We start from the raw sequence: 57,671 nt of genomic DNA, 5'->3' as shown, positions 1-57,671 counted from the left end.
ATGCTTACTTCAAGATTATCCAAGTTTACTTCCGCAAACTTTGTAACGCCTTTAACCGTTAAAGTTAACAGCGCGAGGTTACTCACACTATCCCACTGGAATAGTCGGTCAACTGGATGCGCTAGTGAGAAGGCTTCTCTGCTACCGTCCAGGGAGATTTTAGTCAGTATCTGATTGGCACTCGCCAGTATGCTTTGGCCGTCGGCGGACCAGCTAATACCGTAGATATTGGTATCCATGGGAAACCGGCTGACTTGCCGTAAATCGCTGCCATCAGTTATCCACACCTGATCTTCACCAGAGCGCCTGGATGTAAATGCAATCAAGTTGCCATTGGGTTGGAAAATGCCATCATCTTCTCCCAAAATCGATCGTGTTGTGCTTGGGTAGAGTTCGCTGACATCTTCGTCCGAAGGCGTATCGATTGACTCAGGTTGGTTAAGTGGTATTGATGCAATATCACTATCGTATCGGCCCTTAATTAGAAGTGCTCTCTGCCCATTTGGGTGAAAATCGGGTGTGCTGGTAGATTGATCCAAAGGCAAATCAAGCTTACTGACCTTTCCACCATAAGTAAGAGAGAAGAGTCGTCGGCCTGTGCTAAAGATTAACTCATCTTTAAGCGGCGAAAAGTTAGGGGATATAGTCCTGCGTTGGGGGATTTCATCCGGATAGTCTATCGGGTGACTAGATAAAAGCGCCCCCTTGGAATCCAGCATATCGATATAAAGCTGGCCATCTTGGTGATGGCTGGTTACAGCTATTAACCCATCAGTGATTGAGTAATCAAAGTAGGCTAGATTTCCATTCTCCAGATCATAAAGGACTCGACTGGTATTATCCCTGACTGAATAGTTGATTAACCGCCAACGGTTAGTCTCTTTATGCAAAATAGCGAGATCATTGTTATTTAACCATACAGGGTTCCTAATGGCTGAGTTCTTACAGCGCATTAATACATTTGGCTGCTGTGGGCTGACTAATGCCTTTTGAAAATCCAGGCTTACGAGGTTGTAACAGGTATTCTGGGTTAGCGGTATGGTGCAGTCTTCTTCAGAAATAAATACCAGTTTCTTGCCATCTGGTGATAGTGTATGGCGGCCATAAGTACCCCATTCTGGAGTTAATTCCGTCTCCTTCTGGGTACGTATATTCCTGGCCCAGATTTTATTAACACAGAGCTTATCTAGATAACGATTAAAAATAATATATTCACCATCTGGCGAATAAGAGGGGCCAAATTCTTTGCGGTCAGTTGCGGTTACTGCCTGTAATCGATCAAATACAAGCTGAGAGTTTTGCTCGGGCGGAGAGTATTTAAATATAATAAATACTAATAATACCAAGCCGACAAGTGCAAAGATTGGAAATCGATTTGGTTTGATAGTCTGGGTTTGGTGGCTTGGATTAGCCGGTGTTATATCTATTTCAGGCTTAGGGGAAGTGGGGGAGGGAGCTTCCTCTCTCGGTGCTGTCTTATCTTGTGGAATAGAATCATCTTGCCAAACAATATCGCATTCCAGGCTATAACCCTGTTTGGCGTGAGTTCTAATATAAGATTGCTGCTTTCGATCCTCGCCCAAGGCTTTTCTAAGTTGCGCAATACTTCTTTGCAGCGTATTTGGTGTGACTATTGTATCGGGCCAGACTTCAGACAGTAGCTCATCCTGGCTCACCACTTTTCGCTGATGCTTTGCCAAGTGGGTTAAGACCGCAAGGGCTTTTGGAGGGATAGTTTGCGATTGCTCACTTTGGGTGATCTGGTTTCTGGATAAATCAATAAAGAAGTCACCCACCCAATATTGTAAAGCCATTGATGTATCTACCTGAACAAATTTTGAGCTGAATTTTTGCCGTCGATACTAGCATAAACCCTGATTACATCTAAAGCGTGCCTTGTAACTTATTGATAAATAGGAAATTTTTGTCGGCAACGTAAAGTCATCCAAAAATCAGGAGTACGTCAGGTGTTTCACTGGCTCCTTGTTTAGATTGAGCGCTTCTCCGATCACATGTAACGGTATAAATACTGATATGAAAAAGCGTTTACTAGTCGCCTTTCTCCTGATGCTACCTATCGCTGCCCTTGAAGCAGGTGAGCATAAGGCCCTGGAGCTATCCACAATCCAAGTAATACCCATTCAAGACTCCAGCAGTAACAGAGAATACGAGCTGTTTATTAAGCTGCCCGAGAAATACGAGGAGAGTGATACTAAGAAGCATCCGGTTATTTACTATACAGATGCTTTATGGGCAGTTGAAATACTATCGGCCACTACTGAATATGCACTGGAAGATGCAATTTTGGTAGGTATTGGCTGGCAGAAAGATATGTCAGCTGATGAAAATGAATGGTCGAGCCGATATCGGGACTTTAAGCCAGCACTACCCTCAGATAATAAAGATAAAAACACCTATAAAGGAGAGGCCCATCAGCATCTCACCTTTATAAGAAATGACGTTATTAAGTATATCGAAAGCAATTACCGCGCGAATCCATATAACCGTACTTATTTCGGTTACTCATTCGGGGGGCTCTTTGGGGTTTACGCCTTAATAAGCCAACCGGATACTTTTCAAAACTACATTATCGGTAGCCCATCAAGATTGATAGGCACTTATATGGATTCCCGGCTTGAATCAGAGCCTAACAAACCATTGATGGAACTACCCAAGCAAACAAACGTATTTATTGCTTACGGTGCACTAGAGAAGGAGCTCGGCGCTACGGTAGAAAAGTTTGTTGGCGAGTTAAAGGGCCAAAAATTGGCTAACTTATCTCTGGAGCCGGTGGTTATCGAATCGGCGAATCACACTACAGCATTCCCAAAGACATCCGTGCGCAGTATTTATTGGCTTGCCGATAAGCTGAAACACTAATCAATGGAATATCGAATCATATTAATTATAAATAAATTTGGTCTCTAAGATGATTATTAAAAAGCTAATCGCAATCGGCTTAATGTACGGTATAAGCGCCACTGCGGGCGCAGGAGACTTACATGCTCCAGAAATAAATATGGCCGACTATGGTAGTGACCTCACAGGCCTGGAGGGATCAATACCAAAGCTTAAAAAAGCATTTATTGATACAGCCCCAGCGGATAGAAAAGACGGTATTCCTGTTGGTGAGATAGATGTAATCAAGGAGAGTTTGCAACAGCTGGCACTAGAAATAGCTGATAACCAACATACACCTTACGACAGCTTGCTAGTTGCACAAAATAACAAACTGGTATTTGAATCCTATTACTCCCTTGGTCGTGTCAATTTTCCTCACCCTCAAGCATCTGCCACCAAGGCCTATACCGCCCTGGCGATTGGGCGGGCGATACAGCTAGGGTATTTGACCATGGAAGACTTAGACAAGCCTGTCACTTCCTTCCTGAAAGGTCTGGATAGGAAGCAACTTGTTAAAGGCGCAGACCTTGTCACACTGAATCATGCTATGAGCATGCAGTCAGGAATCCGTATCGCAGAGGAAAAACTCGATGCCTTACTAGAAAAACCTGAGCAGTTAACCGGGAAAAAGCTGGCCCAAATCTATCTAAGTTACAGTAAGCCGATCACTTCTGATTCGCAAACTTACTTATATCAAGGCTCAGACCCAATGATTGCAATGCTGGTTCTGGATGCTGTAGTTCCTGGCTCCGCGAGTGACTTTATTAAAGAAGAGCTACTGGAGAAGATGGGGATAGATATCTATCATTGGAAGGAAGCCGTTAGTGGAGTGCCCCAGGCAGGGTCAAGAGCCATGATGACATCGCGCAGTATGGTTAAGTGGGGCACTTTAGTGCTCAATAAAGGCAAATGGAATGGTCAGCAATTAATTCCGGAGGCGTATATTGCCAAGGCTACTGGCAAAGTGGCTGTTCCCACAGATGATGAGTTTGACTATACCAACTTTTCATACGGCTACTTCTTCTGGCGAACGCCTCTGAAGGTTGGCAACAAGAAATATATCGCAAAGTTTGGCTGGGGCGGTGGTGGCCAGTATGTGATCTCCATTGGAGATCTTGATTTGGTGATTGCGATCACGGGCCACAGAGATGATGACAAAACCCTGGGTTTGATAGAACAACGTATTTTGCCGGCTTTTGTATCTTCTGCATTAAGTGGTACAGCTGGCTAAATTGTTACATTTATTGACCTTGCCTAAGCACTGTTAAAGTTTTCTGTCCAGCATTTAGGGCCTCTGGAATAAGGAAGCCCTAAATGCTGGACAGATTGTTCGATTACACAAGGGTTGCGGTAGTTATCGTTTTTGAAGTAGTAGGACCAAAGCAGGATTGTTAGGGCTCACTCTACTGGGAAAATTTGCTTTTTATCCCCATTGTCTTGCCTCTGTTGTCTTTTGATTCTCCTATAAATCTCTTCACGGTGAACCGCCAAGGTCTTGGGGGCGATTATGCCTACCCGCACCTGATTACCTTTAACTTCTAATATTGTGATTGAGACGTTTTCCCCAATCCTGAGGTTCTCGCCTGTACGGCGGTTTAAAATCAACATATTGGTCTCCTAATGAGACGCAAAGTATTGGCAAACTTCCCGCAACGGGAAGGCCAGGGAAGTCATATTGGTTGCAGGTTTTAGGAGGGGCGCGAGAACGGTAGGCGTAAAAGAAGAAAAGGCGGGCGCTAGACTCCCAGTGCTTGGGGAATCGCCTCAGGTTACTGAATTTGCAACCTTTTATTGAAGACGAGCGGGTTTCTAGCGTACCATTCATGGAGCCACTTTGATAATTACGCTATCAATTTGGTTAGCTGGCCCCGGGTGTTGCCGCACCTTGGGTCAGCGCCTTTTACTTACTCTTACGTCACACTACCGTTCTCCTTTGAGAATGGGTCTTTTAGAAAATTCTCGGTGTTCTTGTTTTATCTTGGGCTGTTGGCTTGCCGAAGCCGATTTGATCACGGCCCAAAATATTGATAAATATCTATCGATTCTACGCAGCTTTGACGCTGAAGAAAACTTAATAAAATCCAATAAGATTATTTGGGCGCCTATATTTTCTATGAGTTTACTTTGCCGGGTGGCAATTGCTCATTAAAAATGGAACCCAAAATATTGGCTCTTTTAGTGGACATAATGAATACTATGCGCGGTTAATCCTATTTGATTCTTCAATCCATTGTTGGCTAAAGCCTGCTCTTTTGGTATAGCCGATAAAAATATTCATTAGCTTTTCCATGCAACTCTCAAGATCCACTTCAAACTCTAATTCTTCGTCGGCCTGGTAATCTTCAGCTGCTTGGTCTGCCATGTCCCAGAAAAACTGGGTGAGCTTTCTGGCTTCGTTAGCGGAAGTGATATCATTCATTCCGAGTACGAGATCCTCGGTAAATTGATTTTCTAATTTTCTGGAATAATATAATACCACACCCTTGATAGTGGTTTCGTGCTCGCTAAATTCAATCATCGCTTGCAAATATTAGGTTTTCATTTTACTCAATATACTAATTATCTTGTACGGATTAACTTTCCAATTGATTGTGCCACTAACGTACAAATTAGAGAGAGGTTAGGAGGTCTTTGTTGAATATAAGCCCCTTAAGGCCTAGCTCTTCTACTAAACTTTTGAACTTGTCTCCACAATAGAGCGCTGAACAGCGGTCAAACTTGCTCTTGAAAATTAGATTGTCTTTAACGCTACGTTCATCAAATCCTATGCTTTTCACTCCCATCCATAAATTATCCACAATGTCTGCTTCGCTTATACTTTTGTCCGCCTGCACAGTATTTAGGCAGTTGAAAACAAAATAAGTCTGATTGTTGATGGTGAGTGGTAGAAACTCCCCCAGTGAGCTGAGGTGGTTTTTCAGTTTGTCATAGGCATGCGGGGATAATACTAAGTTTGTGCCATTCCATGTTGTAATATCGGGGTTTGCATTGTTGTTAAGCCCGACGTCTACAAACTTTGCGCCTATATCTACCCAATAATCTTTAAGAGAGATATTGTCCCAGCTATAACTGTAGAACTCATCTTCACCCAGAGTTTCATCAAGAGTATTCCCAAGTTCTTCAAGGTCTAAATCTAAGTTATAGAAATCCGTGTAATTAAAGCCGATTTTATAGGTCACTTCGGCCATCCCATTATTCACCTTATATATGGGAGGGTAGGATTTTAAGCATTATCCACTTCATCATCCCACTGCTTTTCATAGCCTGCTTCTTCCAGGTAGCCGCCGAGAGTGTTGTAAAGCTTCTCAGTCCAGTATTCAGAGCTTCCCTCGCAGGGGATTTCTACACCCTGGGCCGATTTCTCAATCATGGCCCAGAAGAATTTACTTAGATGAGTGGCTTCTTCTGCAGAGGAAACGTATCCACGTTCGATAATCTCGCTGGCCTTAATATCTTCCAGGATTTCGGCAAAATATATCGCGACGATTTTTTCTTCTGGATATCTATATTCGATCATAGTGTGAATCCTGCATCTTTAATGACCGACATTCGGTCTGCTATCCAATTTAATTTTTCCACTAGCTGGTGCACTAGCATTTTATCGGTAACAGTAAGAAAGTGATGTCCTTTCTTCTTTTGATCTGGCACAAACTTCAAGCCTGGAGGAATGTCCGCTGCCTCCAATACCCAGTAAACATGTACTGCCGTACTAGGGTTGTGTTTCTGCATCATTTTATGCAGACCCTTTAAGTGTTGCCAGTTTGAAGAAAATGAAAGGCCCATTTGCGGATGGGGTAAAACCCATTGATAGTCGGGAGATAAGTACCAATCTTTTACTCTAAGCCCCTGTACCAGCTTCTCTCCAGGGGGAGTATTCTCCGGGTCATACAGTGTGGGATGGTTTTCTCCGACAGTAGGTCGGGCAACGAACCCCTGAAATTCTTTAATGATTTCCCGAAGGTCCTCCATAGTTCTAAACTGGTGGATGTATTGCTTAATCATTGCTTCCGCTATCCTGCTAATTCAATTCCTTTTTACATTGCTCTTATAAAGCTAGCCGCCAATTAAAATCAAGTTAAAAGTAACTTTAATCGATCGGCTAATTGATCAGTGCCAACCCTCAGTAATTCAAATCAAAAGTTCATAGAGGGAAAGTAATAAATCAACAAACTCAATGAGCTTAGGCAGGATAAGAGGAGGGCAGCAGAGTGTTTCATTAACTATGGCAACTGATCAGAAACTAGCCTCTGGCGAACCACTTTACTCAGTAAAGTTCTTCTAAGGTTGGTTACTTATAGATGCAGACACCGCCTCAGCGATCATAGTTCAGTCACGCAACACCAAAATAGGGTGCTGAGGCCAATATCTGTGCGATATAGGAAAGCCTTCTCTCCTTTAAGTAGCCGATAAATTAGCCAGTTTTGAACCTTGGCTAATCTAGCTAATTTAGCTAGATTAGCTAGCTGCTTTTACATTATCGAATCCGGACATGAACGAATCCGAAATCTACCAACAAATCCGCACCGCCTTAGAGGCTGCTCCCCGCAACCAGTACACCCAAGAGCTGCACTTGCAGATGATCAAGTACGCCGATCAGCTGCAGAAAATCACCTCCAAGGAGTTCTGTGAGGGCGTGGGCCTGCGGCAGAGCTTTGCTACTGAGTTTAGCAAGATGCGTAACCTCACCCAACGCCTGAAGGCCGCCGGGTTAAATACTGAGCAGTTGTAAACGGCTGCGCTCAGAGCGCTCAACGACAACGAATACTTTTAAAGAATACTTAGGAATTACCGCTTAATGGCCATTAAGAAGACCGCTCTCTACTCCTCCCTCTGGGCTAGCTGTGACCAGTTGCGCGGTGGCATGGATGCCAGCCAATACAAGGACTATGTACTCACCCTGCTGTTTATGAAGTACGTATCCGACAAGTACAAGGGCGACCCCTACGGCATGATTGTGGTACCCAACGGTGCCAGCTTTGAGGATATGGTTGCCCTCAAGGGCGATAAAGAAGTTGGTGATAAGCTGAACAAGATTATCAGCGCCCTAGCGGAGGAAAATGACCTCAAGGGCGTGATCGATGTGGCCGACTTTAACGATGAAGACAAGCTCGGCAAAGGCAAGGATATGGTGGATCGCCTATCCAAGCTGATCGGCTTGTTCGAAGGGCTGGACCTATCCGCCAACCACGCCGACGGCGATGACCTGCTGGGTGATGCCTACGAATACCTGATGCGTCACTTCGCCACCGAGTCCGGCAAGAGTAAGGGCCAATTCTATACGCCCTCAGAGGTCTCCCGTATTTTGGCCAAGGTAGTGGGTATCACCAGCGATACACCGCAGGATGCGAGTGTTTACGATCCTACGTGTGGTTCCGGCTCCCTGTTGCTGAAGGCCAGCGATGAGGCCCCGCGTGGTCTGTCGATCTTCGGCCAAGAGATGGACAATGCCACCAGCGCCCTGTCACGCATGAATATGATTCTGCACAACAATGCCACCGCTAAGATCTGGAAGGGTAACACCCTTTCCGAACCGCAATGGAAAGAGACAAATGGCCGGCTTAAAACCTTTGACTTCGCCGTGGCCAACCCACCGTTTTCCAATAAAAACTGGAGCAATGGCCTTAATCCGGAGCAAGATAAGTTCAACCGCTTTACCTGGGGGGTGCCGCCGGAGAAGAACGGCGACTACGCCTTCCTATTGCATATCCTCACTTCACTGAAGAGCACCGGTAAGGGCGCGGTGATTTTGCCTCACGGGGTGTTGTTCCGTGGCAATGCCGAAGCGCGTATCCGCGAGAACCTGATTAGACAGGGTTATATCAAGGGGATTATCGGCTTACCGTCCAACCTCTTCTACGGCACCGGCATTCCTGCTTGCATTATTGTGGTGGACAAGGCGCAGGCGCAGGGTCGCGACAGTATCTTTATGGTGGATGCGAGCAAAGGCTTTATTAAGGACGGTAACAAGAACCGCCTGCGCAGTCAGGATATCCACAAGGTGGTCGATGTGTTCACCAAGCAGACTGAGCTGGATCGCTACAGCCGGCTGGTACCGCTCAGTGAGATTGCTGCAAACGACTACAACCTGAATATCCCGCGCTATATCGACGCCTCCGAGCCGGAGGACCTGCACGATCTCAGCGCGCACCTGCAAGGCGGTATCCCCAATGCCGATCTGGACCAGCTCAGCGCTTTCTGGGAGGTATTTCCCACTCTGCGCCAGACCCTGTTTTCATCGCTGCATGACAAGGGGCGCGATGGCTACAGCCAGGCGCTGGTGGAACCCGGCCAGGTGAAGAGTACCCTGCTGGCACACCCAGAATTTACCGCTTTCCGCGATCAGGCACTGGCACCCTTTACCCAGTGGACAGAAACGCAGCCCTTTGAAGAGCTGCAAGAGGGTGACAAGCCCAAGGTTTTTATTCACGAAATCTCCGAGGCGCTGCTGGAGGCCTATATACCGGTGCCGCTGCTCAGTCGCTACGACGTCTACCAGATTCTGATGGACTACTGGGCGGAGACTATGCAGGACGATGTGTACCTGATCACCCAGGGGGGCTGGCCGGCCGCTGCCCAGTTGCGCGTGCTAGTACCTAAGAAGGGGGAGAAGCTGCAGGAAACTCCAGACCTGATCGTCAATAAAACCAAATACAAGGCCGATGCGATACCGCCACAATTGATTGCCGAGCGTTTTGCCAGCCAACAGCTGGCCGAAGTCAACGCCGCGCAGGGCGTGCTGGACGAAGCCACAGCCGAGCTGGGGAGCTACCTGGAGGAGCACGGTGGTGAGGACGGCCTGCTGAGCGCGGCTATTAACGAAAAAGACAAAATTACCAAGGCCAGTGTTACCGCGCGTTTGAAGGAGATTTTTGATTACGAAGAGGAACAGGTTCTTAAGCAGGCCAAGAAACTGTTCAATGCGGAAGCTACAGCTAAAAAAGCCCATAAAGAAGCGAAAGAAGAATTGGATAAGCGAGTACTGGCACAGTATGGCCAGTTGACCGAGGAGGATATCCAGGCGCTACTGATCGATGATAAATGGCTGGCCAGTCTTGAAATTGCTATGCAGGCGGAAATTGAGCGGGTGACTCAGCAGCTGGCCAACCGATTAAGAGAATTGGAAGAGCGCTATCACGATCCGCTGCCGCAATTGATTCAGCAGGTGGAAAGCTTAAGTGACAAGGTGGTCGGGCATTTGCGGGCAATGGGGTTGGAGTACTAATTGTGACAAAATTTGATCAAGTGACAGATATCAGTGATAAGTTTCTAACAAATCCCTGTGAGGCACAACACACACCAAGTTTATCTAATCCCGGCTACAAGCAAACAGAAGCTGGGAGAATTCCTGATGAATGGAGCGTCAGAATAATTGGTGAGCTTTGTCGGATTACTACGGGGAATAAAAATACTCAAGATAAAAATATGAATGGCTCATACCCCTTTTTTGTGAGATCCGAGACCATTGAATCGATAGATAGTTATTCATTTGATGGCGAAGGAGTTCTTACTGCAGGAGATGGTGTTGGTACGGGAAAGATATTTCATTATATCAATGGAAAATTCGATTTCCACCAGCGTGTATATCTAATGTATGGGTTCGTACCAGAGTTGTCTGGATTTTATTTTTATAAATATTTCAGTAACCGGTTTTATAGCCGGATTATGTCGATGACAGCAAAATCGTCAGTTGATTCTGTCCGCCGTGAAATGATTTACGATATGCCTATCCCGCTGCCAGGCATTAGGGAGCAAATAGCTATCGCTAATGCTTTGTCGGACTTTGATGCCTTAACCGAAAGCCTAGAAAAACTAGTCGCCAAAAAACAAGCCATCAAAACCGCCACCATGCAGCAGTTGCTGACCGGCAAGACCCGCCTGCCGGAGTTTGCCAAGCACCCAGATGGCACGCCTAAAGGCACCAAGCAGAGTGAGTTGGGGGAGATTCCGGAGGATTGGAATGCATGCCAGCTAGGAAAACTGTCTAACATACAAAGAGGAGCGTCACCTCGTCCAATTGATAGCCCAGTTTGGTTTGATCAGAGCTCAAGTATAGGTTGGCTAAGGATTTCTGATTTGGGTAGAGCCTCTAAATACCTCGAAAATACAATTCAAAATTTATCTCAATTGGGGGTTTCAAATAGTCGGTTTGTGGCGTCAGGAAATCTTGTTATGAGTATCTGCGCTACGGTTGGAAAGCCAATTATTACTCACAAAGATCTTTGTATTCATGATGGGTTTGTGGTTTTTAATGGCTTAGATAGTGATATAGAGTTTATGTATTACGTACTAAAAGCCTTGGAAAATGAATGGAGTAAGTTTGGCCAAACAGGCTCTCAGATGAACTTAAATACGGACCTCATTAAAGGCACACAAATTCGATTACCAAGCCAACTAGCTGAGCAACAAGCTATTGCTGTATTACTCTCAGACATGGATAGTGAAATTCGGTCCCTCCAGGGACATTTGGAAAAAAGTCGACAGATCAAACAGGGCATGATGCAACAATTACTTACCGGCAAGACCCGCCTGATACAGCCGGAAGCAGTTACCGCGTGATGATGAGTACAAAGCAAGCCGCTCCACTATTTATCGGCTGGGATGTCGGCGGTTGGAATTGTGATCGCAATGCCAATAGCCGCGATGCACTGGTGGTGCTGGATAGTGAGTGCACTATCCTCGGCCAGCCCTGGCGCGGCAACTTGCGCAAGGCGATTAACGAGGCTGGTAATACCCAGGAATGGATTCGGGCACTGCTGGATTATTGCAAGATTGAGACTACCAGCGCTATACCAGCGGTCGTATTGGCTATCGATACACCGCTGGGCTTTTCGCAAGCATTCCGGCAGTTAATTTCTGGCGAATCTGTAGCTGGACCCATTGAAGACTGGAATACGAACCCCTATCTATTCCGCCATACCGAGCGCTTTTTATTTCAGCGTGGATTAAAGCCACTATCGCCGATCAAGGATATGATCGGCAGCCAGGCCACCAAAGGGATACATGCACTGGCCCGCTTTGCCCCAGAAAATCCAAATACCGGAGTCTGGACTAGTGGCGGCGGGCTGACCTCGATTGAAGCCTACCCCGCTGCCTGCAAACCCTCGCCACTTATTCGTGAATTGCTTAGCAGCTATCGCACGGCACCGGCCGGTCAACAGCTGGACCCATGGGATATGGCTGGCTTCGGTTTCGGTATTAATCATGAAGACAAGCGCGATGCACTGCTCTGCGCTCTGGTGGCTTGGTTATTTCACTATAAATCAAATGCCCTCTGCCCTGCAGATGTAGATGTGCCAGCAGGTGAGGGTTGGATTTTTGTTCCCGAGGATGCGCTGACAACAATCTCGTGTGAACAGCTTTAGGGAAAGCAACATAGAGCAATAAGGATAAAAACACCCCATGACTCCAAAACGCAGTTTTTACCGCATTATGGCGGGAGCTAGATGTGCATTTGCTGACGAATGTCACCGCGAGGGCTATATAGGCGGTGACTTAAGTATTCAGGAAGACCTCTCTGGCCGTTTGCCGGAGAGTGTACGAGACTTCAATCGGGACTTTATTCCGATCTATCTGTCCGCCAACCCAGATAAGAAAAAAGTCGCCGCCGGCCTCGCCTGTGGCATGTTGCATACCATTTGTAAGGGAATGCAAATTGGCGACATAGTGATCTGCCCTAGTGGCAGTGGACTCTATTATGTTGGCGAAGTCAGCAGTGATTATTATTTTGCCCCTGGCACTGCACTGCGCCATCGACGTAAGATTAACTGGTTTGATAAGGGGGTTTCCCGTGAAGAACTCAGCGAACCCATCAGAAATTCTGCAGGCTCCATCGGCACAGTCTGCAATCTCACCAAATATGCGGATGAATTAGAAAGTTTACTTGCGGGTAAACAGCCACCAGCGCTTGTACATACCGATAGCACCGTGGAGGAGCCTACGGTCTTCGCACTTGAAAAGCACCTTGAAGAATTCCTGATAGCCAACTGGCAGTACACCGAGTTAGGCAAAGACTATGAGATCTTCAATGAGGAGGATTTGTCCGGGCAGCAGTATCCCACCGATACCGGCCCCATCGATATTCTCGCGATCAGTAAAGATCAAAAGACACTATTGGTTGTTGAACTAAAGCGCGGCCGGGCCAGTGATGTCGTGGTGGGGCAGGTGCAGCGTTATATGGGTTATGTGCAGGAGGAGTTGGCGGAATCGGGCCAAACCGTTAGGGGCGTAATTATTGCACTTGAGGATGACCTGCGCATCCGTCGCGCCCTGAGTGTTACCAGTAATATTGATTTCTACCGCTATCAAGTCAGCTTCAAGCTGTTTTCGAGCTAAGGGGTTGCAGTTGTAAGAAAAGGGTATTTAATCAACGGGTTGGCGCGCTTTAATTTTCCTAGAAGATTAAGTGATTTTGAATTGGCTTGAATGCAGATGGAGTGGCAATGAGTAACGTTGGACAACGAGAGCGATTGACTCAGCAGCGGGTGATCAAACTTTTTCAGGAAGAACTCAATTATCGCTACCTAGGTAATTGGGAAAAGCGCGAGAACAATCGCAATGTGGAGCAGGTAATTCTGTCGTCCTGGCTGCGTGAGCGCGGTACCAGCGAAGCGTTAATCGCGAGGGTGCTACATCAACTGGGAGATGCAGCCGCCCTGGGTGAGGGTAAAAAGCTCTATTACGCCAATAAAGATGTCTACAGCTTGCTCCGCTACGGGGTTAAAGACAAGGAAGGGGCCGGTGAAACGAATCAAACCGTATGGTTAATCGACTGGGAAAACCCGGAGGCCAATGACTTCGCTATTGCCGAAGAGGTGTCAATTAAAGATGAGAATAGGAAACGCCCAGATATTGTTTTGTATGTTAATGGAATTGCGCTGGGGATACTTGAGCTAAAGCGCTCTTCTGTGGGGGTGTCCGAAGGTATTCGCCAAAATCTGGATAATCAGAAGAAAGACTTTATCCGAAATTTCTTTACCACTATGCAGCTGGTTATGGCAGGGAACGATACCCAGGGTTTACGCTACGGCACCATAGAAACGGCAGAGAAGTATTATCTGGAATGGAAAGAGGATGTGACCAATCCTTATTCCAACCCACTCGATTTCCATCTCAGTCTGACATGTAACAAACGGCGTTTTCTGGAGTTGATTCACGACTTTATTGTCTTCGATGCAGGAGTCAAAAAAACCGCTCGCCATAATCAGTACTTCGGTGTGCAGGCGGCGCACAGACATGTCCGCAGGCGCGAAGGAGGCATTATCTGGCATACCCAGGGTTCCGGTAAGAGCCTGACTATGGTGTGGCTGGCCAAGTGGATTCGGGAGCATATTAAAGATTCGCGGGTGTTGATTGTTACCGACCGCACTGAGCTCGATGAACAGATAGAAGCGGTCTTTAATGGTGTTGATGAGAATATCTACCGAACCAAGAACGGCGCCGATCTGATCGCTACCCTCAATGACCCGAGTCCCTGGCTTGTATGCTCGTTAGTGCACAAATTTGGTCGAAATGGCAAAGAGGATACCGAGGAAGAAAAAGATAAAGCCACTGATAACTTTATTAAGGAGGTGGCCGGGAGCCTGTCTAATGACTTTGCCCCCAAAGGGGATCTTTTTGTTTTTGTGGATGAATGTCACCGCACACAGTCTGGCAAGCTGCACAAGGCGATGAAGAAGATCCTGCCGGAAGCCATGTTTATTGGCTTTACCGGTACGCCGCTGATAAGGGCTGATAAGAAAAAATCCCTTGAAGTATTCGGCCCTTTTATCCACGCCTATAAATTCGATGAGGCGGTTGAGGATAAAGTGGTGTTGGATCTGCGTTACGAGGCGCGGGATATTGATCAGCGTATCACTTCACAAAAGAAAGTTGACGACTGGTTTGAGGTGAGAACCAAAGATTTGAGCCCACTAGGTAAGACAGCACTGAAACAAAAATGGGGCACGATGCAGAAACTGCTTTCCAGCAAGTCGAGACTGGAGCAGATAGTTAATGATATTTTAATGGATATGGAGACGAAGCCCCGGTTAATGGATGGCCGAGGCAATGCCATGCTGGTATGTGCCAGTGTGTATCAGGCGTGTAAGGTTTTTGAATTGTTCAACGGCAGTACGCTTGCTGGTCAGTGCGCTATTGTTACCAGCTATAAGCCTACCGCAGCAGCTATTAAAGGTGAAGAGACTGGTGAGGGGCTGACGGAGAAGCTCTTCAAGTACGATGTTTATCGCAAGATGCTGGCGGATTTTTTTGAGCAACCGGAGGAGCAGGCTGCAAGCCGTTCAGAGGAATTTGAGAAAGAAGTTAAGAGGCGCTTTAAGGAAGAGCCGGGGCAGATGCGTCTTTTGATTGTGGTGGATAAATTACTCACTGGTTTTGATGCGCCTTCCGCTACCTATCTTTATATCGATAAGAAGATGGCAGATCACAATTTATTTCAGGCTATCTGCCGAGTGAATCGTTTGGACGGCGACGATAAGACTTACGGCTATATCATCGACTATAAGGATCTATTCAGATCTCTGGAAAAATCTATCCAAAACTATACGTCAGAGGCCTTTGAGGGATATGACAAGGAAGATGTTACCGGATTGCTAAAAGACCGTTTGTCAGAGGCGAGCAAGGATCTGGATGATGCGCTGGAAATGGTGAGAGCATTATGTGAGCCGGTTAAGGCTCCACGTAATACCGCTGATTATATCCACTACTTCTGTGGCGACGATAAACAGTCTGCCGATGAGCGCACTGAGAACGAGGCTCTGCGCCTGACGCTATATCAAAGTGTTGCCAAGTTACTAAGGGCCTATGGCAATATCGCCTGCGAGATGCAGGATGCGGGTTACTCCTCTGTACAAGCAAGCAAAATCAAAAAGGAAGTGACCTATTTCGAGAAGGTCCGCGATGAGATTAAGCTGGCCAGTGGTGATCTGGTTGAGATGAAGCGCTATGAGCCGGGTATGCGCCATTTGCTGGATATGTATATCCAGGCTGATCACAGCGAGACACTAATGGACTTCGAGGAGTTAGGGCTAATCGAGTTAATTGTTAATCGCGGTGCCGATGGGCTTGAGAAGTTGCCAGAGGATATCCGTAAAGACAAGGTAGCAATGGCCGAGACCATTGAAAACAATATTCGCAAGAAAATTGTGGATGAGAACCCGGTCAACCCCAAATATTACGAGAAAATGTCTGAGCTGCTGGAGGAGCTGATTGAGCAGCGGCGCAAACAAGCTTTGGATTATCAGGAATATCTTGAGAAGGTAAGGGTGCTAGCAAAGGATGTATTAAAGCCAGATGAAACCAAGTATCCGACATCAATGGATTCCCCTGCTAAACGAGCGCTCTATGATAACCTGGGTAAAAATGAGAATCTCGCTACTAAAATTGATACCGCCATCCGCAAGACTAAAAAGGATGAGTGGATAGGAGACCGCTTTAAGGAGCGCGAAGTGGCGAATGCCATTCGAGAAAAGTCAGCTGGTTATGACGTTGATGTGGATAAAGTGATGGAACTGGTCAAAGCCCAAGTGGAGTATCAGTGAGCCGACCTGACACGATCAATATGCAGGTTGGTAGCCTAGCGATTACGATAAACCGTAAGGCGATTAAGAACTTGCATATCAGTGTATTGCCGCCTGAGGGGGCAGTGCGTGTCTCCGCGCCTGAACATTTATCTGATATTGCTATTCGACGTGCGATAGTACCGCGTATCCCCTGGATTAAAAAACAGCAGCGTAGTTTTCTTGATCAGCCCCGCCAGTCGGAACGCGAAATGGTCAGTGGCGAGAGCCACTACTCTTTTGGAAAACGTTATCGACTGGCAGTGGTTGAGCGTCGAGGGCGCCATGAGATTCATATTTCAGGCAGGGGTAAGCTGGAACTTCGGGTGAACCCAGGTACTAGTCACCTTGGGCGAAAGAAAGTACTTGAAGACTGGTATCGCAAGACCCTTAAAGCTGAGGTTAGCCAACTACTGCCCCGCTGGCTGGATGAAATGGGGCTGGAAGGCTGTGATTGGCGCATTAAGCGAATGAAAACCATGTGGGGCAGCTGTAATATCGGGGCACGCCGTATTTGGCTTAACCTAGAGCTTGCTCAGAAACCATTGGAGTGCTTGGAATTTATTCTAGTTCACGAGCTCGTGCATTTATTCGAACGCCATCACAATGATAGGTTCCGAGCTTTAATGGATTCGTATTTACCTGATTGGCAGGAGCGTCGGCATCTGCTTAATAGTTCTCCTTTGGCAAATGCAGAGTGGAGTTACTAATTCTTTTTCTTTGTTTTTATATCGCCCTTTTCGTTTACCTCGAAGCTTTATGAGGGGGCTAAAAGGAACTAAGTCTTTCGCTAAAAAGTTTTGCCAAATTGGTTTCTACACCTCTAAGGTTTTCTGCATCGTTAAGTAGATCAACACTTAATTGGTTGACATGGCAAATAGGGTTTAAAGGTAAATTGCTACTTATGAGTCAAGGTTATAGGTATGGTAGAGGGCTTAAAGAAAGATTATTGAGTTTTTTGAATTTACCCATTTTCTTGAAAATTACCGTGTAATTATTGACAGAACAAATGGCGCACTAAGCTATCCCAATAACTTATAGCAATGGTGATTCGTTAATTGCAGACACAACTCGGCTTAGAACTGATTTGTGCCTGCAATGCAAAAAATGTCTGCTAAAGAATTTCCATTTACTTACGGTAAAGTTGATAAAAGGCTGTTTTCTTTTAGCTACTAAATTGTACACCACTACAGTTTGCTGTGAGGTATCGAAGGTGCGTCCTCCAAAGAAGACTGGGCGTGTACACCGTCGCAGAAACTGCATAGGTTGCTCGGGCGTGTAATGGCCACCCGAGCAACACGCGATTTACTCCGGTACTGCGATAATTAGGAACGACACGTGCGATTCGCTGTTTTCTTGAGTGTGCTTGCTGTTTCCCGAGTCGCCGTCGCCGATGAGTGCATGTGGATTGTGCAGTATGACCTGCGAGCCTGACGTGGAGTAGGTTTCCGAACCTCCGCCGACTTGCCGGATGTCGTGGTCACTGCTGTCGTAGTGGACGCGATAGCCAGACAGGAATACTGCCGCGTCGCTTATGGGCTGGCCCATCTCGACATACACGTCATCACTCGTTTTTTGGAGGTTTGTCACGTACTTTGCGATCAGAGGGGGGCTCTTGCTCAGCTCAATGAGATTGCCATCAATCGATGCGATGGCATTGTTGCCCGAGTCATCGTGCATCTGTGCAGTCGATTGGATACCCACTTCGTAGTTGTTAGGAACCGCGGTGGTTGCATCGAGCTCAATGGTGCGAACGTGGTGTGACTTTGGGGGTTCGCTCGGGTCGTTGTCCTTGTGGTACTCGCACGCCCAGCCTCCAAGGGCAGCATAAGCCTCTGGCTCATCGAGGGGGATGTATGGGCTGGTTGATTCATTGGGGATATCGGTGATGGTTCTCGGTAGGATCACACCGTCTTTGGGGCCGTCGACTACTGCGATGCAGGACAATGTCAATTGGGAGTCTGAGGGACTTAAACCTTTCTTCTGGCCGAACAAGGTGGCGTCTGGAGTGACGGTGAGGACGGCATTCTTGTTGTGAACCTGGGTGAGCGACAGGCCCAGCGTTTGAGTTTGGTGGTCTGTACCTCCTTCGTACTTGAAGAACCAGTAGGTGGCGGCAACGATGAAGCTCGTCACTTCTGAACCGTATTTGCTGAAGTCAAACCGGAACCTTCCGCCGTTTTCATCCAGCTGCTGATTGATGTGCATCATCTGAATATTCGGAGGCGCTATTGGGGTGGAATGAAGCTTGATTGGCATATAGGCCCAGTCACCGCCAACCTGGAGGTAAGCGGGCGAATTCGTCTTCTTGACCTGGAAGCCGGGAATCGCGATGTCGACACTCCCTTTCTTCGAACTCAGAATCGAGATGATCAATTGAATCACCCAGCCAAGCGGTACGAACGCCCACCAGAAGGGGAGCTTCGCTTTGGTCTTCACCTGAATATTGAGCACATCGTCGTAGGCGTTGAAGCTTATCGTCGCAGAGAGCTTTAAGGTCTGGTAGACCCACAGGGTCATGGCCCCACGCTTCACCCTGATGTCGGCACTGATAACAAGATCGCCGTCGTTGTTGAACGCCGCTTGGAGGTTATTTTCTTTGATTTTGATATGCGCACCCTCAATCACATCCTCGACGTCTGTGTTGAGGTACATTTTTTCGGGGTAGGTATCGGTCACCGTCAGCTGCGAAGAGGTCAGTGGCGTTGCTTCAGCAATCGCTGCAGCCACCGAAGTCAAAATGATGTCGTTGGATACGATGAGTGCGGATGTACAGTTGCTAGGGACAGTCTGTGGTAGAAGCGCGTCTATTGGCTGGCGATTCCCACGGCATATCCCAAGTCCGAACAGGTTTGAGTCGGAGTCGCCATCAAAGGCTGTATACATCACCCCGATATCCAGGTTCCCGGCGGGCAGGGGGGTGTGTTGAGCAACCGTGTACTTGATGGGCCAATCAAAACTTGAGATGAGTTGGTCGACTGCTCCTTTCATCGCGTCGGTAATGTCGAGGCCCTTGATCGACTTTGAAAGTTGAATATCGCTGAGGTCAAGTTCCATCATGTCCCAGTTGGGCTTCTTGATGGTCACGGTGACTTGCCCATAGTGGTTGATGCTGGCGCTGGCTTGCATTTTGTCGAGGTCAAGAACGAGCCGGGCGTGACCGGGGCTTTGGCCCTGCGCATCTTCGATGTTGCTTGTGATACCTGGGAACTTGATGAACCCTGTGATGGGCAGGTCGAGCGTCGCCTTTAGGTCTTCGGGATCAATGAAAGCGGGACAATCAAATGCGAACTCGTAGCGAACCTTGGCGGGGCCCTTGCCGACATTTCCGCTGAATGACCATTGGCCGGAGTCGCCTTCGAAGAGCTCGCTAATCCAATTGTTGACCGCTCCTTGAGTCGAGGCACTGATCAAATCCCAGCCTTGCGAAAGGTCTGGATCTGGCGAGGATTCAACTTCTTGCAGACCTTGCTGCTGTTCAATTTCTTCTTCAATTAAGTCGCCTGGCTCTTCTCGATCAAACAGGCCGCGCAGCTCCTCGACCAGCTCGGGGCTCGGGTCGCATACCCGCTGAAAGGTCGAAATTGGGTCGAGCGCAAATTGGCGTGCATTGCCTTCAGATTCACTGAGCCACTCGAGCATGCGAGCTTCATGTTGCAATAGGTTGCTCAGGACGGGGTCACGTCGCAGTGGGTCTGTTTGAGATGTTGGCGTGAATTCGAAAGAGAGAGAGGTCGAACTATCTAATTGTGTGGCTTGCTTGCCTAGCAGGCGCTGCAGGTCGTCAGGAGAGAGTGTGAGGGACGCGATTTGCTTTTTGAGTTGGCGCTGCAGGCTGTCGGGAGAGAGTGTGAGAGTCTCTTCCATGATGATGCTCCGTAATCTTCATTAGTTTGATTTTTTTGAAAAGGCGAGTGGCCGAGTAACACCACGAGCCCTCTTTGATGCGGCAATCGAACACCAGGCCTACTAGAAAATTGCCACCCGTCCTAAGTTACTCTTCAAAAGGGCACCAGCCAACAAAGTCGAAGGCATTATCAGGGAAAATGTTGATGTATTTTTTTTGATAACATTTTATGCGCCGTTATTGAGATATTCTAAATGAAGCCTTTCGGTAAAAAATTACGGGAATATTGCAGTAGCAAAGACTTTATCCATAGCTCTCGAGGTTATTGCTACTGGATGAGTATTGTGTGACAGATCAAAAACGTTCCCTTGGATATGAAAAGCGGAGGAAGGAGAGGGCTAAATAACGTGCCAAAAAGCTGTTATCAGATTTTGAAGAGCCGGATAAGACTGGGCTTTTTAGTGGGGGTAAAAATGCGATGTGGCACGATATTCATGGTGGGAAACCTGCACGACTCTGGGCTAAATGGTAAAAGAAAAAAGCTAATCCCTATCTGGTAGAGGCTCGTTAACATTCTGAGCTAATGCATTCCGATTCTGTGTTAGCCGGGGTATCTTTTCATTAAGTATTTCTTGCTCACTCTGTAGTGTGGCTTTAATGGCAGGGCATCCATAAAATCGAGGGATTGAAGGCTAATTCTCTAGGTGCGGCAATGACTATTTTGTTGTTTTTAATTTAATTCCACTTTTATTCAATGTTTTTATATTTTTTGCTCGCCAATATCTTCATGCCAGATCTCAGGGTGCTGTTGGATAAATTCATTCATAAGACTAATGCAATCAGAATTATTTGGGATGGTTAGGCTTATGCCTTCAGATCTGAGTAGTAGTTCATCTCCCTGAAAGGTTTTGTTTTCACCGATAACAATATTCCTAATGCCGTATAGACGTATGGCTCCGCTGCACATAGGGCAGGGCGAAAGGGTCGTATAAAGCGTACACTTTTGATACTCGACTGCTCGTAACCTTCCAGTCTTTTCCAATGCGTCCATTTCAGCATGCTTGATAACACTATCCTGTTGGATACGCTGATTGTGGCCTCTGCCGATAATTTCTCCATCACGCACTACTACACAGCCGGTGGGAACACCGCCTGCGGCCATGCCCTTGCGCGCTTTCTCAATGGCTGCTTGCATAAACGCTTCGTGCTCAGACTTGCTCATGGCAGTCCTTTATTTAAATTTTCAAGGGTGCTTGAAGTATAGAGTGTAGAGCTTTATTGATATATTACTGACAGCCAAGGTGGTGGCAAAGTCTATTATTAATAGATTTGGGTTTTCCACTAGTGGCGGCTCTTACCCTAGGTAATAAATTTAATTCTGGAATTTATCGCTAAGCTGTACCTAAAAAGTGCAAGAGCTACCCGAAAAGATTCTGCGATACGAGGGGGATTTTCTCGGAATATAGCACAGGCAAATGATAAAAAAGGCTAACCTAGATGCTGGCATTTTTCGCTTTAGAGGAGATGTTAAAGGTTGAAAATATTTTTTGGTAAATACAAGTTAAAAGTTTCGTACATTTGATAGCCCGTTAATGAATCTACCTAATAGAGAAAACTACGGGAGTTGGGGGCTATTTTTGTGCAGGTGCGAGTTGTGTAGGGTGCTGATTGGCTGATGCTCCTGAGAGCTGGCCGGGCCCAATAATTGGGGTATCCAAGCCCCTTCTTTGATAAGGTTTCTACTCAGGTTAACGAAATAATAAGCCTTTGATTGTGGTGTACTAACTACATGTGGTGAGAAGGCTAAGAAACTCTAAACAGCTAAAGATATCTTTGAGCAAAGTATAAGGGTGGCTTATAGGGTGACTATTGTTGGATTCTGTCGCAAAGTTTGCGACAGAATCCAAAGTGGAATGCTACAGCTGGCGTTTGCTCATAGGTGTCAAAAAGGGTTTTCAGCCCCCTATACTCAAAAGCAATTTATTCGCTCAGCGTAATTTCTGCCCCCTCACTAGGCAATCCAGATATCGGCAGCGAATCACCGCTGTCCTTTCGGCTAATATTCACGGCGGTAATACTGCTAGAGAAGGTTTTGGATTCGGAACCACCGGAACCACCGGAACCACCGGAACCGCCGGAACCACCGGAACCGCCGGAACCGCCGGAACCACCGGAACCACTGCCGCTGTTGGAACTACTGGAACCGTCACCGCCCCCGCCGCCACAAGCACTCAGGGCTAATAGCAGCAGAGCGGAGACCGCAGATTTGAGTATGAAGTTTTTCCCGTTCATTAGTTTGCGTTCCTTCATTGCACAAAATCGTAAGTGACGATGAAATGGCTCACGCCAGACTCCAGCGTCAGCGGTCCCGGCAGGTCGAGTTGGAAAGTCAGCTCGCCGTCATCTGTTTCAAACTCGCTGCTGGCAAGCATGGTGTCACTCTCATTCAGGGCTCCGTCGCTGTTTTTATCCAGGTAAAGTTTCGCTTGGGCGATCTCCAGTCCGTCATCTCCGCTGCCGGATGCTTGTAAGGTCAGGCTGTTGAGTTCCGATTGCACGTCCGTCTCCAGGCTAAATACCTGTACCACCACATCCTTCTCGCCGGGACTTGCCTCGAGATCGCTCGCAGTTCCCGAATTAAACTTCACACCGGAACTCGATCCCTGCTGGAAGCGGGGGTTAAAGGGCTGGGCATCTTCGCTGTCTACAGCGCCGTCATTATCGGTATCCACTACCGTTGCTGCATCCAAGCCCAGTACAAAGGCACCGCGAATCGTGTTCTGAACACTGTTGCCGGCATTGTCTGTGGCGGCAATGCGTAGGTCGACGACGGAGGATTCCGACACTTCGGGCAGCAGGGTAAGGTAGCGACCGTCTTCTGGTGCGGTTTCCAACGGTAACCAATCACCCCCGTCCAGCGCCATCTCGGTGGTCACAGAGTCGAGCGGTAACTGGCTTTCGAAGGACAAATACAGCTTGGCATTGCGGCGCGCAAAGTGCGAAATCACGTCGTCGTCCAGCAGTTCCAGCATGGCGATACGCGGCGCGGCGGCACCATCCAAGTTATTGAGTTGCACTCGGGCGCTGGAGGTGTACTCCCCTTCACCGAGAGATGTGGTGTACTCGAAATCCACCTGCACCGAGGTGCATTCGCTGCCGGCAAAGAACAGGTCCTCTGAAATAAAGTCATTGCTGCTCAATTCACTATCGCCGGGTAGGCACAGGGCACGATATCTGGACTCCGGTCTATAGCCGTTGCCCCAGCTATCCATTATCCAGCCCGAAGAAAGCTGACCGATGTGGTTGGGAAGTAAGCGGTGATTACCGCCGTCATTGCGCAGGCCCCCGGCGAAATACCTGGGCCCCTGGCCCATAAGCATGATTCCACTGGACCGTTCCAGTATTACCTCGGGGATAGTGAAGTCCTCATCGCTACGCCGCAGCTTGCGGTAGACCGTGCGGCCGACGGAAATTTCGTTGCTGTGGGTCTCCGTAGTCCAATCTTCCCCTAGGGGTACATGCAAATTCAAAAATGTGGGCCAAGCGGCGATACCCTCCTCGTGCCCATACAAGGTTAGAAGGGACGATTTGTGGGTCATCTCGCTCGATTCCCAAAAGTTGAAATCGGTGCCGTACGTATTGAGCCCATAACCCACGTTATAACCCTCCCGATTCCAGAACGGATTGCCGATCAGCAATTGCGTGCTGCCGGGATTGCTGAGATCGAAGTGTAGGTCTTCGGACATACCTTGTTGGCTGTGCTTGATCATATATAGCTTGCGGTCCTGCGGGTGCGTGTTCTCTTCCTCCGCCAGGCCCATATAGTTGACGTGGAAGCTGTCAGGCAGGTTATGCAGGGTTGAAGTGGGTATATCCCTACCGTACCTCTGGAACATGGCTGGCACGGGTAGATCGGGGTGGGTCACTTCAAGGGCCTGTTGTACAAACTGGAGTGTCTTGCCGCTTTCTGTTTGCAGAGGGGCAATGCCAGCCCCTAGAACCCTTGCAGGTACTACCAATTCACCATCGGACACTTGCCGGTTTTCAAATGCTTGCCAGACGTCATACCGCTGTCCATCAGCAAAGACGTCCGTACCGAATAGAATGTTGATCGGCTCGTCACGCACCGCCATACGTAGAACCGGTTCAGCACTTTCAAAATCAAATTGGCTCCCCCAAGCAGACCAGCTCTTATTGAACAACACCGCGTAATAGGACCAGAAATCCCCTGGCGCCTCGGATTCACGTATGGCCAGTATCTCCGCGCGGTGGAAGGCTACTGGCAGGCGCGCCCGCTCTTCGCCGGATGAGTATTCAAGCGCCGAATCGTAGGTGAGGTAGAGCGGTTCGAGGTAGGGTACCTGGTCGTGATCGACATTCAGGTCGACGAGTTCGGCTCTGCTCGCACCCACTTCCAAATCGAACTGGTCAGTGGAAAGATCCAAGTCGGCGCCGGCCGGGAAAGTCCCCCCGTTTGCAACTGCGAATTCGGAAGGAGCGCTTAGGTTCTTAATCGTCACCTGCAGGGATCTCTGGCTGTGAGCGCCTTGTCCAAAGTGCCCTGCATAGAGAGTTGGCGGGCTGACCAGAAAACGAGCGCTCGCGGCTGCGAAGGCATCTAACTGCCCGTTGCCGACCTCGGCCAGTTGGCCGTCCACCTGTGTGGCGCGGTTGACCAGCAGCGCTTTGATCTCAGCGCTGGTCAGTTCCGGGTGTAACTGACGCAGTAGCGCTGCGGCGCCTGCCACATGGGGCGCGGCAAAAGAAGTACCGGATTCAGTGCGGAGGCCGCCGCCTAAGTTGGCACTAGAGATATCCACACCCGGCGCGACTATCTCCGGCTTGACGCTGTTACTGTTCAGGTCCAGGCTGATACCGAACATGCCCCGGGAACTGAAGTCCGCCAGGTTGCCCGCCCCATCCACTGCGCCCACGGTGACTATTTCCTCCGCGGAACCGGGACTGCCAATGGAGTTGAAAAAGGGACCGTCGTTGCCGGCGGCGGCGACCACCACAACACCAGCGCGCATGGCATTGTTGGCGGCGACGGATAGAACCGAGTTGCTTCCACCCACGCCGCCCAGGCTTAGATTGATCACGTCCACCGCATCATCCGTTTGCGGATTTCCGTCCGGGTCCAGCGCGGCCTCGATGGCGGCGATGATGTCGCTATCGTAACCCAATCCTTCGCCATCCAGCGCCTTGTAGGCGTAGAGCGTAGCAGCGGGCGCTACCGTAGCGGCCACGCCGGCCACCATGGTGCCGTGGAAGTGGTCGTCCATGGGATCAGCATCATCGTTCACGAAATCGTAGCCACCGGCCACGCGGCAGCCGCTGCCCAAACAGCCGCCCAGGTCTTCGTGGGTGTAATCAATGCCGGTATCGATAATGGCGATACTGGTCCCTTGTCCTTTGACAGCCCTGTCCTGCGCATCGCGCATTGCCCATACCTCGGGGGCGCGTACTTGCTGTGGACTACCGGCCTGAAAAGCGCGCACCTGCCGGTCCTGGGTTACCGCGCGCACCTCTGGCATGGCGGCGATAGCGGGCAGCTGGTCCACCCTGGCGGTTGCGCTGATGGCGTTGACTGCACGAGTGAAACGGTGGCTGTGGCCCGCGATCAGTTTGCGCTGTTGAAGTTTGGCGACCATTTGCTGCTGGCGCAGGCCCAGCTCTTGCTGCCGGGCGACGAAAGCGCGCATATCCCGCCGTGTACCGATAGCGCCGGATGCACGCAAGCCAGCCTGCTCCGCAGCAGAAGGCCCGTGCAGTTCGATGATGATGCGCACCTCTTCATCCGGACGATACCTGATCACCTCTGGCCAGGCTTGCTTGTTGCGCTCCGCATGGAGTGTGCCTTCGTGGGGTACGCTTAATCGCGGAACTCGAGATTCTGAAGCTTTCTCCCCGGAGTTGGCTGCTGCGGGTTGCTGTAATGCAACCAAGGCGGTCGATGCCAGATACAGCAGAATCGGTTTTACACGCATAGTAAACCTCCTATTTAAGTAGTCGACCCTGACAAAAAACAAATACCCACGTCCATTACTGGGCGGCGTGGGTCTACGAGATCATTCTTGCTAACTTCAGCTTTCAAGCTGTATGCAAAAAGCCATATTGTTAGCGCGAGTGGATTAGAGGCTAATGAAGTTGATGAAAGTGCTTTTTTGGGGCGAAATAAAAAGCTTCCAGTGCCTTAATTATCCATTTCCTTAAATCCCTGGTGCATACGGCTATGAATGGGTTGATCGCATCGCCCACTCTGCATTTAGGGAATTTTCTTGATAGTAAAAATCAATATTTTGGTGATCAATTAACAGCTTAACTGCGGCTCTAGGCTATTACTTATCCGCTTCTTTCCTCACTGGTAGGGATTGTTTTTTTGATGCAGCTGGGGCGAAACTATTTTTGCACTTTCGGCCATCTTCTCTTTCCCCTGGACTATCTAATCTCTTTGGCCATACTAATCCTTATATCTAAGGTCTTGCTATCGTGATTATTCTCTGGTGATCTACAGGAATTAGAATAACGCTATCTTTAACTGTAGAGGCAATAGAGGTTTTACTGTCATACTCATACAGCTTTTTTATCATTATCCTTGGCGATACAATATATTTGTGACTCGTGCAAGCTTTAGATTTTGTTGATATCATTTTTCTGTTATTTCAACTTACGCTCATACAGTACACAAAGTCTTCCTGGCTGGTGTGAAAAAGATTTTCAGGTGATTTTCTTCTCAACTTCCGCAATAGAGCGCGGAAAATTTGCTGATTTTCTGTACTTAAACCATTCTATATGTAGTAAAAGAAGCGCAAATTAATTCATATTTTTTTACTTTTTTAATGCGAGTTCGACGTTGATGAATATCGTTATGTTTAGCGATTTTAGTAAAGCGGTTAAAATTTTGGCCAAGAGCTTACCATCCACTGGGTAAGTAATAAATAAATTTCTCTTGTACTTTAGTGTTGACATTTATGGTTTTAGCTTCAGCTTTTAGGGTCGGTTAGTTAATTTTATTGTAATGGTAAGTCAGGAAAGGGCTTTTTGTACTTGCTAAATTAATTTCTAATTACTTCGGAGCGCCATAGTGATTGGTCGTACTTAAACAAGATTGTTGTGAGCATTTTTGTAGAATATGTTTTCCCTCTGTCCTCCTAGTTGTTCCTTGCCGGAATGTCCTTCTCGATAACCCGTAAGTACCTTTTGTCCCCAATTGGTTATTGATTTCGGACGAACTAAATGAAAATATCATGTATGGGCTCTTCCTGTCGAAAAGTGGATACTAGTAGTTCTCACTGGTATTTCCATTTTTTCAACCTTGATCTGAGTGAGTAGGCCCATCTATGTGTGTATAAACTTTGTTAAAATTTTTCCTTTCTTGGCTTTTCTACAGCTTTCAAATGATGTGCTTGAATTCTTGCTTTCATTGAAAGGGGGATACTTCCAATTGAAGGGTTCTATGAACTCACTTAGAGGGAGGCAGTTTTACGGTTTAAAAAAATGCTAAAGATTAGATTTGGTTACTTCGGAGTTGGTCGGTGTCACAGTACTGTCGAGTTTCGAAGAAAATGGGATAATTAGACGGATTACATTTAACCCTAAGTAATGTGATCTCGCCAAAACTTTTGATGTAAGGAGTAATTTGGTAAGTTATCTAGTTCAATGTACCTTTCAATTTTAATTAATTTGGCTGGTTGTTTGTTGGAATAGAGTTGCCTATGCCCTCCCTTTTAATTTCAAGCTTTGTTCACCGCTAGGCCATTAAGGGAGGAAGTTATCTTCGGGCATGAAATTTGATCTTTCGTTAACGATTACTAAAGTTCGCCGTGATTACATTTCCAGCTTTGCAGCTAGTCACTCATTACCTCCATCGGCAAAGCTGTTGCGATTGGCCTCTATGGCGGACTCTTTGCGGATGCGTTTTTGTATCGAGAAGGCTGATGCTTTCGGCAATATTCTGTTGGGCTAAATTACGAAATTCACAGGCACACTCCAGACTCACAACTGGGTAGAGGCTTAGTGTCATCTCACGGCGTTTGCTATGTAGGTGGAAATAGAATAGGTAACACTTAGGCCCGGTCGGGGTTACTTCGATAGCCAACCCTTTCTCATTTGACTCTATGGAGTTTTTATCTGGTGGCTTGAGGACGCGCTCAGCTGTTAGGCTGCGGCATGGCATACCTTTTAGAGGGGGTGGAGGGTGACACTGCTATTAATCTGTCAACTTGAGACCGGATCTGGATAGGTGATGGTCCAAATAAACAAAAGCCTCAGAAACACTAGATTTTCGGGGCTTTCGTGGGTTGTCTGAGACAGCAACTTGGTGGAGATAGCGGGAGTTGAATAATCGGTTATAACTACCGAATTTGCTCGCTTTCTATTTGATTTAATCACAAAACCCCACAGATAATCCCACCACTAGAGCAAAATAACCCCCAGTTTGGCGCATGATTTATCTAGCTCAACTGTGTCCTAGGCTCTCTCTATACGTCATGACTCAGTAGACACTCCCTGGCTCTAACTAACGTGAAAAAACCTTTATCGGTGTCAACAGGCGAGCGGCCTGCTTGATTGGTGATAAACCTTTCTCTCGTGTATAGGTGCAGCTCGTGAGTATTGTAAGGAGTGCATCACATGATCGATGGGTGAGGCTTTGTTCTTTATGAGGTGAGTGGCTAAGTGGTTTTTTTAAGGTATTGTTTTAACCAGGTTAATGGGTAGAAATATGGGTATTCCTAACACAATCTTGATTTGCCCCGCTTATTTAGAAGGTTCCGACAGGCATTGAGCCTGTCAGATGAAAAACGTCCAGCGCCTAGCGAGCTGCCAAAAGGGAAATCGAGATTATCTATTGCTATTCACTCTTTTAGAGCCGACGTACATTGCAAATAAACGAAGGCCGATGGAAATTAAGACAAGCATACTTGGCGCTGTATGAGCGGGTATTGCCTTTAATTGCGTGATTTCTCTTTGAAGGGTCATCGTTTGGTGTGGGTTGGTCTGGTGCTTTGGAACCTGAATGACGTTTTTCTTAAGTAATTTATCGAACGACTCGATTTCTCCCGCAAGCATATCCAGGAGTTCCAATTCGGTCTTGCCTTCCCATGGTAGCTGTGTCCTATATGCGTCAACTGCTTTACCAAGCTTTTTCCACTCTTCTGCGAGGAAGGCTTCAAGTGATGAAAGGGTTCTCAGCTTCGAGTTCATGGATTGATTGACTCGGTAGGCGTTTTGTCCATGAGCGCCGCTCGCCATCATTCCAGCAAAGTGCTGTACGTTATGTTTGGCGGTATTCAGGTTCCGGCTGATTAAGTTGAGTTGATCCAGGGTGCGAACCAGAGTCTGATCAAATCTCGGATCTTTATCCTTAATCGCTGTCAGAGCGGTGTTAACCAGTCGACTCACCTGTATCTTGGTTGCATGTTCGTTGATGGACATATCCCTTTATCCTCGTAAATCCATTGAAGAATGTGTTCCACCTCTCTGATTTGAGATGAATGTGCCACATTCAGGTTTTTGCTTGATGAAAACGCGAATTCTAAATTAAATCTGCCGAGTGTCGCGGTCTAATAGAGTACGGGCCATTGCACGGGAGCCGGGGCGGTCATGGTTTCATTGTCATAGCCTAGTGACCAGGGCTAGAGCCTGTTCAGCAAGAGGGTTAATGTGTGGCTGGCCCATTTTCATTTTTTCTTTGGGCAGTTTTATGTGCTTGGCATCCCAATTGATTTCCGTCCACTCAAGTTTTCGCAATTCTCTAGCGGGCAGAGTAAGAGAGGGGGTAGTTTTAGGGCTGCTCTTACTATTGGGGTCGTCTATGGCAGTTAGTAGGCGCCCGATTTCAGTAGGGTCTGCAATAGCTGCCAAGTGCTTTTTCTTGGTGGGGCAGTGGCGCAAACCTGCTCGCCCCCGCAATTAACCCCACTAAAAATGGCTGGATTTGGGTTAGATTAATTGGGATGGCCCAGATAAGCAAAAACCCCGGAAACACTAGGTTTGCGGGGTTTTCGTGGGCTGTCTGAGACAGCAATTTGGTGGAGATGGCGGGAGTCGAACCCGCGTCCGTCAGCACTCTGCCAGAGGCTCTACATGCTTAGCTCCGTCTATTGATTTAACCCATTACAGCCCGGCGGTCAGGACGTATAGGGCGATCCCGAAATTTGTTTAACCGCTTACCCACGGGTATGGCTTGCGGCGATCCAGTTCTGTATAACAGTCTACAGCGCGATACTGGAACCTTGCTGAAGACTGCTAAGGGACGAACCCTTAGTTAGTGCTTACTTAAGCTGCTAATGCAGTTTGTTGGGCACCGTAGTTGTCGTCGTTGGCAACTAATAAAATACAGCTTTGGATTTACGAGATTCGCTGCCATCTCGGCATGCACCCAAGGTTTCGTAACCGGCGTCGAATCCAAGTCATCCCCGATAAGAAACACTCATGTGTGTCACCTAAGTATACCCCAAAATTCACGTTAGCAATAAATTTTATGTAATTGGCATTTGAGCGATCAGAGTCGCTTTAGTCAGGCGCTTTGAGGGAGGGCTTAGGTGGGAAGGGAGTCCCCGGCGGTAAGGTACCGCCGGGAGGGAGATCAGATTAGCGAATGGACTGTACGAAAGCGGTCAGGATTAGCAGTGGGCAGACGATGCGCACATACCAGGGCCAGATCTTCCAGAACAGGGTGTTTTCGATATCTTCATGGCCTTTCTTGAGCTCACTCAGCAGCTGGTCGCGGCGCCAGATCCAGCCGGCAAAGATACACAGGGCAATACCGAGCAGGGGCTGGCCGTATTCAGTACTGATACTGACTGCCAGTCCGAAAAGGGCGTCGAAATTGTAGATGATGCCGCAGCTCACGCCAAAGATGATCAGGCCAACGATCGGGGTGGCGATGCGGCGGGGGATATTCAGGTTCTCGATAGAGAATGCCACCGGCACTTCCAGCATGGAAATGGAGGAGGTGAGGGAGGCGATAACCATCAGCGCGAAAAAGGCGATGGCGACGAATATCCCGGCTTCACCCATGGTGTCGAAGAGTGCTGGCAGCACTTGCAGGATCAGGCTCGGGCCGGCGATCAGGGAACCGTCGGCAGAGAAGATCTGGGTACCGGCTTCCTGGGCTACATACATGGCGGGCAGGATTAGCAAGCCCGCTGTGAAGGCGATGCCCACATCAATCAGGGTTACCAGGGCGCCGAGGCGCGGCAGGCTTTCCTGCTGGCTCAGGTAGGAACCGTAAATCAGCATGGTGCCTACACCCAGGGATAGGGAGAAAAAGGCCTGGCCCATGGCGGAGATCAGCAGATCCGGGGTGAAGTGGTCGAAGTTGGGCATCAGGTACACTTCCAGGCCGGTCAGGGCGCCGGGCTGGGTGAGTACGTAGCAGATCAACAGCAATAACAGGATGATCAGCGATGGCATCAACAGGGTGGACCAGCGCTCGATCCCCTTTTCAACACCACTGGCGATAATCAGCATGGTAAGACCACTGAAGATAGCAGTCATGATCATATTGCGATCGGTGCTGTTGCCGGCCAACCACTGGGCCGCCTCTTGGGCGCCGAACAGGCTGGCGAAAGGTTGGGCCAGATGGGCCACCATCCAGCCCGCCACAATGGCGTAGAAGCTCAGGATCAGGGAGGCCACCAGGATACCGCCGAAGCCGGTCAGGCCCCCGAAAAAGCGGCTGATGGGCCCGTTGGAAATGGAGCGCAGCGCCTGCACCATATTGCGGCGCGCGTGGCGGCCGATGGTGAGTTCGGCCATCAGGGCCGGATAGGCGAGCGCAAAGGCTAGAAATAAGTAGGCGACTACAAAGGCGGCGCCGCCGTTGCTGGCGGCCTTGGTTGGAAAGCCCCAAATATTGCCGAGACCAACGGCGGAACCCGCCGCGGCCATCAAAAAGCCAATATTCGAGCTGAACTGTCCTCGCGGTGCACTCATGGTAAATCCCGTAATTATTCTTCTAATAGTTCACTGTGCACTATTTGTGCGCCGAGCGCATTAGGCGCTGCTTTTCGCGGTTCCAATCGCGCTTCTTCTCAGTCTCGCGTTTGTCATGGCTCGCCTTACCTTTGGCAAGGCAGACTTCGCACTTCACCAGATGCCCTTTCCAGTACATGGCTGTGGCAACCACGGTGTGACCCTTCTGCTCAACAGCGGCGATCAGCTTGGAAAGCTCGCGCTTGGTTAGCAGCAGGCGACGGGTGCGGTCGGGCTCGGTGACAGAGTGGGTGGAGGCACTGGGTAGCGGCTGGATGTTGGCACCCAGCAGCCAGGCTTCACCGTTTTTGAAAATGACATAGCTGTCGGTCAGCTGGGCTTTGCCCTCCCGACAGCTTTTGACTTCCCAGCCTTTCATCTCAACGCCCGCCTCAAACTTTTCTTCAATGAAATAGTCGTGGCGGGCCTTCTTGTTGAGGGCGATGGTATTGGATGTTTGTGCTTTCTTTTTCTTGGCCATGAAAACTACGAGTGACTATATAAAACTGTGTCCAAAAAACTTCAGGGCCACGGTATTGATAAAGATAAGCAGCAGTATCAATGGGATAAAAGTGCCCAGGGAGAAGTTAACGTATTTTTGCGAAAACGAGCCTGCAAAGTTGCTGTCACCTTCTTGCAGCTCTTTATCAAAATTGGATTTCTTCCATTTGTAGATCACGAACAGACATACCAGCAGGCCATTTAGAGGCAGGATGGTGTCGTAGAAGATGATCTCCACCAAATCGAAGAACGACTTGTTTGCGCCGGCCAGTTGTACAAACTCTGTAAACCAAGTGGCCATACCGAATGATACGGCGCAAGCGATGGCCAGTACAAATTGAACTGCCGCAACGATGTAGATAGCCTTCTTACGCTCCATGTTGCGCTCGTCGCGCAGGGTGGCGATAGGCACCTCGATAATGGAAACCAGTGAGGTAATGGCGGCAACCAGTACCAGGAAGAAGAAGATGGCCGCTACGGCGCTGGCGCCCATGTAGCCGATTCCGTCTTGCAAAGCGAGGAATATCTTCGGCAGGAACAGGAAGATCATACCGGCGGATGAGTCGCTCAGCTCTGTCGGATCAATCTGCGGGTTAAAGTGGAAAATACTCGGCAAAATCAGCAGGCCAGCAGTAAAGGCTACCAATGTGTCAGTAATCGCTACGGCACGGGAAGAACCGGGAATGGAGTCCTTCTTCTTCATATAGGAGCCGTAGGTAATCATGATGCCCATTCCCAGAGACAGGGAGAAGAAGGCCTGGGCCATGGCTTTACTGATTACGTTGCCGTCAATTTTGCTGAAGTCGGGTACCAGGTAGTACTGCAAACCTAGGGCGGCGTTATCCAGGGTTAGTACAAAGAACACCAGTCCCAATAACATTACAAACAGCATGGGCATCAGGGTTTTTGCGGCCCGCTCGATACCGTCTTTAACACCCATAGCGAGAATGGCATTGATGATCAGCATCAGGACAACCAGGTAAATAAATACCGTGGGTGTATTGATAAAGTGGATAAAGAAATCTGGGGTGGCAAGCTTATCCAGGTTGCCGGAGAAGATTTCTACCAGGTATCCCATTACCCATACGGTGACCACCAGATAAAAAACCGCGATCATAAATGGCGTGATCAGGGCCAGCCAGCCGGGAATACTCCACAGCGTGGAGCCCTTGGATATCTGCCGATAGGCCCCGACGGGGTCTTTATCTGAACGGCGTCCCATAGCGAGTTCGGCCATCATCACTGGCAGGCAGATCAGAAATACGAAGAGAGCGTAGACCAGTAAGAAGGCGCCGCCCCCGCTCTTGGTGGCAGCTACAGGAAATGCGACCAGGTTGCCAATACCGACGGCGGAACCTGCTGCGGCTAGGATAAAGCCCAGCCTTGACCCAAAATGCTCTCTCACTGCGGTCATAAGTACTCTCGCTATTATTTTTTGAATGCTTGTAGTTTTTGTTACTGCGGCTGGGGCTAAGTGTGGCCCACCGGTAAAAAATGCGATTGTTGCAGGAATTGTCTTGCTTGAGTAGCGCCGGCTGGCAAAATTAGCCGTTCAACGGTAATCCCAGGTAATTTTGCCTGATGGACTGGGTTAGACAGTAGGAATGACTGAAATAGAACGCAGTGCGCTGGTGATGTACAGCGCGGAACAAATGTTTGATCTGGTCAACGATGTGGCCAGTTACCCACAATTTTTACCCGGCTGTCGCGCTGCGGAGATTATCCACAGCGATGACACCACTTTAGAGGCGCGCCTGGATTTGTCGCGCGCGGGTATAAAGCAGAGCTTTGTAACCCGAAATCAGTTGGTGCGTCCCAAGTCGATGACGCTCAAGCTGGTGGATGGTCCTTTCGAGCAGTTCGAGGGACTGTGGGAATTTACTCCATTGGCTGAAAATGCCTGTAAAGTGAGTTTTACCCTTTCGTTTTCGATGAAAAATCGATTGATCGCGGCGGCTGCGGGAAAAATTTTCAGTGACCTGGCCAACCAGATGGTCGCGGTTATGTGTGAGCGCGCGGAAGAAGTTTACGGGAAACCCCAATGACAGAAGAGAGAACAATCTCGGTGGAGGTGGTGTACGCACTGCCCCACGAACAGCGATTAATGCGTTTGTTGGTGTCTGAGGGTACCACTGCGCGGGAGGCGCTAATTCGCTCGGGAATTCCCAAGGAGTATCCCGAAGTTGATCCGGATACGGCAAAGATGGGTATTTTTGCCCAGGTGCTGGGGAGTAAGGGGCTGCCGCCGGCGGAAAGTTATGTCCTGCAACCCGGGGACCGGGTTGAGGTGTATCGCCCCTTGATCGCCGATCCCAAAGAGGCGCGCAAGCAGCGCGCCGAGAAAGCCAAGCGTATGGCTGAGAAGAAGAAAGGCGCCGAGGGGACTTCCGCTTAGGGCCAGCCTGTGGGCTGCCAGTCGCCGCTGGTGGCTACCAGGGAGTCTTCATCAAAGTAAACGCTAAAGGTCTTTTGGGTGATATTGCCTTTCTTGTCGCGAAGGCGATTGACGTAATCCCAGCGGTTGGGGTTGTAAGTATCTTCCAGCAGCGGAGTGCCCAGAACAAACTGTACCTGGCGTCGCGTCATCCCTGGCTTTAGCTGATCCACCATCTCCTGGGTAATGATATTGCCCTGCTGCACCTCAATACGGTGTACACCGGGGAATTTTACGAGTGTGCAAGCTCCCAGCAAGCTGCACAGGAAGGCGATAGTGAGAAATCTCAGACTAGGCGGCATTCATTGCTCCATTATTCGGTTTCAAACGGCAGCGCTCACGCTGATTTCTTACAAACAGTCAGTTTAGTCTCAAGTGGAGAAAAAAAGTTCCTCCACCCACCAGTTCTGCCCTAAGTGAGCAGTACGGGGTTTCTCTGACTCCGTAGGGCATGGGATAATACCTGAAGAGTTGGCTCGCTGACAGACGGGACTCCAGGGTCGGAATCCTTTATAAATGGCCGCTGTGGGTTTGGGCAACTTCGGATAACTTTTAAAATCCTGCCGGGAAATATTGATACATGTCGAACGAAAACCAGGAATTGCGCAAGGCTGGCCTCAAGGTCACTCTGCCGCGGGTGAAAATTCTGCAATTGCTCGAAAGCACTAGTGAGCAGCATTTGAGTGCTGAGGATGTCTATAAGCTGTTGCTGGAGGCGGGAGAGGATGTCGGCCTAGCTACTGTGTACCGGGTATTGACCCAGTTTGAGAGCGCGGGCCTGGTAGTGCGCCACAACTTCGATGGCGGCCACTCCGTATTCGAGCTGGACCGTGGCGATCACCACGATCACATGGTGTGCACGGATACCGGTAAGGTTATCGAGTTCCACAATGAAGAGATTGAGGAGCTACAGCGCCAGATCGCTGAAGAGCACGGCTATGAGCTGACTGGCCACAGCCTGGTTCTGTATGTGACAGAAAAAGAGAAGTGATTCTTTCGGGTGCGGTATTCACCGCACCCTTCAAATGCTTACGCTGGGTGTTACGACTGGCAGGGTGGGGTGTAAAGCTCTGGGAACTTGCCAATTTTATCCGCGTAAAATTCCTTGAGCTTCAACAGCTCGGCTTCCAGGTTTTCACTGAATTGCGCTATCGGGCCGATGCCCACTTCTTTTTTGGGGAAGCTGATATAGCCCAGCACCACCGGAACCCTGGCGTTGCGGGCGATATGGTAAAAGCCGGTTTTCCAGCGTTCCGCCAAACCGCGAGTGCCCTCGGGGGGAATAGCGATAACCAGTTCTTTGCGCAGTTTGAACTGCCTGGCAGTGGCATCCACCAGGTTGTTGGCTTTGCTGCGGTCTACGGCGATACCGCCGAACCAGCGCATGGGGCCACCCAGCGGGAAGGTAAACAGCTTGTCTTTGCCCATCCACTGCGGGGTCATCTTCAGTTTGAGTGCGGCGAGAATAAAGTAATAGCCATCCCAGTTAGTGGTATGGGGGGCGCCGATCAATACGTACTGCTTTAGTTTGAGAGACTGCTCGTCAGCTTTGACACGCCAGCCGTGCAGCTTCAGTAGCACCCGTGCAACCAAGCGGAGGATTGGGGTGACAATAGGGGTGTTGAAAATCGTTCTCTGCATAACCTCGGCCGGGACTACTCATACATCGAAAAATAAGCCGCCAAGTATATGGTGACTTTACCTGTCACTCCCAGTCATATTTGTGCGTTTGTCCTAAATCGGCACATATATCCGACGAAAGGGGTGGTGTACCGGATTGTGTGGCGGTCATTTATTGATCTACGGTATAAGATTGCTTACCAAAATGCATCATTTTTGCCCTTTGGTGACATTTGGCGTCGGAATCGTATAGAGGAAGTGAGGCTGACTCCATAGCCAGCCTGAGAGAGGGGGTGGAGAGTTAAATTCTCTCCAGCATTTCCTCGGCATGAGCCAGGGATTGGGCGGTGGGGGCGCCGCCGAGCATGCGCGCCACTTCTTCGCGGCGCTCGCCGTTGGTGAGTTCGCGCAGTGCCACAAAAACACTTTCGCCATCGCTGTGTTTCTCCACCAAGTATTGGCGGTGGGCTCGCGCCGCTACCTGGGCCAAGTGGGTCACACAGATTACCTGGCCGCTGCGGCCATTGCGGGTTTCTCCCAGTTGACGCAGCAGGCGGCCCACCACATCACCGGTGGCACCGCCGATACCCACATCCACCTCGTCGAATACCAAGGTGGGGGTGCGGGAGGTTTGCGCAGTTACCACCTGGATTGCCAGACTGACCCGGGAGAGTTCACCGCCGGAGGCAATCTTGCCCAGGGGGCGAGGCGGTTGGCCCGGGTTGGTGGAAATTAATATCTCCGCTTCTTCCAGTCCCTGGCTATTGGGCGTATCCAGCTCTTGTAGTGATAGCTCTACTCGAGCGTGAGGCATGGCCAGGTCGGCCAGCTGGCCGTTCACGGCCTCCGCCAGTGAAGCTGCCGCTTTACTGCGCAGTTTGCTGAGTTTGCCGGCCACTTTTCTGTACTGCTTTTCCAGTTGTTCACAATCTGCGGCAAGGCGCTCCAGGGCATCTGGGCTGCCGATATCGTCCAGCTCTGCCTGTAACTGTTGCTGCAGAGCCGGCAGCTCCTGCGGTTGGACTCGGTGTTTGCGCGCAGCCTGGTAGATGGCGCTGAGCCTGTCTTCAACTTCGGAGAGTCGCTCAGGGTCCATCTCGAAGCGATCGATATGTCGGGAGAGGGTGGCTGCGGCCTCATCCACCTGGATGCGAGCACTGTCGAGCATCTGTGCCACTTCCACTAAGGCCGGAGCCTGCCCGGGCATGGAGGACAGCAGTTGCAGGGCGCGGTGCAGCTGTTCGGCGATATCGCCCTCACCGCCGGACAAGAAAGCGGCCAACTGGTAGCTGCCACTGAGGATTTCCCCCGCATTGGCCAGCTGTTGCTGTTCGCTCTCGAGGGACTCTATTTCCCCTTCGCTCAAGCCAAGTTGATCCAGTTCCTTAAGCTGGTATTCCAGCAAGTGGCGGCGGGCTTCGGCTTCCTCGGCGCTGTCGGCCAGTGTGCGATAACGGCGATAGTGATCCCGCCAGGTTTTGAAGCGGCTGCGAGTCTCTGCGGCGAGTTCCTGGGCCTGGGCGTATTCATCCAGCAGGCGCAGGTGCGTTTCTTTCTTCAGCAGGGATTGGTGTTCGTGCTGGCTGTGGATATCGATTAGCTGCTCGCCCAGGGCGCGTAGCTGCAACAGAGTGACCGGTTGGCCGTTGATATAGGCGCGGGAGCGGCCGTCGGCGCCGATGGTGCGGCGCAGAATGACTTCCTGCCCCGCATCCAGCTCTTGGGATTCGAGCCAGCTGGCGGCGCTGGGGTGCTCGGCGATATCAAATGTGGCGCTGATGTCGGCGCGATTGGCGCCGGTGCGCACAAGCTCAGCGCTGCCGCGGCCGCCCAGTGCCAGGCCGAGGGCATCCAAGGTGATTGACTTACCCGCGCCGGTCTCGCCGGTCAGGGTGCTGGTACCGGGACCAAACTCCAACTCCAGTTGGTCCACCAGGGTGAATTGGCTGATAGACAGATGCAGCAGCATAGAGATCGCTTGTGTCCTTGCTAATCGGCGGGCGCCCGGCCCAATTAGTGGTTATTTATACAGTATTCGTTCCTGGTTAGCTATAGGGGCGGGGCCACATTACTCTGAGGATGTGCGCTAGCGCGAAAAACCACTTGAACTGTGCGGGGATGTCCCCATATAGGCTCCAGTGCCCGAGAGACGGGCTCAACTCACATTACTGACAGAGTCGACGCGACGGAGAAAGCAGTGGCCAGAGAGCGCAGCGAAGAAGATCAGATTAAAGAGGGGGCGGAGCACGCACCAGCTACAGACGAGGGCGTTTCAGCTGAGATTGAAGACCCTTCCTCTATAGAAAGCGAACTTGCCGAGGAAGCCCTGCGGGAAGAGGCCGAAGGTGCCGATGCCCTGCACGAGGAAATTATCAAGTTGCAGGAGCAGCTGGCAGCGCACAAGGATATGGCCCTGCGCGCCCAGGCGGAAGAGCAGAACGCCCGTCGCCGCGCGCAACAGGATATCGAGCGCGCGCGCAAATTTGCGGTAGAGAAGTTGCTACAGGACTTGCTGCCTGTAGTGGACAACCTCGAGCGTGCACTGGCGACGATCGATACGGCCGACGAAGCCAACAAGGCCTTGGTAGAAGGTATCGAGCTGACCCACAAATCTTTCGTTGAAACCCTGACGAAAAATGCTGTGGAAGTTGTCGATCCGGCCGGTGAGCCCTTCGACCCAGAGCTGCACCAGGCTATGACCCAGGTGCCCAATGGCGAGGTGGAGCCGAACACGGTTCTGGACGTGTTTCAAAAAGGTTATCGCCTCAATGGCCGCCTGGTTCGCCCGGCCATGGTGGTGGTCAGCAAAGCGCCGTAAAGGCAGAAGTGTAAAGCGGCCTTGAAATTTAGCGGCCGGCACCAATATAGCTGACATCAAGAATTATTCGCGCGGTGTAAACAGAACAGAGCTGGCAGCGCGCATCAAAAGAGGATTTTACAGATGGGAAAAATTATCGGCATCGACCTGGGTACCACTAACAGCTGTGTAGCGGTACTGGATGGTGACAAAGCGCGTGTAATCGAAAACGCCGAAGGCGATCGCACTACACCTTCTATTGTTGCCTTCACTGACGACAACGAAATCCTGGTAGGTCAGTCTGCCAAGCGTCAGGCGGTGACCAATCCCCAAAATACTCTGTTTGCGGTTAAGCGTTTGATCGGCCGTAAATTCAAAGACGACGTTGTCCAGAAAGATATCAAGATGGTTCCTTACACCATCACTGAAGCTGACAACGGCGACGCTTGGGTAGAAGTGAAAGGCGATAAAAAAGCTCCCCCGCAGATCTCTGCCGAAGTCCTGAAGAAAATGAAAAAGACTGCGGAAGACTTCCTCGGCGAGAAAGTTGAAGCTGCAGTAATTACCGTACCGGCTTACTTCAACGACTCCCAGCGTCAGGCCACCAAAGACGCCGGCCGCATTGCGGGTCTGGACGTTAAGCGTATTATCAACGAGCCGACTGCCGCTGCACTGGCTTACGGCCTGGATAAGCAGGGCGGTGACCGCACTGTAGCGGTATACGACCTGGGTGGTGGTACCTTCGATATCTCCATCATCGAAATTGCCGACGTAGACGGCGAGAAGCAGTTCGAAGTACTGTCCACCAACGGTGACACTTTCCTCGGTGGTGAAGACTTCGACCTGCGCCTGATCGAATACCTCGCAGACGAGTTCAAGAAAGACCAGGGTATCGACCTGAAAGGTGACCCCCTGGCAATGCAGCGCCTGAAAGAAGCTGCAGAAAAAGCCAAGATCGAGCTGTCCTCCAGCCAGCAGACCGAAGTCAACCTGCCGTACATCACTGCAGACGCCACTGGTCCCAAGCACTTGGTGGTTAAACTGACCCGCGCCAAGCTGGAAAGCCTGGTAGAAGAGCTGGTTACCCGCTCCCTGGAGCCGGTAAAAATCGCTCTGCAAGATGCCGACCTGTCCGCTTCCGGTGTAGACGAAGTGATCCTGGTAGGCGGTCAGACCCGTATGCCAATGGTTCAGCAGAAAGTAACCGAATTCTTCGGCAAAGAGCCGCGCAAAGACGTTAACCCCGACGAAGCTGTTGCCATGGGTGCTGCTATCCAGGGTGCCGTACTGTCCGGTGACGTTAAAGACGTACTGCTGCTGGACGTAACTCCGCTGACCCTGGGTATCGAAACCATGGGTGGCGTTGCGACTCCGCTGATCGACAAGAACACCACTATCCCCACCAAGAAGTCCCAGGTTTTCTCCACTGCGGATGACAACCAGACTGCGGTAACCATTCACGTGGTTCAGGGTGAGCGCAAGCAGGCTGCACAGAACAAATCCCTGGGTCGTTTCGACCTGGCCGATATCCCACCGGCACCGCGCGGCATGCCGCAGATCGAAGTAACCTTCGACATCGATGCCAACGGTATCCTGCACGTACACGCGAAGGACAAGGCCACTGGCAAAGAGCAGTCCATCGTGATTCAGGCTTCCTCCGGCCTGTCCGAGGACGAGATCGATAAGATGGTTCAGGACGCTGAGGCCAATGCCGAAGCGGACAAGCAGTTCGAAGAGCTGGTGCAGACTCGCAACACGCTCGACGGCCTGATTTCTGCGACCAAGAAAACTCTGGAAGAGGCTGGCGACAAAGCCACCGCTGAAGAGAAGGCAGCTATTGAAGCGGCTGTTACCGAAGCGGAAGAAGCCGTTAAAGGCAATGACAAGGCCGCTATGGAAGCTGCGACTACCAAGCTGACTGAAGCTTCCGGTCCGGTTGCCCAGAAGATGTACGCCGAGCAGGCTCAAGCCGCTGGTGCTGAAGGTGCCGCTGGCGCTGGTGCTCAGGGCGAGCAGCAGTCCTCCGCTGGCGACGACGCGGTAGACGCAGAGTTCGAAGAAGTTAAGGACGACAAAAAAGAAGGTAAGTAAGCGTTCGCTTGCAATTCCGGTGGCAGCTTTTAAAGTGGCCGCCGGAGAACTTCAGGGGCGCGGCGCCTTACTTTCAGAGGCCCGCGCCCTGTGTTGTTTCAGGTATCTGCCAATATTTGCCGAGTTTTCGCAGTTTTGGTGGTGCTCCGTTCGCGGGGCTTAGTTAGAAACCGAGAAGTAGAAAGAGAGTTTGGCCGTTCTTGATGCCGGACCAGAGAACATAGTTTTATGTCGAAACGCGATTATTACGAAGTCCTCGGCGTCGAGCGCGGCGCTTCGGATGCAGAGCTGAAAAAAGCTTACCGCCGGGTGGCAATGAAGTTTCACCCGGACCGTAACCCCGATGACAAGGAATCTGAGAACAAATTCAAGGAGGCCAATGAGGCCTACGAGGTTTTGTCGGATTCCGAGAAGCGCGCAGCTTATGACCAGTTTGGCCACGCCGGTGTGGAAGGCCAGATGGGCGGTGGCGGCGCCGGTGGATTCGGTGGCTTCTCCGATATTTTCGGCGATGTGTTCGGCGATATCTTCGGTGGTGGCGGCGGTGGCCGTCGCGGCGGCCCTGCTCGCGGTTCCGATCTGCGCTATGACCTGGAATTGGACCTGGAAGACGCGGTGCGCGGCACCACGGTCAAGATTCGCGTTCCGACTCTGGCAGCCTGTGGAACCTGTAGCGGTTCCGGTGCCAAGCCCGGTTCCTCTCCGCAAACCTGTGGCACCTGTGGTGGTGCTGGCCAGGTGCGTATGCAGCAGGGTTTCTTCTCTGTTCAGCAAACCTGCCCCAACTGCCGCGGTCGCGGTACCACTATCTCCGATCCCTGTGGCAGCTGTCACGGTCGCGGTCGTGTAGAGGAAACCAAAACCCTGTCCGTTAAGGTGCCGCCCGGTGTGGATACCGGCGATCGCATTCGTCTGTCCGGTGAAGGTGAAGCCGGGCCCGACGGCGGCCCCGCTGGTGACCTCTATGTACAGGTAGTGGTGAAAGAGCACGATCTGTTCCAGCGCGATGGCAAGAACCTCTACTGCGAAGTGCCGATCAGCTTTGTTTCCGCTGCCCTCGGTGGCGAGCTGGAAGTGCCGACTCTCGACGGTAAAGTGAAGCTGAAGATTCCTGCGGAAAGCCAGACCGGCAAGCTGTTCCGCCTGCGCGGCAAGGGTGTTTCCCCGGTTCGCGGTGGTGCAACTGGCGACCTGCTGTGTCGTGTTGTGGTAGAAACTCCAGTGAACTTGTCCGGCAAGCAAAAAGATTTGCTGCAAGAGTTCTCTAATACCCTCAGCGAAAAGAAAAATTCACCGCGTCAGACCGGTTGGTTTGAAGGGGTGAAAAACTTCTTTGGTGATATGAAGCTTTAATCGCTGTTAGCACCGGCAAAACCTTAAATTGTTTTGCGGGTTGCCTATTTAAAAAGGCTCGGGAGCATTAGCTTTCGAGCCTTTTTTATTTCCAGGCGAGTATTATTCCCTCAATAGAACGCCTTCTATTGGGAAGTTTTGGTTCTCAAGCGGGCTGCGAATTCACTCAGGAATTCCTGTTGGATTTTTTGCGATTTGCGCAGTTGCTCCTTATTTAAAATACCTTCCAATTCTTTGTGTGTTTCCAGACTGATAGCTGCGAATTGAGCGCCAATTTCGCCGCGTTGCTTGGGGGTTAGGGCGACCTTTTCACCACTGAGTAAACCGTATTTTTCCAGCACCGCTTTTTTCTCTGCGAAGCTTTTTTGCATAATGGGTAATACGGTTTTTTCCTGTCCCGGGGTGAGCTGCAAACGCAGCGTCACCCAATCGGTAATATCATCATACTTCTCCCAAAAGTCTGGATTGGCATTTTGCTGCTGGGCAGATGCCGGCGTGCTGCCAAAAGCCAGGCTCAGAGAGATCACTACCGCCATGATGTGTGGTAGATGGTTGGACAGGATCATCAGTCGCATATTGGCGCTCCATTTACCCCTCACAGTAAAGCGTAGCAGTGGCAGCTGATATCGCGTTTTGCGCAAGTATCCTCTTGGCAATTTAAAAATATGTGGATATTTCTTTTTGTTTTACTTTTGCGGAGTGACTAGCGATTTTTAGACACGCTAATACTGGCTTACTGGTATCTATGCGCTCTACCGGGTGCGTTGTAGAATCCAGAACCTTATAGATTTGGACTGGAGTGCTGTGATGGCGGTAAAAGTGGCGGTGACGGGATTTGGTGGTCGAATGGGGCGAGCGTTGGCGGAGGCTTTGTCCCTGTCTGATAAGGCCGAACTGTCAGCGGCTATAGTGCGGCCTGGCTCCAGCTTGGTCGGCGCCGATGCCGGTGAAGTTGCCGGTCTGGGCCGCAGCGGCCTCGCTATTGTGGACAGCCTCGATAAGGCGGACTTTGACGTACTTATTGATTTCACTGCCCCTAAAGCGACCGTGGAAAATACTGCCTATTGTGCGGAGAAAAACCTCCCCATTGTAATCGGCACCACGGGCTTTGATAGCGAGCAAAAAAATAAAGTATTGGCTTATGCGGATCAGGTGCCGCTATGCCTCGCCAGTAATTTTTCCACCGGGGTAAACCTGTGCTTTAAATTGTTGGAAACTGCTGCGCGGGTAATGGCGGAAGAGGCCGATATCGAGATTGTCGAAGCCCATCATCGCCACAAAGTGGATGCACCTTCCGGCACGGCACTGAGTATGGGAGAAGTGATCGCGGAAACTCTGGGGCGCGACCTAGATAAAGTGGCAGTTTACGGTCGCGAAGGTCAAACCGGTGCCCGCGATCGGGACACTATCGGTTTTGCCACAGTGCGCGGTGGTGATGTGGTAGGTGAGCATTCGGTGATGTTCCTGGCGGAAGGTGAGCGGGTTGAAATTAGCCACCGCGCTAGCAGCAGGCTCTCTTTTGCTCGCGGTGCTGTGCGCGCGGCACTGTGGATGATGGGAGAGGAAGGGAGTGCGCGGGCACCGGGGCACTACGATATGCGCGATGTGCTCGGCCTTAACTAATCTTACTTAGAGTAAATAAATTCAGCGCCTGCAGGGGCGCTGTGAAAGAAATTTTCGATTTTCATTTGCCCGCCATTTTTGCGGGTAAAACTAAAAGGCCGGCGACATTCGTTCGACCGGTCACCCTGTAATCTTCCTTTGAGGAACCTCGATTGGAAAGAAAGCTGATTGTCGGCAGCGAAGAGTGGTGCGGGCTTCCCGCACTCGGCGTCCCGGCGATTAAGGTGCGTGTGGACTCCGGGGCTAAAACTTCCTGTTTGCACGCTTACAACATCCATACCTTTAAGCGCGATGGCGAACCCTGGGTGAGTTTTGAAGCGCATCCACTGCAGCACCAGCGCCGCCCTTCAGTGCGTTGTGAGGCGCGGCTTTTGGATAAAAGGCTGGTGCGCAGCTCCTCCGGAGAAAGCGAAAAACGCCCGGTAATTCGTACCTCTATTTCCATTGGTGGCAGTGTCTGGGATATCGAACTGACCCTGACCAATCGGGACAGCATGGGCTATCGCATGTTGTTGGGGCGCGAAGCCATGATTGGGCGAATGCTGGTAGATCCGGCTGAGAGCTTCTGTATTGGCGATATCCCGAAAAGCCAGTTGGATGAATATTATCGGGATGAGCACCATATTGCCGGTACCGGCCTACGCATCGGGCTGCTGGCATCGAACCCGGATCTCTATAGCAACCGGCGCATTATGGAAGCGGGAGCCGAGCGCGGACACCGCATGAGTTTTCTCGATATCCGCCAGTGCTACATGAAGCTCGACCCTGATGAGCCGGAAGTGCATTACCGGGATGGCCGCATACTCAATAGCCTAGATGCGGTTATTCCCCGCATTCGCCCCAGCCAGACTTTTTACGGTTGTGCGCTGACGCGGCACTTTGAGAGCCTGGATATTTTTGCCCTGAATGGCTCCGCTGCTATCAGCCAGTCGCGGGATAAATTATTTTCCCTGCAGTTGCTGCAACAAAGTGGATTAAATATCCCAACCTCCGGGTTTGCCAATTCCCCGGTGGATACCAATGAGCTGATCGAAATGGTGGGCGGTGCGCCACTAGTGGTGAAGTTGCTGGAGGGAACCCAGGGGCGCGGTGTTGTTCTGGCGGAAACCCGCAAGGCCGGGGAATCGGTGATTAATGCGTTTAAGTCTCTCAAGGCCAATCTCCTGGTACAGGAGTTTATTCGCGAGGCGGAGGGTAAGGATCTTCGCCTGTTTGTTATCGATGGTCGTGTGGTGGCCTCGATCCAGCGCGAGGCGGCACCTGGGGAATTTCGTGCCAATATTCACCAGGGCGGTACGGCTTCAGTAGTGAAGGTCACCGCAGAGGAGAAGCGCCTGGCGGTCAAGGCCGCCAAGGTGTTGGGGCTCAAGGTGGCGGGTGTGGATATTATTCGCTCCCGCAAGGGGCCGCTGTTATTGGAGGTAAATTCCTCACCGGGACTTGAAGGCATCGAGAGCGCTACACGCAAGGATGTGGCTGGAGCCATGATCATATCTATCGAAAAGGCGTTGAAGTGGCGCCCGATATTGCCGGGGGAGGATCTTTAGGCGCTGTAACTCTGGTCCCGGCGGGGGCCTTTGCGTTGGGCTAATCTGAGTAGGTGGCCGGGCTTTTCGCTGGCGCGCAAATAGAGCCGCAGCGAGCTTTGGCCGCTGCGGGTAACAGCCCACCGCAGCTTCCTTTCGGGAGATGCAAACCGCAGGGTTTGAGCTTCTATGACGATATCCAGCCCAGGTTCACTTCGCACTATTCCCGCCCTGATACTTCTCCTGACCGTACTTTTCACCGGAGTGGGTGCCCAGGCTGCGGTGCAGCTCTCCGATACGCCTTTGGGGCGGCGGGTAATGGTGGATTACATAGTGCACTTCGCCTACCACCTGCAGTGGCCGGTCAATGCCTTTGCCAACAGCGGTGCCCCGTTCAAGGTGTGCCTGATGGGTGGGGATTCTCTCGGTGAGCCACTGGCGGCCCGATTCAAGAATCAGCGTATTGATGGGCGGGATGTGGAGCTTGAAAAGATCGAAGTCAAGGAGATGCTGCGGGCGCGCAAGTGCCAGATTGTGGTGCTGAGTACCCTGGATCGCCCCACACTGCTCAAGGCGTTGGTGGCACTGGAGTTTTTCCCGGTACTGACGGTTAGCGATGCCGAGCGCTTTGCCGCCACTGGCGGTATGATCGAGTTTGCCGACAGCGGCCGGGAGGTGGCCCTGCGTATGAATAAGACCATGCTGGAGAAGGCGGAGCTGAAAATGGGCAGCAGTCTTTTCCGGTTGGGACGCAAGCCGGAGTGAGATTTTCAGGGAAAGTAGCCTGGCGTATTTTTGCACTAGCGTCCAGAGGTGAATTCGCGTAGAATCTGCGCCCGATTTGGGCCGGTGCCGCGAAGCTGAATCGCGCAGCGTGAGCCTACTAAAAAGCTGGCGGCAACCGTCGGCCACTTTGTGAGAATCACGCGTGAACAGATTTTTAAAGCGAGATGAAGCTGCGATGTTTCATCTCGCTTTTTTATGCGCGCACCAGTCAGGAGCCCGCGTGCTCCGAAGCCCGCAAACCCCGCCCGGAAGCAGTTCTGAAGATTGGAGTTCAATTTGACTAAAGCTGTCCCTACGTCGGAGGCTTTCATGCCCCACAACTTTATGCAGAGTACAACTCCCGCGCTGCTGGTGCTCGCAGATGGTAGTGTCTTTGAAGGACGCGCAATCGGTGCCCATGGCAGTTCTGTTGGCGAGGTCGTGTTCAACACATCCATGACCGGCTACCAGGAGATCCTCACCGATCCCTCCTACGCCCGCCAGATTGTGACTCTGACCTACCCGCACATCGGCAACACTGGCACCAACCAGGAAGACGAAGAGTGCGCTGATATCTGGGCCGCCGGCCTGGTAATCCGCGACCTGCCGCTGCTGGCCAGCAGCTTCCGCAACGAGCAGTCCCTGGAGGACTACCTGCGCGAGCGCAATATCGTTGGTATCGCCGATATCGACACTCGTCGCCTGACCCGCCTGCTGCGCGATAAAGGTGCGCAGAGCGGTTGCATCGTTGCCGGTGACAATATCGACCGCGAAGAAGCCCTGGCCAAGGCCAAGGAATTTGCCGGTCTGAAAGGGATGGACCTGGCCAAGGTAGTGAGCACCAAGGAAGCCTACCCCTTTAGCGAAGGTACCTGGGAACTGGGCGAAGGCCACAAGGCCGCGCCGGAACAGCCCTTCAAAGTGGTCGCTTACGATTTCGGTGTGAAGCGCAATATCCTGCGTATGCTGGTGGATCGCGGCTGTGACATCACCGTAGTACCGGCGGAGACTCCGGCTTCCGAAGTACTGGCGATGAATCCCAACGGTGTATTCCTCTCCAATGGCCCCGGCGACCCCGAGCCCTGTGAATACGCGATCACCGCTATTCGCGAAATCCTGGACGCTGGCATCCCCACCTACGGCATCTGCCTGGGCCACCAGTTGTTGGGCCTGGCGGTGGGCGGTAAAACTGCCAAGATGAAGTTCGGTCACCACGGTGGTAACCACCCGGTACAAGACCTGAACAGCACCAAGGTGATGATCACCGCGCAGAACCACGGTTTCGAAGTGGACGCCGACAGCCTGCCGGACAATGTGGAAGTTACCCACAAGTCCCTGTTCGACGGTACCTTGCAGGGTATCCACCTGAAGGACAAGCCGGCCTTCAGCTTCCAGGGGCACCCGGAAGCGAGCCCGGGCCCACACGATGTGGCGCCGTTGTTCGACCACTTTATCGATTTGATGAAAGAGCGCGCCTAAGGGCGTAGCCGCCCAGGGTAGGGCAATTAACCGCCGCTTTTGCGGCGGTTTTAACAAGAAACGAATGAAATTTAGCGCAGCCGGCCTTTGCCGGTAGTAGAACGGAAGAAAGATGCCAAAACGCACAGATATCCAAAGCATTCTGATTATCGGCGCAGGCCCCATCGTGATCGGCCAGGCGTGCGAATTTGACTACTCCGGCGCCCAGGCCTGTAAGGCGCTGCGCGAAGAGGGTTACCGGGTGATCCTGGTGAACTCCAACCCGGCCACTATCATGACCGACCCGGCCATGGCCGATGCCACCTACATCGAGCCGGTGGAGTGGCGCACCGTTGCCAAGATTATTGAGCAGGAGCGCCCCGACGCTATCCTGCCCACCATGGGTGGCCAGACAGCACTGAACTGCGCCCTGGACCTGGATAAGCACGGTGTCCTGAAGGAATTCAATGTCGAGCTGATCGGTGCGGACAAAGACGCTATCGAGAAAGCGGAAGACCGCGACCTGTTCGACAAGGCGATGAAGGCCATCGGCCTGGAAACTCCGCGCGCCAAGATCGTCCACTCCATGGAAGAGGCGAAGAAAGTGCCGGAAGAGTTCGGCTTCCCGGTGATTATCCGTCCGTCCTTCACCATGGGTGGTTCCGGTGGCGGTGTGGCCTACAACTGGCCGGAGTTTGAAGAGATCTGTAAGCGCGGTCTCGACCTCTCCCCCACCAACGAATTGCTGATCGACGAATCCCTGCTCGGCTGGAAAGAGTACGAGATGGAAGTGGTTCGCGATAAGAACGACAACTGCATCATCGTATGTTCCATCGAGAACTTCGACCCGATGGGCGTACACACCGGTGACTCCATCACCGTTGCCCCGGCGCAGACGCTGACCGACAAGGAATACCAGCTGATGCGCAACGCCTCTATCGCGGTACTACGCGAGATCGGCGTAGAGACTGGCGGCTCCAACGTACAGTTCGGCGTTTGCCCGAAGACTGGCCGCGTAGTTGTGATCGAGATGAACCCCCGCGTATCCCGCTCCTCCGCACTGGCCTCCAAGGCCACCGGCTTCCCGATCGCCAAGGTCGCGGCCAAGCTGGCGGTGGGTTACACCCTGGACGAGTTGCAGAACGATATCACTGGCGGTGCTACCCCGGCGTCCTTCGAGCCGTCTATCGATTACGTTGTTACCAAGATCCCGCGCTTCACCTTTGAGAAATTCGGTGAAGCCGATGCGCGCCTGACTACCCAGATGAAGTCTGTGGGTGAAGTGATGGCAATTGGCCGTACCTTCCAGGAGTCCATGCAGAAAGCCCTGCGCGGTCTGGAAGTGGGCAGCTTCGGCCTGGAAAGCAAGATTGACCCGAGCAAAGACGGCGCTGAGACCCGCCTGCGCAGCGAACTCTCCGTTCCGGGTGCCGAGCGCATCTGGTACGTGGGCGACGCCTTCCGTATGGGCATGAGCGTCGGCGAAGTTTACGACCTGTCCGGTATCGATCCCTGGTTCCTGGTACAGATCGAAGAGCTGATCAAAATTGAAGAGCCGCTCAAGTCCCTGCCTACCTCGGCGCTGACCACTGAGCAAATGCGCTTCCTCAAGCGCAAAGGCTTCTCCGATCGCCGCCTGGCGGACCTGCTGGGGGTGAGCCAGAAGACTGTGCGCGAATTCCGCCACAAGCTGGGCGTATTCCCGTCTTACAAGCGCGTGGATACCTGTGCTGCTGAGTTCAGCACCTCCACTGCTTACATGTACTCCACCTACGATGAGGAGTGCGAAGCGCAGCCGTCCGACAAAAAGAAAATCATGGTACTCGGCGGTGGCCCCAACCGTATCGGCCAGGGCATCGAGTTCGACTACTGCTGTGTACACGCCGCTCTGGCGATGCGCGAAGACGGTTACGAGACCATCATGGTCAACTGTAACCCGGAGACTGTTTCCACCGACTACGACACTTCCGACCGCCTCTACTTCGAGCCGGTAACCCTGGAAGACGTGCTGGAAATTGTTGCCAAAGAGAAGCCGGAAGGCGTGATCGTACAGTTCGGCGGCCAGACTCCGCTGAACCTGGCGCGCTACCTGGCCAACGAAGGTGTACCGATTATCGGTACTACTCCAGAGCAGATCGACCGCGCCGAAGACCGCGAGCGCTTCCAGCAGATGATTATGCGTCTCGGCCTCAAGCAGCCAAAGAACGCCATCGTGCGCTCTGTCTCCGAAGCCATCCAGGCGGCGAAAGACGTGGGTTACCCTCTGGTTGTGCGCCCATCTTACGTACTGGGCGGCCGCGCCATGGAGATCGTCTACAAAGAAGACGAGCTGCTCACTTATATGAAAGAAGCGGTACAGGTTTCCGACGAAGCGCCGGTACTGCTGGACCACTTCCTCAACGCCGCTATTGAGGTGGATATCGATGCGGTATCCGATGGCAAGGACGTTGTGATCGGCGCCATCATGCAGCACATTGAACAGTGTGGTGTTCACTCCGGTGACTCCGCTTGCTCCCTGCCGCCTTATAGCCTGCCGGCGGATGTGCAGGACCGTATGCGCGAAGAAGTGAAAGCCATGGCTCGCGAGCTGGGCGTAGTTGGCTTGATGAATACCCAGCTGGCCTACCAGGACGGCGAGATCTACGTGATCGAGGTGAACCCGCGCGCTTCCCGTACTGTACCTTTCGTCTCCAAGTGCATCGGCACTTCACTGGCGAAAGTGGCTGCGCGCTGTCAGGCGGGTATCAGCCTGCAGGAGCAGGGCTTTACCGAAGAAATCGTGCCGGACTACTACTCCGTTAAAGAGTCTGTATTCCCGTTCAACAAGTTCCCGAAAGTGGACCCGATTCTCGGCCCCGAGATGAAATCCACCGGCGAAGTAATGGGCGTAGGCGCTACCTTCGCAGAGGCCTTCGACAAGGGCCTGGTTGCCGCTGGCGACCGCCTGCCGGAGTCCGGACGCGCATTTATCTCTGTGCGTGACTTCGACAAGGCCGACGCAGTGGGCGTAGCTCGCGATCTGGTGGAGCTTGGCTTCGAAGTAATTGCCAGCCGTGGCACCGCCAAGGTCTTGCAAGAAAACAATATTCCCGTTACAACCGTCAACAAGATGAGTGAAGGTCGCCCGCATATCGTCGATATGATTAAGAACGACGAGATTGCATTGGTAGTGAACACTACCGAAGGGCGCCAGGCGATTCGCGACTCTGCGGATATCCGTCGCAGTGCCGAGAACCACCAGGTGTGTTACACCACCACCCTGGCAGCGGCCCAGGCCATGGCGATGGCCATGCGTCAGGAGCAGCCGCTACAGGTTCGCCGCCTGCAAGACCTTCACCAGCGTGTCGTAAAGCTGTCTTAATAGCTTTAAAACCAACTTGTGAAATCCAACCGGGCCCCGTGATCTCACTGGGCCCGGTTTCGTCGTAACAATAATGGAGGTCCCACATTGAACCGGGTACCAATGACCGTTGAAGGCGCAGAAGCGCTGCGCTCAGAGCTGGACAATCTGAAAAAAGTTGAACGCCCTACCGTTGTACAGGCGATTGCTGAAGCGCGCGAACACGGTGATTTAAAGGAAAATGCCGAATACCACGCGGCGCGGGAAAAGCAGGGCTTTATCGAGGGCCGTATCCAGGAAATCGAGAGCAAGCTGTCCCACTCACTGGTGATCGATGTGAAAACCATCGAGCCCAGTGACAAGGTAATTTTCGGCACTACGGTAACGATTATTCACCTGGATGACGATAAGGAAGTCACATACAAAATTGTGGGTGACGACGAGGCCGATGTGAAAAAGCACAAGATCTCGGTGAACTCTCCGATTGCCCGCGCGTTGATTGGCAAGGAAGTGGGTGATGTGGTGGTGGTCCAAACACCTTCCGGTGCGGTGGAGTACGAAATCGATGCGGTTGAACATCTGTAAATTACAGGCGATAAAAAAAGGGCGGCCATGGGCCGCCCTTTTTTGTTGTTGCCAGCTCTACTGGGAAATGTAGCTCTGGTTAGCATGGCCAGACTGCATTACTGTAGCAGTTTCATATTGGCCGAACTGACTTACAAGACTGTTGTTGTTGTGTCCGGATTGGCGTGCCATAGCCACATGCCCTTCACCAATCTGCCCCAGGTATACATCATTGTGGTGGCCTCTCTGCCTGGATCTTGCGTTATTGCCGAATCCAGCCTGGGAGATATCTGCCTCGTGATTGTGGCCCCGCTGGCGCATACGGGCATAGTGGCCTTCACCAATCTGGCGGATATCACCGTCGTTAGATTCTCCAGATTGGCGCATACCGGCATCGTGGCTGGCACCGGTTTGGAATGTGTCTCCATTGTTTAGCTCACCCCGCTGCCTTAATGCCGACTGGGAACCAAAGCTTAAAACCTGAGTGACGGTTGCGGTGTTGTGGCTGTCGTGCTGGGTAATCTCAGCCATATTACCTGCCCCTTCCAGCTGAAAGGTCAGGGCAAAGTGATTGCTGCCGAACTGCTGATGCATGGAATAGCTGCCGGTCTGCGAGACCTGAATAGTCTCTGAAACATTGTAGGTTCCCGACTGCAGGCTAAATGCTTCGTTCTCAAGTCCACCAGTTTGCAGTATTTCGGCTGTGTGGTGATCACCTTCCTGGTACTGGCTCGCATAGCTCCTTTGTTCACCAGAATGAACTATATCTGCGCTGTTGTGGTCCCCATTCTGCTCCTGCATGGCGGAGTTGTGTGAGGTGTTTGGACCTACCTGGGTGATAGTTCCGAGGTTGTGGCCTCCATCCTGATCTTGGGTGGCGGTGTTAAAGTCGGCATAAGCGGTTCCGCTTACAGCCAAAGTTAAGGCTATGGCGATTGGTGTCAAGGTTTTCATGAATGTCTCCATTACTGCAAACTTCAATGCGCATTACATGGTGGAATAGCAGCCAAAAAGGCTGAAAAATCTGGCAAGTGATCCAGTGCCAGGGGTTTTACAGGAGGTATACCTCACCGGAGGAAAAGGCATATCTGTAAATAGGCAGGACAGCGCTGCTACAAAGGCATGGTCGCCAGTGCAAGAGCAGAGGAAGAGAGTAGGGATGATGCATTTTGGTGGCTTCCCTGATACTGCTTAGGAGTCCAAAATTTTGTTCCGCCTTCATCAGTTTTGCTGAAATCGGAGTGAGTCGCTATAGGAAAGAAGTTGTAAATTCCTGAGAAGAAAGTTCTATTTTCTGATCTTGAACCTCCCTTTTCTTAGTATTGCTATTAACTCTCTAATCCTGGAAGAGAGGAGAACTCATGTTGGGCAGAAATGCATAAAAAATCCGGAATCCTTGATAGGAGTTCCGGATTTTTCTAGCTTAATCAGAAAGCAGAAGTGCTTAATTGACTAGCGCTGAGCTATTGGTTGCCCTCTTTAATTGCAGCCAGGGCTACTGCCAAACGTAACTTTGGTTAGCATGGCCAGACTGCATTACCGTAGCAGTTTCATAGAGGCCGAACTGTCCCACCAGGCTATTGTTATTGTGCCCTGATTGGCGAGCCGAAGCGGTGTGTCCAGAACCGATCTGTCCCAGGTACACATCATTGTGGTGGCCTCTCTGGCGGGCGCGTGCACTGTGGTCATACCCAGCCTGGGAGATATCCGCTTCCTGGTTGTGGCCACGCTGACGCATACGGGCGTAGTGATCACCACCTACCTGACGAATATCACCATCATTGGATTCACCGGACTGGCGCATGCTGGCATCGTGGCCAAAGCCGCTCTGGAAGGTATCTGCGTTGTGCAGCTCTCCTCTCTGACGGATAACGGTCTCAGAGCCAACGCTAACAACCTGGGTGGCGGTTGCCGTGTTATGGCTGTCCATCTGGCTAATCATCACCATGTTACCAACACCTGCAAACTGATAGGTGAGGGCGTAGTGGTTGTCCCCAGATTGCTGATGGGCGGAGTAGCTGCCGAGCTGTCCAATCTGGTAGGTCTCAGACACGTTGGTGGTGCCGGACTGGAAGCTGAACGACTCGTTGCCGGCACCACCGCTTTGCAGCAACTCCGCTGAATGGTGATCACCTTCCTGGTACTGGTACCCATAGCTGCCGAGTTCAATGCTATGAGTGATCTCTGCATCATTGCTATGGCCATGCTGTTCCTGCATAGCGTTGTTATCCCAGGTCAGCGGCCCGGTCTGATCGATAGTGGCATTGTTGTGGCCGCCATTCTGGTCCTGAGTGGCAGTGTTGCCGCCCGCGTAAGCGGTTCCACTGATGGCCAGGGTTAGGGCTACAGCGATAGGGGTCAAAGTCTTCATGAGTGTCTCCATTACTACAAACTTCAATGAGCATCACATGGTGAAATACCAGCCTAAGTGGCTGAAAAGGGGTGGCACGTCATCCTGCGCCGAGGGTTTTACAGCAGGTGCACCTAGCCTGGGGGGTAGGTATCACTGTAAAGAGGGGGAGCAGCGTTGCCGCAAAGGCATTGCCGCCAGTCAAACAGGTAAGTGGGAGAGTAGGACTGATACATTTTGATGGCTTCCCTGATACTGCTTAGGAGTCCAAAATTTCGTTCCGTCCTCAATATTCTTGCTGGGAATTGAGGCAGTGGCTATAGGAGAGAAGTTGTAAATCCTTGAGAAGAAAGTTCTATTGCAGAGTTCTAATTTCACTTTTCTCTCTCTATAGCTTTTGCCTGTTGCTATGAATAGCGCGGGGATTTAAGTCGGATTTTTTGATTGGCAATTTTGCTGCGAGCCTATTTACTGGGAAATATGGCTGCTGTTGGAAATGCCGATCTGTAGGGTGTTGCTGGATGCTCCCGCTCTCACCTGATTGGTTTGGACCTGGTTAAATAAGCCAATCTGGGTGCTACTGGCCATTTGATTCAGACCTAGTTGAGAAAATGAAACGTTATTTTCCAGCCCAATTTGGTTTGACTGGTTGGTATTTCCAACACCAACTTGCAAAGAATTTGCTGAATTTAACAACCCTTCCTGTGAAGCTGATGATGAATTCCCAGTGCCCAGCTGCTCCATTTCGGAAAAGTTAAGTGCGCCTACCTGGGTAATTGAAGATTCATGAGCGATGCCGGTTTGCTCACTGACACCTAAATTAAGCAAACCCGCCTGTGAAATTGAGGCATTACCCGTAAAACTGAATACTTGTGCCACGGCGGCGACATTGGCTCTATCTGTCTGCTCAATATTGACGCTGTTATTGGCCCCGGAAATCTGTACCGTGGTGGCAACCTGTCCCTGGCCATCCTGAGTATGCAGGGAGAAACCATTTATTTGGTTAACCTGTTGAGTGAGCGATCTGCTATTAGAGCCAATTTGCACGCTCTGTCCCGCATTGTCGCTCCCTGTAGATTGGGAGACTCTGGAAAAATGATTGCGGCCGGTTTGAAATTGGGAAATTGTGCTGTTTATTTCTATGGATTGAATGCCGGTGGCGTCATTAAAAAAGCCAATTTGCTCTTGCAAGATTAAGTTGCCCTCATTAAGCGGAAACCTCTGGTTGGCAACGGCATTGTTGCCAATACCAACTTGTATCTGCTCTACGGTTTGGTCATCCCCAAAGGCGGAATGGACGGAAAGAAATGCGATAAATGTGACTACCGGCGAATAAATAACTTTTTTCACGAATACCTCCACGATTACATAACAAGGAGCATGAAAATTACGGTTTTGAAGTGCGGCGTCGGCAGGCAAACATAGAGAAATTACTACTGGAAATTAAATTCCGGACAGTAATTATTAAGAGCGCTAAAAGCGAATTGACCCAACTACCGCTATTTTCATTGTTGATGGCAGTATAGTAAGTTTCTATAAGGCTTTATTCTCAATTTAATGAGAAATAAGTATCAGGAAGTGAGTGCTTTTACTTCAGGGTTCCAGTCGGAATAAGTTGATCTTACTCCGACTGGTAATAACTCCGTTACTGTAAAACCACTGCCGTATTACCGGTACCGGTTTGGGTAATATTGGCGGATTGGGAGAAACCGTTTTGAATCACAGTTGCGTCATTCATACTGCCAGACTGATTAACGATCACCATATGGCCACCGCCTAATCCACCATTGCCGGCCTGCATAATATTGGCGGAATTTAAGTAGCCATCTTGAGTGACGTAGGCACTGTTATACCAGGACACTTGCACGATGGTGGCCATGTTGCCCTCGCCATCCTGATAGAGGTCCAATTCGTTGTACATATCGGACTGGGCGACATCTGCGCTGTTGGCGGCGCCGATCTGTTGGACACTGGCGTAGTGCCCGGTGCCTTCCTGGCTGATTATGGCCTCATGGCTTGAGCCTTGCTGGAATATCAACGCATCGGAATTAAAGCTCGCGTATTGACCAATCAAGGCACCATGCAACTCACCCATTTGCTCTATAACAGAGACATTATCGCTACCGAGATGTTGTTGGATTTCTGCTTCATTACCCGATCCCACCTGCCGTATTGTTGATTGCCCATGCTGTGTGGCCAATTGGTAACTATTGGCACGATTATTAGAGCCCGACTGGAATATTTCTACGCTATTTGCGATCCCATCCATTTGCAGGCTATAGGCGTCGTTAAGACTGCCTTCTTGTATTTGGATAATTGAGCTTTCAATTTCGTTTTGCTGTACGGCCTCTGCAATATGAGCAGAGCCGTCTTGACTGATCTCCAGGTGATTATCGATAGCGCTTGGATCAGTTTGATCTGCTACAGCTGAGTTACTGGAGCCGCTTTGGGTGATTAATGTAGTATTTTCTGCAGCATAACCCAAGCTGGTGGCAGATATCGCCAATACCAGTGGAATTACGGTAATCTTCTGCACGGCTAACTCCTGTGTATTACCGTCTAGTGGTAAATCCGGTCGTTAAAACTTTTGCCTGTGTTACCTGTGAAGTGAGTAACGTCAAAATGTGAGAAATCGTTTACATGGAAAACTGTAGACGAAGAATTTTGAAACCTCTGCTACGTAAGAAAATATTGATGCAGTATTTTTATCAGGTAAGGAAAGAATGCCATTCTTTGGGTAGCTTTGTGAGTGACTCATAAATTAAAGCTGGCATTGAAAAATGCATTCTTTCCTCTATCTATATTGGAAATATAATAACTTTCAACCTGAACGAATATGCCGCTACTGCATGATAAATCCTTGGTTTAACACACCATTCTGAATGCCAATAGCCGTTTGATTGTCGACGCTTTGGGTAATAGTATGAAGGTTAGTTGTTCCTATCTGGGTACTGCTTGCAGTTTGC

General features: G+C 50.8%; 44 protein-coding genes, 1 other RNA gene and 3 pseudogenes (2 of these 48 running past the window's edge). 23 read left to right on the top strand and 25 right to left on the bottom strand.

Annotation, left to right across the window (positions count from 1 at the left end; all coding sequences use genetic code 11):
• Nucleotides 1-1,814, bottom strand: partial view of a winged helix-turn-helix domain-containing protein gene (locus ACJJII_RS02580; protein WP_444918171.1) — the 5' portion only. The gene continues 349 nt to the left of window position 1, outside the view; only the first 1,814 of its 2,163 coding nucleotides appear in the window; it begins with the start codon at nucleotides 1,812-1,814; its stop codon lies off the left edge, out of view.
• A 220-nt stretch (nucleotides 1,815-2,034) separates the two neighbouring features.
• Here ACJJII_RS02580 and ACJJII_RS02575 point away from each other — a divergent pair, with 220 nt between their 5' ends.
• Both ACJJII_RS02575 and ACJJII_RS02570 read left to right on the top strand, forming a co-directional pair.
• Nucleotides 2,035-2,880, top strand: a complete 846-nt coding sequence (locus ACJJII_RS02575) for an alpha/beta hydrolase (protein ID WP_444918170.1) — start codon at nucleotides 2,035-2,037, stop codon at nucleotides 2,878-2,880.
• 49 nt (nucleotides 2,881-2,929) lie between these two features.
• Entirely contained in the window at nucleotides 2,930-4,132 is a 1,203-nt protein-coding gene (locus tag ACJJII_RS02570) for a serine hydrolase domain-containing protein (protein ID WP_444918169.1), read from the top strand.
• A 167-nt stretch (nucleotides 4,133-4,299) separates the two neighbouring features.
• Here the strand turns inward: ACJJII_RS02570 and csrA are convergent, their stop codons facing one another.
• The 5 genes from csrA to ACJJII_RS02545 all read right to left on the bottom strand — a co-directional run bounded on the left by csrA (nucleotide 4,300) and on the right by ACJJII_RS02545 (nucleotide 6,903).
• On the bottom strand, nucleotides 4,300-4,509 hold the full coding sequence (csrA, locus tag ACJJII_RS02565) for a carbon storage regulator CsrA (RefSeq protein WP_282931298.1): 210 nt from the start codon (nucleotides 4,507-4,509) through the stop codon (nucleotides 4,300-4,302).
• A 586-nt stretch (nucleotides 4,510-5,095) separates the two neighbouring features.
• The gene (locus ACJJII_RS02560) at nucleotides 5,096-5,428 is read right to left on the bottom strand and encodes a hypothetical protein (RefSeq protein WP_444918168.1); all 333 of its coding nucleotides are present in this window, start codon (nucleotides 5,426-5,428) and stop codon (nucleotides 5,096-5,098) included.
• 82 nt (nucleotides 5,429-5,510) lie between these two features.
• Nucleotides 5,511-6,089 (bottom strand): hypothetical protein, encoded by a 579-nt coding sequence (locus ACJJII_RS02555; protein ID WP_444918167.1) that lies wholly within the window; start codon nucleotides 6,087-6,089, stop codon nucleotides 5,511-5,513.
• Between the two features lie 35 nt (nucleotides 6,090-6,124).
• The gene (locus tag ACJJII_RS02550) at nucleotides 6,125-6,418 is read right to left on the bottom strand and encodes a hypothetical protein (RefSeq protein ID WP_371839274.1); all 294 of its coding nucleotides are present in this window, start codon (nucleotides 6,416-6,418) and stop codon (nucleotides 6,125-6,127) included.
• Entirely contained in the window at nucleotides 6,415-6,903 is a 489-nt protein-coding gene (locus ACJJII_RS02545) for a hypothetical protein (protein ID WP_444918166.1), read from the bottom strand. The genes ACJJII_RS02550 and ACJJII_RS02545 overlap by 4 nt, the downstream gene beginning before the upstream one ends.
• A gap of 487 nt (nucleotides 6,904-7,390) precedes the next feature.
• On the opposite strand from ACJJII_RS02545, the gene ACJJII_RS02540 reads away from it, so the two are divergent.
• The 7 genes from ACJJII_RS02540 (at nucleotide 7,391) to ACJJII_RS02510 (ending at nucleotide 17,167) form a co-directional block, all read left to right on the top strand.
• Nucleotides 7,391-7,630, top strand: a complete 240-nt coding sequence (locus ACJJII_RS02540; RefSeq protein WP_444918165.1) for an HTH-like domain-containing protein — start codon at nucleotides 7,391-7,393, stop codon at nucleotides 7,628-7,630.
• Between the two features lie 66 nt (nucleotides 7,631-7,696).
• Nucleotides 7,697-10,123: a type I restriction-modification system subunit M gene (locus ACJJII_RS02535; protein WP_444918164.1), complete on the top strand. Its 2,427-nt coding sequence runs from the start codon at nucleotides 7,697-7,699 to the stop codon at nucleotides 10,121-10,123.
• Between the two features lie 2 nt (nucleotides 10,124-10,125).
• Complete coding sequence (locus tag ACJJII_RS02530) at nucleotides 10,126-11,457, top strand: restriction endonuclease subunit S (RefSeq protein WP_444918163.1); 1,332 nt, start codon at nucleotides 10,126-10,128, stop codon at nucleotides 11,455-11,457.
• Nucleotides 11,457-12,263: a hypothetical protein gene (locus tag ACJJII_RS02525; RefSeq protein ID WP_444919252.1), complete on the top strand. Its 807-nt coding sequence runs from the start codon at nucleotides 11,457-11,459 to the stop codon at nucleotides 12,261-12,263. The genes ACJJII_RS02530 and ACJJII_RS02525 overlap by 1 nt, the downstream gene beginning before the upstream one ends.
• 37 nt (nucleotides 12,264-12,300) lie before the next feature.
• On the top strand, nucleotides 12,301-13,233 hold the full coding sequence (locus tag ACJJII_RS02520; RefSeq protein WP_444918162.1) for an endonuclease NucS domain-containing protein: 933 nt from the start codon (nucleotides 12,301-12,303) through the stop codon (nucleotides 13,231-13,233).
• 107 nt (nucleotides 13,234-13,340) lie between these two features.
• Entirely contained in the window at nucleotides 13,341-16,439 is a 3,099-nt protein-coding gene (locus tag ACJJII_RS02515; protein WP_444918161.1) for a type I restriction endonuclease subunit R, read from the top strand.
• Nucleotides 16,436-17,167 (top strand): M48 family metallopeptidase, encoded by a 732-nt coding sequence (locus ACJJII_RS02510; RefSeq protein WP_444918160.1) that lies wholly within the window; start codon nucleotides 16,436-16,438, stop codon nucleotides 17,165-17,167. Before ACJJII_RS02515 ends, ACJJII_RS02510 begins: the two co-directional genes overlap by 4 nt.
• A 595-nt stretch (nucleotides 17,168-17,762) precedes the next feature.
• On the opposite strand, the gene ACJJII_RS02505 is transcribed toward ACJJII_RS02510, so the two are convergent.
• From ACJJII_RS02505 to ACJJII_RS02490, 4 genes are all read right to left on the bottom strand, one after another.
• Nucleotides 17,763-20,324 carry a hypothetical protein gene (locus ACJJII_RS02505; protein ID WP_444918159.1) on the bottom strand — a complete coding sequence of 854 codons (2,562 nt, stop codon included), beginning with the start codon at nucleotides 20,322-20,324 and terminating at the stop codon, nucleotides 17,763-17,765.
• A 740-nt stretch (nucleotides 20,325-21,064) separates the two neighbouring features.
• Entirely contained in the window at nucleotides 21,065-21,526 is a 462-nt protein-coding gene (locus tag ACJJII_RS02500; RefSeq protein WP_444918158.1) for a nucleoside deaminase, read from the bottom strand.
• A gap of 758 nt (nucleotides 21,527-22,284) precedes the next feature.
• Nucleotides 22,285-22,596 (bottom strand): hypothetical protein, encoded by a 312-nt coding sequence (locus ACJJII_RS02495; protein ID WP_444918157.1) that lies wholly within the window; start codon nucleotides 22,594-22,596, stop codon nucleotides 22,285-22,287.
• Nucleotides 22,597-22,610: 14 nt separating this feature from the next.
• On the bottom strand, nucleotides 22,611-26,291 hold the full coding sequence (locus ACJJII_RS02490) for a S8 family peptidase (protein WP_444918156.1): 3,681 nt from the start codon (nucleotides 26,289-26,291) through the stop codon (nucleotides 22,611-22,613).
• A 1,796-nt stretch (nucleotides 26,292-28,087) separates the two neighbouring features.
• On the opposite strand from ACJJII_RS02490, the gene ACJJII_RS02485 reads away from it, so the two are divergent.
• Nucleotides 28,088-28,270 carry a hypothetical protein gene (locus tag ACJJII_RS02485; protein WP_444919298.1) on the top strand — a complete coding sequence of 61 codons (183 nt, stop codon included), beginning with the start codon at nucleotides 28,088-28,090 and terminating at the stop codon, nucleotides 28,268-28,270.
• 21 nt (nucleotides 28,271-28,291) lie between these two features.
• Here ACJJII_RS02485 and ACJJII_RS02480 read toward each other — a convergent pair.
• The 6 genes and pseudogenes from ACJJII_RS02480 to ACJJII_RS02455 form a co-directional block, all read right to left on the bottom strand.
• Nucleotides 28,292-28,480 (bottom strand): annotated as a pseudogene (locus tag ACJJII_RS02480) (Arm DNA-binding domain-containing protein); the annotation flags it as partial.
• Between the two features lie 665 nt (nucleotides 28,481-29,145).
• The gene (locus ACJJII_RS02475) at nucleotides 29,146-29,739 is read right to left on the bottom strand and encodes a hypothetical protein (protein WP_108734457.1); all 594 of its coding nucleotides are present in this window, start codon (nucleotides 29,737-29,739) and stop codon (nucleotides 29,146-29,148) included.
• 594 nt (nucleotides 29,740-30,333) lie between these two features.
• Nucleotides 30,334-30,724: a transfer-messenger RNA gene (ssrA, locus tag ACJJII_RS02470) on the bottom strand.
• Nucleotides 30,725-30,897: 173 nt separating this feature from the next.
• Nucleotides 30,898-32,244: a sodium-dependent transporter gene (locus ACJJII_RS02465; protein WP_413663282.1), complete on the bottom strand. Its 1,347-nt coding sequence runs from the start codon at nucleotides 32,242-32,244 to the stop codon at nucleotides 30,898-30,900.
• Between the two features lie 40 nt (nucleotides 32,245-32,284).
• Entirely contained in the window at nucleotides 32,285-32,764 is a 480-nt protein-coding gene (smpB, locus tag ACJJII_RS02460) for an SsrA-binding protein SmpB (RefSeq protein ID WP_444918155.1), read from the bottom strand.
• A gap of 15 nt (nucleotides 32,765-32,779) precedes the next feature.
• Nucleotides 32,780-34,198, bottom strand: a complete 1,419-nt coding sequence (locus ACJJII_RS02455; protein WP_413663281.1) for a sodium-dependent transporter — start codon at nucleotides 34,196-34,198, stop codon at nucleotides 32,780-32,782.
• Between the two features lie 190 nt (nucleotides 34,199-34,388).
• Between ACJJII_RS02455 and ACJJII_RS02450 the strand changes: the two genes are divergently transcribed.
• Together ACJJII_RS02450 and ACJJII_RS02445 are read left to right on the top strand one after the other, a co-directional pair.
• Entirely contained in the window at nucleotides 34,389-34,829 is a 441-nt protein-coding gene (locus ACJJII_RS02450; protein ID WP_413663280.1) for a type II toxin-antitoxin system RatA family toxin, read from the top strand.
• Nucleotides 34,826-35,179: an RnfH family protein gene (locus ACJJII_RS02445; RefSeq protein ID WP_444911508.1), complete on the top strand. Its 354-nt coding sequence runs from the start codon at nucleotides 34,826-34,828 to the stop codon at nucleotides 35,177-35,179. The genes ACJJII_RS02450 and ACJJII_RS02445 overlap by 4 nt, the downstream gene beginning before the upstream one ends.
• On the opposite strand, the gene ACJJII_RS02440 is transcribed toward ACJJII_RS02445, so the two are convergent.
• Nucleotides 35,176-35,520 carry an outer membrane protein assembly factor BamE gene (locus ACJJII_RS02440; protein WP_413663278.1) on the bottom strand — a complete coding sequence of 115 codons (345 nt, stop codon included), beginning with the start codon at nucleotides 35,518-35,520 and terminating at the stop codon, nucleotides 35,176-35,178. The two genes, ACJJII_RS02445 and ACJJII_RS02440, sit on opposite strands and share 4 nt — an antisense overlap.
• A gap of 278 nt (nucleotides 35,521-35,798) precedes the next feature.
• On the opposite strand from ACJJII_RS02440, the gene fur reads away from it, so the two are divergent.
• Entirely contained in the window at nucleotides 35,799-36,209 is a 411-nt protein-coding gene (gene fur, locus ACJJII_RS02435; RefSeq protein WP_282931309.1) for a ferric iron uptake transcriptional regulator, read from the top strand.
• A 50-nt stretch (nucleotides 36,210-36,259) separates the two neighbouring features.
• Here the strand turns inward: fur and ACJJII_RS02430 are convergent, their stop codons facing one another.
• Both ACJJII_RS02430 and recN read right to left on the bottom strand, forming a co-directional pair.
• Nucleotides 36,260-36,859 carry a 1-acyl-sn-glycerol-3-phosphate acyltransferase gene (locus ACJJII_RS02430; RefSeq protein ID WP_413663277.1) on the bottom strand — a complete coding sequence of 200 codons (600 nt, stop codon included), beginning with the start codon at nucleotides 36,857-36,859 and terminating at the stop codon, nucleotides 36,260-36,262.
• Nucleotides 36,860-37,139: 280 nt separating this feature from the next.
• Complete coding sequence (recN, locus tag ACJJII_RS02425) at nucleotides 37,140-38,807, bottom strand: DNA repair protein RecN (protein WP_444896132.1); 1,668 nt, start codon at nucleotides 38,805-38,807, stop codon at nucleotides 37,140-37,142.
• A 228-nt stretch (nucleotides 38,808-39,035) separates the two neighbouring features.
• Between recN and grpE the strand changes: the two genes are divergently transcribed.
• The 3 genes and pseudogenes from grpE (at nucleotide 39,036) to dnaJ (ending at nucleotide 43,079) form a co-directional block, all read left to right on the top strand.
• A complete protein-coding gene (gene grpE / locus ACJJII_RS02420; protein WP_282931312.1) occupies nucleotides 39,036-39,656 on the top strand; it encodes a nucleotide exchange factor GrpE in 621 nt (206 codons plus the stop codon).
• Nucleotides 39,657-39,764: 108 nt separating this feature from the next.
• Nucleotides 39,765-41,726, top strand: a pseudogene (gene dnaK / locus ACJJII_RS02415) (molecular chaperone DnaK); the annotation flags it as partial.
• Between the two features lie 228 nt (nucleotides 41,727-41,954).
• Entirely contained in the window at nucleotides 41,955-43,079 is a 1,125-nt protein-coding gene (gene dnaJ, locus ACJJII_RS02410; RefSeq protein WP_282931314.1) for a molecular chaperone DnaJ, read from the top strand.
• Nucleotides 43,080-43,204: 125 nt separating this feature from the next.
• Here the strand turns inward: dnaJ and ACJJII_RS02405 are convergent, their stop codons facing one another.
• Entirely contained in the window at nucleotides 43,205-43,654 is a 450-nt protein-coding gene (locus ACJJII_RS02405) for a hypothetical protein (RefSeq protein ID WP_444918154.1), read from the bottom strand.
• A gap of 232 nt (nucleotides 43,655-43,886) precedes the next feature.
• On the opposite strand from ACJJII_RS02405, the gene dapB reads away from it, so the two are divergent.
• The 7 genes and pseudogenes from dapB (at nucleotide 43,887) to greA (ending at nucleotide 52,376) form a co-directional block, all read left to right on the top strand.
• Nucleotides 43,887-44,702 (top strand): 4-hydroxy-tetrahydrodipicolinate reductase, encoded by an 816-nt coding sequence (gene dapB, locus ACJJII_RS02400; protein WP_444891981.1) that lies wholly within the window; start codon nucleotides 43,887-43,889, stop codon nucleotides 44,700-44,702.
• Between the two features lie 224 nt (nucleotides 44,703-44,926).
• Nucleotides 44,927-45,211: pseudogene (locus ACJJII_RS02395) on the top strand (ATP-dependent zinc protease family protein); the annotation flags it as partial.
• 114 nt (nucleotides 45,212-45,325) lie between these two features.
• Nucleotides 45,326-46,249: a 30S ribosomal protein S6--L-glutamate ligase gene (gene rimK, locus ACJJII_RS02390; protein WP_444919251.1), complete on the top strand. Its 924-nt coding sequence runs from the start codon at nucleotides 45,326-45,328 to the stop codon at nucleotides 46,247-46,249.
• Between the two features lie 168 nt (nucleotides 46,250-46,417).
• Nucleotides 46,418-46,993: a YfiR family protein gene (locus ACJJII_RS02385; protein WP_444918153.1), complete on the top strand. Its 576-nt coding sequence runs from the start codon at nucleotides 46,418-46,420 to the stop codon at nucleotides 46,991-46,993.
• 330 nt (nucleotides 46,994-47,323) lie between these two features.
• The gene (carA, locus tag ACJJII_RS02380; RefSeq protein WP_282931318.1) at nucleotides 47,324-48,472 is read left to right on the top strand and encodes a glutamine-hydrolyzing carbamoyl-phosphate synthase small subunit; all 1,149 of its coding nucleotides are present in this window, start codon (nucleotides 47,324-47,326) and stop codon (nucleotides 48,470-48,472) included.
• 112 nt (nucleotides 48,473-48,584) lie between these two features.
• Nucleotides 48,585-51,812, top strand: coding sequence for a carbamoyl-phosphate synthase large subunit (gene carB, locus ACJJII_RS02375; protein ID WP_444891977.1), 3,228 nt, complete (start codon nucleotides 48,585-48,587; stop codon nucleotides 51,810-51,812).
• Between the two features lie 87 nt (nucleotides 51,813-51,899).
• A complete protein-coding gene (gene greA / locus ACJJII_RS02370) occupies nucleotides 51,900-52,376 on the top strand; it encodes a transcription elongation factor GreA (protein WP_444918152.1) in 477 nt (158 codons plus the stop codon).
• 57 nt (nucleotides 52,377-52,433) lie between these two features.
• Here greA and ACJJII_RS02365 read toward each other — a convergent pair whose 3' ends face one another.
• From ACJJII_RS02365 to ACJJII_RS02345, 5 genes are all read right to left on the bottom strand, one after another.
• A complete protein-coding gene (locus ACJJII_RS02365; RefSeq protein ID WP_444907314.1) occupies nucleotides 52,434-53,309 on the bottom strand; it encodes a hypothetical protein in 876 nt (291 codons plus the stop codon).
• Nucleotides 53,310-53,850: 541 nt separating this feature from the next.
• Complete coding sequence (locus ACJJII_RS02360; RefSeq protein ID WP_444918151.1) at nucleotides 53,851-54,726, bottom strand: hypothetical protein; 876 nt, start codon at nucleotides 54,724-54,726, stop codon at nucleotides 53,851-53,853.
• A gap of 447 nt (nucleotides 54,727-55,173) precedes the next feature.
• Complete coding sequence (locus tag ACJJII_RS02355; RefSeq protein WP_444918150.1) at nucleotides 55,174-56,055, bottom strand: hypothetical protein; 882 nt, start codon at nucleotides 56,053-56,055, stop codon at nucleotides 55,174-55,176.
• 295 nt (nucleotides 56,056-56,350) lie between these two features.
• Nucleotides 56,351-57,241 carry a hypothetical protein gene (locus tag ACJJII_RS02350; protein ID WP_444918149.1) on the bottom strand — a complete coding sequence of 297 codons (891 nt, stop codon included), beginning with the start codon at nucleotides 57,239-57,241 and terminating at the stop codon, nucleotides 56,351-56,353.
• 306 nt (nucleotides 57,242-57,547) lie between these two features.
• Nucleotides 57,548-57,671, bottom strand: partial view of a hypothetical protein gene (locus tag ACJJII_RS02345; RefSeq protein WP_444918148.1) — the 3' end only. Its footprint extends 761 nt past the window's final position; 124 of the gene's 885 nt are visible here — the last part of the coding sequence; its start codon lies beyond the right edge, outside the window; it ends in the stop codon at nucleotides 57,548-57,550.

It is taken from the genome of Microbulbifer maximicatervae (SeqCode), from assembly GCF_052467825.1.
This window is presented reverse-complemented; position numbering and strand designations above follow the sequence as displayed.

What these genes read in the sequence shown, in the direction of transcription:
- ACJJII_RS02575 (WP_444918170.1), top strand. Translation starts at nt 2,035, where the DNA reads ATGAAAAAGCGTTTACTAGTCGCCTTTCTCCTGATGCTACCTATCGCT.
- ACJJII_RS02570 (WP_444918169.1), top strand. Translation starts at nt 2,930, where the DNA reads ATGATTATTAAAAAGCTAATCGCAATCGGCTTAATGTACGGTATAAGC.
- csrA (WP_282931298.1), bottom strand. Translation starts at nt 4,509, where the DNA reads ATGTTGATTTTAAACCGCCGTACAGGCGAGAACCTCAGGATTGGGGAA.
- ACJJII_RS02555 (WP_444918167.1), bottom strand. Translation starts at nt 6,089, where the DNA reads ATGGCCGAAGTGACCTATAAAATCGGCTTTAATTACACGGATTTCTAT.
- ACJJII_RS02550 (WP_371839274.1), bottom strand. Translation starts at nt 6,418, where the DNA reads ATGATCGAATATAGATATCCAGAAGAAAAAATCGTCGCGATATATTTT.
- ACJJII_RS02545 (WP_444918166.1), bottom strand. Translation starts at nt 6,903, where the DNA reads ATGATTAAGCAATACATCCACCAGTTTAGAACTATGGAGGACCTTCGG.
- ACJJII_RS02540 (WP_444918165.1), top strand. Translation starts at nt 7,391, where the DNA reads ATGAACGAATCCGAAATCTACCAACAAATCCGCACCGCCTTAGAGGCT.
- ACJJII_RS02535 (WP_444918164.1), top strand. Translation starts at nt 7,697, where the DNA reads ATGGCCATTAAGAAGACCGCTCTCTACTCCTCCCTCTGGGCTAGCTGT.
- ACJJII_RS02525 (WP_444919252.1), top strand. Translation starts at nt 11,457, where the DNA reads ATGATGAGTACAAAGCAAGCCGCTCCACTATTTATCGGCTGGGATGTC.
- ACJJII_RS02520 (WP_444918162.1), top strand. Translation starts at nt 12,301, where the DNA reads ATGACTCCAAAACGCAGTTTTTACCGCATTATGGCGGGAGCTAGATGT.
- ACJJII_RS02515 (WP_444918161.1), top strand. Translation starts at nt 13,341, where the DNA reads ATGAGTAACGTTGGACAACGAGAGCGATTGACTCAGCAGCGGGTGATC.
- ACJJII_RS02505 (WP_444918159.1), bottom strand. Translation starts at nt 20,324, where the DNA reads ATGGAAGAGACTCTCACACTCTCTCCCGACAGCCTGCAGCGCCAACTC.
- ACJJII_RS02500 (WP_444918158.1), bottom strand. Translation starts at nt 21,526, where the DNA reads ATGAGCAAGTCTGAGCACGAAGCGTTTATGCAAGCAGCCATTGAGAAA.
- ACJJII_RS02495 (WP_444918157.1), bottom strand. Translation starts at nt 22,596, where the DNA reads ATGAACGGGAAAAACTTCATACTCAAATCTGCGGTCTCCGCTCTGCTG.
- ACJJII_RS02490 (WP_444918156.1), bottom strand. Translation starts at nt 26,291, where the DNA reads ATGCGTGTAAAACCGATTCTGCTGTATCTGGCATCGACCGCCTTGGTT.
- ACJJII_RS02485 (WP_444919298.1), top strand. Translation starts at nt 28,088, where the DNA reads ATGAAATTTGATCTTTCGTTAACGATTACTAAAGTTCGCCGTGATTAC.
- ACJJII_RS02475 (WP_108734457.1), bottom strand. Translation starts at nt 29,739, where the DNA reads ATGTCCATCAACGAACATGCAACCAAGATACAGGTGAGTCGACTGGTT.
- ACJJII_RS02465 (WP_413663282.1), bottom strand. Translation starts at nt 32,244, where the DNA reads ATGAGTGCACCGCGAGGACAGTTCAGCTCGAATATTGGCTTTTTGATG.
- smpB (WP_444918155.1), bottom strand. Translation starts at nt 32,764, where the DNA reads ATGGCCAAGAAAAAGAAAGCACAAACATCCAATACCATCGCCCTCAAC.
- ACJJII_RS02455 (WP_413663281.1), bottom strand. Translation starts at nt 34,198, where the DNA reads ATGACCGCAGTGAGAGAGCATTTTGGGTCAAGGCTGGGCTTTATCCTA.
- ACJJII_RS02450 (WP_413663280.1), top strand. Translation starts at nt 34,389, where the DNA reads ATGACTGAAATAGAACGCAGTGCGCTGGTGATGTACAGCGCGGAACAA.
- ACJJII_RS02445 (WP_444911508.1), top strand. Translation starts at nt 34,826, where the DNA reads ATGACAGAAGAGAGAACAATCTCGGTGGAGGTGGTGTACGCACTGCCC.
- ACJJII_RS02440 (WP_413663278.1), bottom strand. Translation starts at nt 35,520, where the DNA reads ATGCCGCCTAGTCTGAGATTTCTCACTATCGCCTTCCTGTGCAGCTTG.
- fur (WP_282931309.1), top strand. Translation starts at nt 35,799, where the DNA reads ATGTCGAACGAAAACCAGGAATTGCGCAAGGCTGGCCTCAAGGTCACT.
- ACJJII_RS02430 (WP_413663277.1), bottom strand. Translation starts at nt 36,859, where the DNA reads ATGCAGAGAACGATTTTCAACACCCCTATTGTCACCCCAATCCTCCGC.
- recN (WP_444896132.1), bottom strand. Translation starts at nt 38,807, where the DNA reads ATGCTGCTGCATCTGTCTATCAGCCAATTCACCCTGGTGGACCAACTG.
- dnaJ (WP_282931314.1), top strand. Translation starts at nt 41,955, where the DNA reads ATGTCGAAACGCGATTATTACGAAGTCCTCGGCGTCGAGCGCGGCGCT.
- ACJJII_RS02405 (WP_444918154.1), bottom strand. Translation starts at nt 43,654, where the DNA reads ATGCGACTGATGATCCTGTCCAACCATCTACCACACATCATGGCGGTA.
- dapB (WP_444891981.1), top strand. Translation starts at nt 43,887, where the DNA reads ATGGCGGTAAAAGTGGCGGTGACGGGATTTGGTGGTCGAATGGGGCGA.
- ACJJII_RS02385 (WP_444918153.1), top strand. Translation starts at nt 46,418, where the DNA reads ATGACGATATCCAGCCCAGGTTCACTTCGCACTATTCCCGCCCTGATA.
- carA (WP_282931318.1), top strand. Translation starts at nt 47,324, where the DNA reads ATGCCCCACAACTTTATGCAGAGTACAACTCCCGCGCTGCTGGTGCTC.
- carB (WP_444891977.1), top strand. Translation starts at nt 48,585, where the DNA reads ATGCCAAAACGCACAGATATCCAAAGCATTCTGATTATCGGCGCAGGC.
- ACJJII_RS02365 (WP_444907314.1), bottom strand. Translation starts at nt 53,309, where the DNA reads ATGAAAACCTTGACACCAATCGCCATAGCCTTAACTTTGGCTGTAAGC.
- ACJJII_RS02360 (WP_444918151.1), bottom strand. Translation starts at nt 54,726, where the DNA reads ATGAAGACTTTGACCCCTATCGCTGTAGCCCTAACCCTGGCCATCAGT.